Origin of the sequence: Sagittula marina, assembly GCF_014196795.1 — a bacterium.
Lineage (GTDB): Bacteria > Pseudomonadota > Alphaproteobacteria > Rhodobacterales > Rhodobacteraceae > Sagittula > Sagittula marina.
Map to the genome: position 1 here is coordinate 225,278 of NZ_JACIEJ010000003.1, position 55,824 is coordinate 281,101.

The window sequence follows — 55,824 nt, forward strand, 5'->3', positions numbered from 1 at the left end:
CCCCAGCGGGAACAACAGCAGCGACAGCCAGCCGACGCCGGACACCACGGGCAACGCCACGCTGATGGCGATCAGCCCCCAGGCCGCAAAAAAGCTCAGCGTGACAAAGCCGGTGATCTTCAGAACCGTCGCGTGACCGAGGCTTGGCATCATGCGCCACCGCAGCGCCGCGCCCACCGCCGGGCCGAAACCGGTGGTCTGCCCGACCGCGATAGCTGCGGCGCCCGCATTGCGCGCCACGCGGGAATCCACGCCCGTGCGCAGATGTCGATGCGCCACCACGTCGTATTGCGCCACCGCCCAGAAGCTCGCGGCAGAGGCCAGCGCCGCCACGCCCCACGCCAGCATCGAAATATCGCTGAACGCGGCCTTCACAGCCAGCCAGTCAAGCGTCTGCGCCTTTTGCCAAAGAAGCAGCAGCAAGAGGCCACCGGCAACCGTGGGAAGGGTGCGTCGCGCGAAATCTGACGCCTGGGCGATGTGTTGGTTCAAGGCACCTGCTCCAATGTCTCAGCTTCTATCCTGAGCGTCGGAGGTAGGTGGAAGAGATTAACGTCCCCTTTGGAACCTGGAACGGTTTAAGAGAATGGCAGGGCAGGGTTAACGCTACCACTGCAAAACCCGATACGCCGCCCACGCGAAAAAGGCGCGATCCGTGTGGACCGCGCCTTGTCTGGTATCGGTAAACCGTTAGGGGCTTACTTTGTCTCGGTCATGATCTGCTCTTTGGCGACGGCGATCAGCGCGTTCCGTTTGGCGCGGATTTCGTCTTCGGTCGCCTTGTCGCCCAGATCGGCCACAACTTTTCGGATCACGTCGTCATGGCCCGCTTCCTCGAAGTCGGCCTTGACCACTTCGATGGCATAGGCGTTTGCGTCATCGCCGGTCTTGCCCAGAATCTCTGCCGCCCACAGGCCCAGCAGCTTGTTGGTGCGTGCCTCTGCCTTGAACTGCATTTCCTGATCGTGGGCGTACTTGTTTTCGAACGCGTTCTCGCGGTCGTCGAAGCTGGTCATCTGTCTCGCTCCCTCGGGAATAATGTCGCATCAACGTATGCCGTTCCCCGCGCGCGGGCGCAAGCGCCGGTTGCCCGCTGCGGCATCTGCGACAGGAGCGGTCGCGCGCGCGCCGACCATACGTCAAAGGCTTGCAGCATCCGCGCTTTGGCCGTAAAAGGCCCGTAACACCGCGCGTTTTCCGCGCGGTTTTTACCGTTTGTGAAAGGGCCCTCATGGCACGGCGCAAGAAGATTTACGAAGGCAAGGCAAAAATCCTGTACGAAGGGCCAGAGCCCGGCACGATCGTGCAGTATTTCAAGGATGACGCCACCGCTTTCAACGCCGAAAAAAAGGACGTGATCGAGGGCAAGGGGGTGTTGAACAACCGCCTGTCCGAATTCTTCATGACCGGACTGAACAACGTCGGCGTACCGACGCACTTCCTCAAGCGTCTGAACATGCGCGAACAATTGGTGCGCGCCTGTGAAATCATCCCGCTGGAAATCATCGTTCGCAACTATGCGGCCGGCTCTTTGTCCAAACGTCTGGGCATCGAGGAAGGCACCGCTTTGCCGCGTCCGATCGTCGAATACTGCTACAAGGATGACAAGCTGGGCGACCCGCTTGTAACCGAAGAGCATATCGCCGCCTTCGGTTGGGCCTCGCAGCAGGACATGGATGACGTCGTGGCGCTGGCCTTGCGGGTGAACGATTACCTCTCCGGTCTGATGTACGGCGTGGGAATCAAGCTTGTTGATTTCAAGATCGAGATCGGTCGCGTCTACGAAGGGGACTTTCAGCGTCTGATCGTCGCGGACGAAATCTCGCCCGACAGCTGCCGTCTGTGGGATCTGGAAACCGGCGAGAAGCTGGACAAGGACGTGTTCCGCCACGATCTTGGCAACCTTGCGGACGCTTACACCGAGGTGGCCAAGCGGTTCGGCGTCATGCCGAAGAACGCGACCCACAACGCCAAGCCGACGCTGATCAACTGAAGCGCGAAGGCGTTTCATGCGCGAAAGCCGGCCTTTGTGGTCGGCTTTTGTGTGTCTGCAGGGGGGATCAGGTGGCTTTCCCCTTGCAAAAAGTCGGCCGATGCGGTTTTTGCGCGGCAACATTGATCCCGGAGGAATGGCGATGAAAGTCCGCGTGCACGTGATGCTGAAGAACGGTGTTCTGGACCCGCAGGGTGAGGCCGTGCGACATGCGTTGGGCGCGCTCGGCTTTGAGGGTGTAGGCAGCGTGCGTCAGGGTAAGGTCATTGAAATGGAACTCGCTGACGACACCTCCGAGGCAACCATCGGTGAAATGTGTGAAAAGCTGCTCGCCAATACGGTGATCGAAAGCTACCGCATCGAGACTCTCTGATCGTTTTTCTGCGGCAATTCGCCCATATCGGGCGTATTTTCGGTATTCCGCTCTGACCGAAGGGTGGGTGGAAACCAACTCTTAAAGGTCTGTGTGGCATCCCCCTTGCGACAAGCAATGAGAGGGACGTCATGCGCCGCCTAGGGAAAAACCTTAAAATAACCCTTGCAGCCGGGATGGCTGTTCTGCTCCTGCTGGTCTGCGCGGGCATGCTCCTGGCCTTCGACATGCAAGGCCGGGCCAGCGCGGTGGAAAACGCGCAGATGAAACAGAATACCTCTCTGCGCATTTTGGCAGATAAGTTCGCATCTCAGTTTCCCGGCGTGACCTACACATTGGACGCTGACGGAAACGTTGACGAGGTGCGCTGGACCGGGCTCGAAGCCCCTGAAGGCCATGACTTGATTGATTCGGTTGGCCAGGTGTCTGGTGAGACCGCGACGCTGTTCCAATGGGTCCCCGAAGAAGGGGACTTCATTCGGCGCACCACGAACATCGTGAAACCCGATGGGTCGCGCGCTGTCGGGACGTGGCTGGGCAAGGAAAATCCGGTACATGCCATAATGATGGACCGTCAGACCTTCAGGGGCCAAGCGGTCATTCTCGGCAAACCCTATTATACTGTCTATCAGCCGGTCCTCGATGCACAGGACAACGTTGTCGGCATCTTTTACGTCGGTGTCGACAAAGCCGTGGTCGACGGCCAGATCGCCAATCAGGTGGTGACCGAGCTCATCGTGGCTGGACTGGCATTGATGTTCGGTCTTGTGTTTTTGATCGGCCTGCTGAGCTGGTCTTTGCGCCCGATGACAGCAATCTCGAACCGCCTGCAGGGCATGGCCGAGGGTGATCTTGAACATCCGGTTCCGCATACCGACCGCTCGGACGAGCTCGGCACGACGGCGCGCGTGGTCGAAAACTTCCGAGACCAGCTTGCCGCGGCAGCCGAAAGCGAAGCGTCCAGTGCACAGCAGCGAGTGGCGCAGGAAAAGGTTGTCGCAGCTCTGCGAAAGGGGCTGTCAGCCCTGGCCGATCGAAACCTGACGGCGCGGATCGAGAAGGAGGGCTTTCCACCGGAATACGAAGCATTGCGGCGTGATTTCGATAAAGGGGTCGAAAGCCTCGCCGATGCGCTTGCCAAGGCCGAAGGGGTCGCCTCCAGCGTGCGTTCCTCCGCGGCGGAGATCGGGACCACGTCCGACGAACTGGCGCGCCGTGTCGAAATGCAGGCCGCAACGCTGATGCAATCCGCCGAGGCGTTGAATGGCCTGACCGCCACCAGTCAGGACATCAAGAAGAACGTCGACCAGGCGGATGAAATGGCGCGCAAATCCCGCCAGCTCTCGGATGAAAGCAGGCATGTGGTGCAGGACGCCATTTCCGCGATCAACCGCATCGAAGAAACCTCAGACAAGATCAACCAGATCATCTCGGCTATCGACGACATTGCTTTCCAGACCAATCTTCTGGCGTTGAACGCCGGTGTCGAGGCCGCCCGCGCAGGATCGGCAGGCAAGGGCTTTGCGGTGGTCGCCTCCGAGGTGCGCGGCCTCGCTCAAACGGCAGCCAATTCGGCGCAAGAGATCAAGGCGCTCATCACCGCCAGTGGCGAAGAGGTGAGCGAAGGCAGTCGTTTGGTGCAAAAGACCGGAACGTCGCTCTCCGAGGTCCAGACCCAGGTGGAAAGTCTCGGGCAACTGATCTCCAACATCGCGGGCGCTGTGCGTGAGCAAACCGAAGGTCTTGCTGACATCAACGACGGCGTGCAACGTCTTGAAGGTGCGACACAGGAGAACGCCGCCATCGTCGAGGAGCTCAACGCCTCCGGCCAAAGTCTGAACATCGAGGCGGAGCGGCTCACTGACACCATGAGTGTCTTCCAGCAGAAAGGCACGGCTGGCAACTGGGATGCGCCGGTTGCCAAGCCAGCGCCCAAACCCAAAGCGCCTGAGCCGCCTGTCGAGAAAAAGGCAGTCAATGCCCCGGCGCCCACTCCCGCAAAGCCACCTGCGGCGTCTTCCACAACCGCCTCCCCACGGCCATCAAGTCTCAGCAGCAACAGCGATTGGGGGGAGGAGTTCTAATCTTCGCCGAGCATAACCCCCACGTCCCCCTGTCATCTTTAAACTTCTGTGCTAAAGCAAGCGCGCGCGGCGACTCGCCGCCCGCCTTCTGGGACAAGGGCCGTTTGCCCGCCGTTGAAAAAGGACTGCGCAGATGAAAGCCGCCGTGATTGTCTTCCCCGGGTCGAATTGCGACCGCGATATGGCCACCGCCTTTGAAAACGCAGGCTTGCAGGTGGAGATGGTCTGGCACAAGGACAGCGCATTGCCAGAGGCCGTCGATATCGTCGGTGTGCCGGGCGGCTTTTCCTTTGGCGACTATCTGCGGTGCGGGGCAATCGCCGCGAACGCGCCCATCGTGCACGCGGTCAAGGCGCATGCAGACCGGGGCGGCTACGTCCTTGGCGTCTGCAATGGGTTCCAGGTACTGACCGAAACCGGTCTGCTGCCGGGCGCTCTTCTACGCAATGCTGGATTGAAGTACATTTGCCGTACCGTGGGCCTGAAGACTGAAGGCGCGTCGATCTACACTGACGGCTACGGCAGAGATGTCGAGATTGCTCTGCCCATCGCCCACCACGACGGGAATTACTTTGCCGACGATGCGACGCTGGACATGCTCGAAGCCGAAGATCGCGTCGCTTTCCGGTACACTGACAACCCGAACGGGTCTGCTCGTGACATCGCCGGTGTCTTGTCAGACAATCGCCGCGTGCTCGGCATGATGCCGCATCCGGAACGTGCGTCAGAAGCCGCTCACGGCAACGAGGATGGTGCGCGTCTTTTCGCCCATCTCACCAACGCTCTGACCACAGCCTGACTTGAGACCACAAGACGGGCGGCCTATCCTACGTTTCATGGCATCCGCCCGTAACACGACACGTTTGCGCCGCGCAGCCCCCATCGGGGGCCGTGCACGTGTGGCTCTTGTCTTGCTATTGATTGGCGCCGTTGCCACTGTCTGGGTCACCAACTGGTTGCTCACGGACCGCTTTACCGAGACGACGCGCAATCGTGCTGAACTGCGCCTCGCACTTTATTCCGGAAACCTGATCTCAGAGTTGCGCCGCAACGCCATCGTGCCAGAGTTGCTCGCCCGCGACAAAGCCCTGTTGGATGCTCTGAATGCCGAAGATTTCGCTCAAAGCTCTCAGCGGCTCATTTCTTTTGTGGATGAAATCGGCGCGGCCAGCCTGATGTTGCTCGACCGTGAGGGGCGCTCCGTCGCCGCGACCGACCGCAACCGACTGGGTGAAAGCCACAACAACGCGCCGTATTTCGTCGATGCCGTGCGCGCCAATACAACCGTTTTTACCGAGATCGCGCGCGAGGCGGGCGGCTATCGCTTCACGTATTCCCGGCGGATGGAAACGGCCGGCGACACCGTTGGCGTCATCATGGTCGAGGTGGATTTAGCAAAGTTCGAACGCGCCTGGGCCGGGATCTCCGACGCGGTCATGGTGACCAATTCCGACGGCATCATCGTGTTGGCGACCGAACCGAGGTGGCGTGGCCTTACGCCGACAGAGGCGCTCGGCCCACCGGAGGACGGCGCCATCGAACGGCTCATCGCCTCCGCCGCCGACTGGACCGCCACGACCGCCGACGCCTACCTGCGTGGCGAGGCCGTCATGCGGATCGACGGACGCATCCCGTTTCGCGGCTGGACCCTGTCTACATTTACCACCTACAGCAGTGTCCGCGAACGGGTGAACGCTGTGCTTGCGCTGGAAATCATGGGTTTTGCCATCCTCGCTGCGCTGATGTTCTATGCGCTATCGCGCAAGAACGCCGTGCGTATGGCTCTGTTCCAGCGTGAATCCAACGAGTTGCGCGCCCTCAACGCCCGTCTGCAACGCGAGATCGCCGAGCGGGAGAAAGTGCAAAAGAACCTTGCAACGGCCGAACAATCGCTCGCGCAATCCTCCAAACTCGCCGCCTTGGGGGAAATGTCCGCCGCTGTGGCGCATGAATTGAACCAGCCGCTTGCGGCGATGAAAACTTACCTCGCGGGGGCGCGTCTGCTGTTGAACCGCAACCGCCCCGAAGAGGCGCTGACCGCGTTTCACCGCATCGACGATCTGATCGAACGCATGGGCGCGATCACGCGCCAGTTGAAAGGATTCGCCCGTAAGGGTCAGGAATCATTCACACCTTTCGACATGGGGGACGCGCTTGCGTCGAGCCTGTCGATGATGGAACCACAGTTGAAATCGCGCCGCGTGAAGATCACGAAGATCATGCCGGACGATCCTGTGCGCGTCATCGGGGACCGGATGCGGATCGAGCAGGTTCTGGTCAACCTCTTGCGCAATGCGCTGGACGCCACCAAGTCTGTGGAAGATCCGCAAGTTGAGATTATATTGGCAGCAGGTGAGACCGCGACCCTCAGCGTGCGCGACAATGGAGACGGGATCGAAGACCTGGATGCGCTCTTTGAACCCTTTTACACCACGAAGGCGCCTGGCGACGGGACTGGACTTGGCCTTGCGATCTCATCCGGGATCGTGTCGGAGCTCGGCGGACGTCTGACCGCGCGCAACGGCGAAAAGGGTGGCGCGGTGTTTGAAATGCAATTGCCCGTGATGAATGCGGCAAGCGAAGCAGCGGAGTGAAGGCCCATATGGCGAACGCGATGAAGATTGCCATCGTTGATGATGAACAGGACATGCGACAGTCGATCAGCCAATGGCTGGCGCTGTCCGGGTATGACACGGAAACCTTTGCCAGCGCCGAAGAGGCGCTCGGCACTGTTGGGCCTGACTACCCCGGCATCGTGATTTCCGACATCAAGATGCCCGGCATGGATGGCATTCAGCTGCTCAAAAAGCTGATGGGGTCGGATTCCTCGCTGCCCGTGATCATGATCACTGGCCACGGCGATGTGCCGATTGCGGTGGAGGCGATGCGCATCGGTGCGTTTGATTTCCTTGAAAAGCCGTTCAACCCGGACCGCATGTCGGATCTGGCCAAGAAGGCGACCAATGCGCGCCGTCTGACGTTGGACACGCGGCAGCTGCGCCGTGAGCTGGCCGAAGGTGGTCAGATCATGAAAAAGCTAATCGGCGCGTCCCCGGCGATGGAACGTCTGCGCGAAGATATTCTTGATCTCGGCCAAGCCGACGGTCACGTGCTGATCGAGGGGGAAACTGGCACAGGCAAGACCCTCGTGGCGCACGCGCTGCACGCGGTGGGTAGCCGGGCGGGCAAGAAGTTCACCTTGATTTCCTGCGGTGCTCATGACGAAGACACGCTGATGACGCGGCTCTTCGGCCCGATGCAGCCAGAGGACACGCGGCTTCCTGCGATCGAAGAGGCCCGTGGCGGCACATTGGTTCTGGAGGACATCGAGGTCCTCTCAGACGCGGCTCAGGCACGTTTGCTGTCCACGATCAACGATCAGGGCAATCCGCCGGAAACGCGCATCGTCGCCATCTCCAACCTGCAAGAGGAAGGGCGCACCTGCGAACAGGCGCTGCGGCCCGATCTCTATTACCGACTTGCCGCGCTCAAGATTGTCGTCCCGCCGCTGCGGGCGCGGGGTGAGGATATACTGACGCTGTTTACGCGGCTGTCTGAAAGCTTTGCTGACGAATATGGCTGCGATGCGCCCAAGGTCAGCGCGCAGGAGGCGGCGCAGCTCTTGCAAGCGCCGTGGCCCGGCAACGTCCGGCAGCTGATCAATCTGGCCGAGCGCGCGGTGCTGCAATCGCGGCGTGGGCAGGGGACCATCGCGTCCTTGCTGATGTCGGACCATGATCAGATGCAGCCGGTGATGACCACCGAGGGCAAACCGCTCAAGGAGTATGTCGAGGCTTTCGAACGGATGCTGATCGACAACACCATGCGGCGTCACAAGGGATCCATAGCAGCGGTGATGGACGAGCTTTGCCTGCCGCGCAGAACCCTGAACGAAAAGATGGCCAAGTACGGCTTGCAACGCGCGGATTACCTTTAGTCCTAGACGTTTCGCGAGAGTGCCGACGTCTTCGCGCCCGATGCGGGACACGGCAATCTGACGGGATGTTGCGGCGGTCCGGACCTTGCGTCCGGGCCGTTTTGCGTAGAGGGTTCCGCTCCGAAAAGAGGTGCCATGGAATTCGTAACCGAGGGGTGGATCACCGCGCATTGGGGCGGCCTGGTCTGGTGCGCTTTGGCGCTGATGATGGGCGGCATATTGAAGGGCGCGACCGGGGCAGGTGGGCCAGTGGTCGCCGTGCCCGTGATCGCGTTGTTCTTTGATGTGCCGACGGCCGTTTCGGTGATGGTGCTGCCGAACTTTTGCACCAACCTGCTGCAAACGATCAGCTATCGAAAATCCCTGCCGGGAGGGGCTTTCGCGTGGCTGTTTGCCGGGGGTGGGCTGGTGGGCGCGTGGCTGGGAACGGTAATGCTGGCGCATGTGGCCCCCCATATCCTGCTGATGATGGTGGCCATCATGGTGTTGCTCTACGTGGCTTTCCGTCTGGCGCGACCGGATTGGACTTTGGGGCGTGGCACGGCAGATCGCACGGTGCTGCCAGCCGGGGTTCTGGCGGGTGTCTTGCAAGGGGCGACGGGTTTGAGTGCGCCTGTGTCCATCACGTTCCTCAACGCGATGAGATTGGAACGGGTGGTCTTTGCCGCGACCATCAGTTTGTTTTTCCTGGCCATGACCTTGATCCAGATTCCGACGATGATCTGGTACGAGCTGTTGACCCCGGTGCGTGCGCTGGCCAGTGCGGCGGCGCTGGTGCCCTTGATGGGGGCGATGCCGCTGGGGGCCTGGCTGGCGCGGCGGCTGGACAAGGCCACCTTTGACCGGGTGATCCTGCTGTTGCTGACCGTCATTGCCTTCAAGCTTCTGGCAGACATCTTCCTATAGCAAAACGGCGCCCGCTGGGGCGCCGTTCGGGGCTGATTTGTGAAAAATTGTCAGCCGCAACTATTTAACGGTTTCTTAACCATAAGCCGATGTCACCGGCGACGACGCCCACCGGTGCGGCCCGCGCGACCGCGGCCTTCCTGGCCGGCCTTGGGGGCTTGCTTGTTGAACTCGATCCAGGCGCCACCTCCGCCGTCCTGGTTCATCAGAAGGTTGGCGGCGCGGATGGCCTCCATCTCCTTGCCCGGCTTGGCAGTCGTCGATCCCATGCCAAAGAGGGTAACAAAAACTTCGTCGTCGATGTCCTCGGGCAGGATGATACCGGCAGCGGCGATCTCGGCCTTCTTTTCCTCGATCTTCTTGGCGTTGATCGGAATGGCCACCGGGTTCATGATCGCAGAGGTCATGCCTGCGCTCATGGCCATCGGCAGGAAGGCGTTGTTCACGCCGTGCCGGTTGGGCAAGCCGAAGGAGATGTTGGAGGCACCGCAGGTGGTGTTCACGCCCAGCTCGTCGCGCAGGCGACGCACGAGGGTAAAGACCTGGTGCCCGGCGGTGGCCATTGCGCCGATGGGCATGACCAGCGGGTCAACCACGATGTCATGCGCGGGGATGCCGAAATCGGCAGCGCGTTCAACGATCTTTTTTGCCACGGCAAAGCGGACGTCGGGATCTTCGGAAATGCCGGTGTCGTCGTTGGAGATGGCCACGACCGGCACGTTGTATTTCTTGACCAGCGGCAGCACCAGTTCAAGACGCTCTTCTTCGCCCGTCACGGAGTTCAGCAGCGGGCGTCCCTCGGCGGCGGCGAGACCGTTTTCCAGTGCGCCGGGCACCGAGCTGTCGATGCACAGCGGCGTGTCGACGACCCGTTGCACGCATTCGACCAATTGCTGCATCAGCGCCGGCTCAACGAAGTTGTTGTCGGCGTAGCGCGGATCCTCGGCCATCTTGTTGGAAAAGACGGCACCGGAGTTGATGTCGAGAATGTTGGCACCGGCGGCGGTCTGGGCGATGGCATCTGCTTCGACGCGGGAGAAATCGCCGCGCTCCAGCTCTTCGTTCAGGATCTTGCGGCCCGTGGGGTTGATACGTTCGCCGATCACGCAGAAGGGTTCGTCAAACCCGATGATGGCGGTCTTGGTCTTGGACTCCACAACGGTGCGGGTCATATCACTGTCTCTCCCTTGATACGCTGAAGAAGAGGCTCCAACGCCTTGTCATTGAAATCTTTGAGCGTTTCGATCGCTCCATTGGCGCGCAAGGCGCTGTCGTCGAGGCTGGACCGGATGCCCACGGCCAAGGCACCGGAGGCGGCGGCGGCGCGCATGCCGGAGGGGCTGTCCTCGAACGCGATGCAGCGGTCGGGGGCGACGCCCAGTTGCCGCATGGCCATCTGGTAGGGCAGCGGGTCCGGCTTGCCGCGTTCACATTCCTCGCCGATGATGACCACCTCGAAGGCCTCGCGCAGGCCGATGGCGTTCAGCATGGCCTCGGCGTTGACGCGCGGTGCGTTGGTGACGACGGCCAGCCCCCAGCCTTCGACCATGGCGCGTTCCACCAGCCGGGACACGCCGGGCATTCCGGGATAGGGCTTGGGCAGGCGCTTGCGGAACTCTGCTTCCTTGTCCTCGGAGAGCTGCTGAGGGTCGCCCGCGTCGGGCATCAGCTCGGCAAATATGTCGGCGTTCAGGCGGCCGTGGATGTTTTCGAGGTAGAAGTCCTCGGTCACGGTGAGGCCGGTGGGGGCCAACATGTCCGCAAAGACACCCTGATGGATCGTGTCGGTGTCCAGCATTGTGCCGTCGAGGTCAAAAAGCAGAGCGCAGTCAGTCATCTATTCGCAGGTTTCCCGGCGTCGCCGCCGTTGTCGATGGCCCATTGGGCGTTGGTTTTGATGCCGCCCAACGGGAAGAAGTGCACATTCTCAATGCCGAAGTCCGGGTTGGCGGCCTTGTAGGTGGCCAGTTCGGTCAGCACATCGGTGGGCTCGTAGGGCAGCAGAAGCTTGGACACGTCCATCGCACGCTTCTGGAGAACCTTCAACGAGGGGCCGACGCCACAGGCGATGGCGAACTTGATCAGGGTCTGGAGTTTGGCGGGACCGGCGATGCCGATGTGGACGGGCAGGTGGATTCCTTCGGCGTTCAGGCGGTTGACCCACTCGATGATCGGCTTGGCCTCGAAGGCGAATTGGGTGGCCATGGCCATCTTTGCGTCGGTGCGCTCGGAGAAGGACTGTTTCCAATGGGCGGCCTGCATGACGGCGGTGTCGGTGCCGTCGAGGTCGATGTCGCGGTTGCCCTCCGGGTGGCCGGCCACGTGCAGGCGCTCAAAGCCCGCCTTGTCGAAGAGGCCGGTTTCCAGCAGCTGCATGGAGCTGTGAAAATCGCCGTGCGGCTCGGACACGCCACCGGCGAGCATCAGGCCCTGTTTCACATTGGCCTCGCCCTGATACATGGCGATCCAGTTTTCCAGCGTGGCGGCGTCCTTGATGATGCGCGCGGGGAAATGCGGCATGACCGGGTAACCTTCGTCGTTGAGACGCTTGGCGGTGGCGACCATTTCCTCGATCGGGGTGCCCTCGATGTGGGCGATGTAGACGCGGGTGCCCTCGGGCAGGAGGTCGCGGAAGTTTTCGACCTTGGCGGCCGTGCGCGGCATCACCTCGATGGAATAGCCTTGCAGGAAGGCCTCGACAGCGCCGTTCGACGGGCTCAGCCCGCGCTGGGGATCGCGGGTGCGGAAGTTGAACAGAGCCATGAGAGCCTCCTTCAGTCTCATTGTGATTACGAAGCGGCGGGCGTGCTGGCCCATCCGTTGTTTGCGATCAGGGTCTTGATGCGGTCGGTGTCGTATTCGGCCTCGATCCGGGCGGCGGCTGCCTGGGCGGCCTCCATCGGGTCGCCGTCCACCTTGCCGTCGACGGCCTTGCGCCATTCCGCGAGATAGTCGTCGGTGCCGGCGGCCCCGGTCTTCATCGCGGCGCGGTCGATGGCCTGTTCAAAGCGCTCGGCCAGCTGGACCTTTGCGCCACGCCGGCCTTTGCCGACGATCACCTGTGCCGGGATGTCGCGCCAATAAACGATGGTGAGGTCAGAGCTGGCCATGGTCGGCTGATTCCCTTGTTCGCATGTGCAATTCGTAACCATGGCGCGCCGGTTTCGGCGTCGTTTTTCGACTTTCGGCGCACCATCCGCGACAGCCTATGTCAAAGGCCGGACAGTTGGAACGGGGCCAATGCCCCAAAGTTTTCAGGAAAATGATGAACGGATTGCTACTTCGCGGCCGAGTCTGCACTGCGTTTTTAAGCAATCGTCAGGGAAGGTGAACGAAGTCCGAAGAAACGCCCGCCATGGGACAATGAGGTGTTCGGCGCGCAAGCTGGCGTTGGCTGGCCATCTGGGCGGCGGGGTGAGTTGGGTGGGACAGACGGGTGGGTCGGCCTTGGTCCGGTCAGCGATTTGCGGGAAAGGGAGGCAGGCGCATCGGACCCTTGGCGTGGCTTTTCGGAACAGGAATGCCGCGACGTCCAGACGTATTTCGGTAAACACTGCGGGTTCTCTTGTTCATGCGCCTTGCCTGATGCCGCTCAGAGCCCTATCCTTATCCTCAAGTTGACATCGGATAAGGCGCAATGACATGGCGCCCAAGCGTCCCAAGGCTGCGGGCGCTTTCCCGAGACCGGTTGAGAGCCTCGCGCCTATCAACCCAGATCCCAATGCGCTGTATGCGGCGCTGGATCTGGGAACAAACAGTTGCCGCATGTTGATTGCCCAACCCAAGGGCAGTCAGTTTCATGTGGTCGACAGCTTCTCCAAGTCCGTCCAGTTGGGACAGGGCCTTGAGATGTCTGGCCGATTGAGTCGTGCGTCCATGGGGCGCACGGTTGCGGCGTTGCGCGTGTGTCGCCAGAAAATCGAACGGCACAAAGTGGAACGCATGCGGCTGGTGGCCACGGAGGCCTGCCGCCGAGCCAAGAATGCCCGCGATTTCATTCGTCACGTGCGCCGGGAAACCGGCCTGACGCTGGAGATCATCCAGCCTGAGGAAGAAGCGCGTCTGGCGGTGATTTCCTGCGCGCCCTTGGTCTCGACCAAGACGGAGCAGCTGTTGGTGGTGGACATCGGCGGGGGATCGACGGAGCTGGTCTGGATCGACCTGTCTGCCGTGGAGCCGCGCGAACGTCCGCGTGCGATCATGCGGTTGCACGCCGGGTTTCATCCGCCCGACAGCCCGTTTCCCAGCGCCAAGGTCGTGGACTGGATTTCGGTGCCCCTTGGCGTGGCCACCTTGCGGGATCAGTTTGCGGACGTGCAGGATGACGCGGCGCGCTACGCGCTGATGAGCTGGTTCTTTGAGGAGAACCTTGCAGACTTTGCGCCGTATCAGGACGAGCAGGCGCGCGAGGGGTTTCAGATCGTCGGCACCTCCGGGACGGTGACGACGGTGGCGGCGTCGCACCTTGGGCTGCGGCGCTACGACCGGACGAAGGTGGACGGGCTGCGCATGTCCTCGGACCAGATCGAGGCGGTCATCAACGGCTATCTTGAAATGGGACCGACGGGGCGTCGGAGCGATCCGCGCATCGGACCGGACCGTCACGCGCTTATCATGAGCGGGTCTGCGATCCTGCAGGCGTTGCTGCGGCTGTGGCCGACGGATCGGCTGTCGGTGGCGGATCGCGGTTTGCGCGAAGGGTTGCTGTATGCGCAGATGTCGGCGGATGGTGTTTTGGAAGACGGTCCCTTATAGGGAGTGAATCTGATCGCCGGGGCGTGTCCACGGACAGATCGAAAGAGTTCAACCACGAAGTAGCAGAGGGTCATTTGCATGGCGAACGGGCCGACAAAGAACAGTTCGGGGCGCGGGCAACGCGATCTGAAGGTCAAGGTCAAGACCGCACGCGGGCGCAAGTTGTCCTCGACGCTTTGGCTGCAACGGCAATTGAACGACCCCTATGTCAAGCGCGCGCAGGCGGACGGCTTTCGCGGGCGCGCGGCCTACAAGATCCTTGAGATCGACGACAAGTATCGCTTTCTCGTGCCGGGCGCGCGGGTCGTGGACCTTGGCTGTGCGCCGGGCGGCTGGTGTCAGGTGGCGGCCAAGCGGGTCAACGTCATGGGTGAACGCGCCGGCAAGAAGCAGGGCTATATCCTGGGCGTCGATTTGCAGGAGATGGAGCCGCTGGCCGGGGTCGAACTGCACCAGCTTGATTTCATGGAAGACGGTGCCGACGACAAGGTGAAAGCGTGGCTTGGCGGCAAGGCCGATGTGGTGATGTCCGACATGGCGGCGTCGGCCTCGGGCCACAAGCAGACCGACCACCTGCGGATCATCGCGCTGTGCGAAGCGGCGGCGGAGCTGGCGTTCGACGTGCTCGAAGAGGGCGGGACCTTTGTGGCGAAAGTGCTGGCGGGCGGGGCCGAAGGCACCTTGCAGCACATTCTCAAGCAGAGGTTCAAGAAGGTGTCGAACTTCAAGCCGCCCGCGAGCCGATCCGATTCCTCGGAGAAGTTCGTCGTGGCCACCGGGTTTCGCGGTTAAGAGCGCAGCCTGCGCCAGAAGCCTTTGTGTGGACGTGGCGGCGACAGGGAGCGTGTGGCGCTGTCCAGCAGCACACGGATTTCGTCGCCAGAGAGCGCTGCGGGCGTGTTGCTGAGCCGCGTGTCGATGCGCGGCGTGTCTTCGCCATCGTCCACCTCCGGCTCTTGCTGATAGAGCGCGAACAGGCGGTTATAGCTTTGGGAGCGGTCGTTCGGGGCTGCCACGGTGCGGGTCCGGTCTGGTGAAGGGTGCGCTTTGAGTGGCATGTGGGCGCGGGCTTGCCAAGTGTCTTGAAAGTCCAGTTGTATGGGCCTTTCCGGTTGACCCTGCGCGCGGGCTTCGTTTGGGTAAATTTCAGGCATTTGAGGAGAAGACCGGCATGGCGGTGATCTTGTGTTACGGCGACAGCAACACCCACGGCACCGCGCCGCTGGAACGGCCCGGAAGCCATGACCGCCATCCCAAGGGGCAGCGCTGGGTCGATGTGCTGGCCGAGGGGCTGGGCGCGGATCATGAGGTGATCGCCGAAGGGCTGCCCGCGCGGACCACGGTGCATGATGATCCTGTGGAAGGCGGGTGTCGCAACGGCGCGTTGGTGTTGCCGGCGATTTTGCATTCGCATCGTCCGGTGGACCTGCTGATTGTGATGCTCGGGACCAATGACCTGAAGTCGCGATTTTCCGTGACCGCGTGGGAGATCGCGCGGTCGGTGGAACGGCTGGTGCTGATGGCGCGGGCCGAGGACGTCGTGGATCGCATCCTGGTGGTGGCGCCGGTGCCGGTGCGGGAGTGCGGCACCTTGGAGGCGGTCTTTGTCGGGGCGGAGGCGCGTCAGCAAGGGCTGACGGAGTTGCTGCGCGAGATGGCCACACGACAGGGCTGCGGTTTTTTCGATGCGGGCGCACATGCGCAGGTGTCGCCGCTGGACGGGGTGCATATGGATGCGGCCGGTCAGATGGCGATCGGCCGCGCCATGATCCCTGCGGTGCGGGATGCGCTGGCGTGAGGGCGATTTGGGTGGTTGCTCTGGTCGCGTTGATCGGCTGTGCCAAGCCGCCGGACGCGGTGATCGACCGGGTGCCTGTGCGCAATCCCACGACGCCAGTGGCCAGCCAGGCGGATGTCACCGAGGCGCGGGTGATGGGCGATTGGGTGGTGGTGCAAAGCTCTTTGGCCCCCCAAGGCACGCCGATTCATGTGGGAAACTCGGCGCTGCGCATCGGGGCACGCATGATGCCGATGCAGGCGCGCGGGCAGGGGCGTTTCGCCAGCGGTGACGGCCAGATCTGGGTGCACTGGCTGGATGCGGACAATCGGACGATGGCGCTTGGCGACCCCGAAGGCGGATGGTTTGCCATTCTGGACAGATCTGGGCGGCCCGGGGAACGGTTGCGCGCGGCGCGTGAGATCCTTGAATGGTATGGGTATGATGTGACGCGGGGCCTGGCGGGCAGCTGACGCGCGCGACCATCACATGAGGAATGCAAGTCATGGATAAAAGAGCCTTTCTGGTCGAGCTGTTCGACGCGGCGGTCGCGGCGGCGGACCCGCGAGTTGCCCTGCGGGACGTGATGCCACCGAAACCGAAAGGGCGGACCGTGGTGATTGCCGTGGGCAAAGGGGCGGCGCAACTGGCCGCGGCCTTTGAGGAGCTGTGGGGCGACCCTGTGGAAGGGGTGGTGGTGACGCGCTACGGCTATGCCGCGCCGTGCAAGCATCTGCCCGTGATGGAGGCCGCGCACCCGGTGCCGGACGCCGCCGGATGCGCGGCGACAGAGGCTGTGATGCGCGCCGTGGAAGGGCTGACAGCGGAGGATCTGGTGGTGGCCCTGGTCTGTGGTGGCGGGTCGGCGTTGTTGCCCGCGCCGCCCGACGGGCTGACGCTGGAAGACGAGCAGGCGCTGAACCGGGCGCTGCTGGCCTCTGGTGCGCCCATTGGCGTGATGAACGCGATCCGAAAACACGTGAGCCGCGTCAAGGGCGGCCGGCTGGCGGCGGCCTGTGCCCCGGCGCAGGTTGTGTCGCTGGTGGTCTCGGATGTGCCGGGCGATGACCCGGCGCAGGTGGCCTCCGGACCGACGGTGCCGGATCTGGTGAGCCGCGACGATGCGCTGGCGATGATCCGCAACCGTGGCATCACGCTGCCGGAACGGGTGATGGCGCATATCGAAAGCGGCCCGGCAGAGGCACCGCAGCCCACCGACAGCTGTTTTGACGGCAATGTGGTGCGGGTGATTGCCTCTGCCAGGTTGTCCCTGGAGGCGGCGGCAGCGAAGGCGGAAAGCCTTGGCATCCCTGCTGTGATCCTGTCGGACGCGATCGAGGGCGAGGCGGCGGATGTGGGCGCGGTCCATGCCGCCATCGCGCGCGAAGTGGCACGGCGCGACCGTCCGTTCAAAGCGCCCGTCGTGATCCTGTCAGGGGGCGAAACCACGGTGACACTTGGTGAGGCGCCGGGGCGCGGCGGGCGGAACACGGCGTTCCTGTTGGGTCTGGCGGAAGGCATCGAGGGAGCGCCGATCACGGCTTTGGCAGCCGATTCAGATGGCATCGACGGGACCGAGGACAACGCCGGTGCCTTTGCCGATGGCCAGAGTATGTCCCGACTGCGCGCGGCGGGACATGATCCGCGCGAGTTCATGCGCGGGCAAGACCCGTACTCGGCGTTCGAAGTGCTTGGCGATCTGTTCGCGCCGGGGCCGACGGGCACTAACGTCAACGATTTCCGAGCCATATTGGTGGATGCGTCGGAATAGGGGGCGGATTTGGAAAGCTCGGCTTCCCCAGAGCCGTCCGGTGTATTCTGAAGCTAAGACGTGAGATTGGTCGTTGGCGTCGGGTTCACCGTGATGCGGAAGAGGGAGACGCGGCGCTTTATTTCCGGACCACGGGTGCAGGGTTCACGCAGGCGACTGCGATCTGACGTGCGTGCCCCGGTCAGTTCGGATTGGGCTGGAACGGCGGGTTCCCTTCGGCCCCAAGGCCGGTTTCAACACGCTGCCAGAGCAGACCGAAAACGGAACAGGTGCGGTGACAGACGCCGGGTCAGTCGCTGAGCGGCAGATTATTTATTGCCATCACGGGGCTATCCTTGAGCGAGGTGCCGGCGGCGAGTATGATCCGCTGGCTGTGCTGGTCCAGCATGCCCAGCCCGCCCTGCCATACGCCTGCGGGCGTATGAAACAGCGCAACGGCGAGCAGCGCGCCCAGGAGAATGCCGCCGGAGTTCTTCTTTTTCCCGTCGGATTTGGCAAAGTAGCGCACCACATGCAGCAAGAGCAGCACCATGGAGGCGGCCAGCATCACCGCGAGGCCGGAGAAGATCCACTGGTGGTAGTGCTCGGGCAGGTTCCCCTGGCTGAGCGAGGCGGTTATGTGATCGCGGCGGTTGGAAATCGAGGCGACCAGATAGATCCAGCCGAAACCCATCAGCGCCATGCTGAGCGGCCGGGCAGGGGTCCGATCCTTGGCATAGGCTGCGGGTCCCATCCGCGCAAAGCGTGAATCGACGCGGGCGACGCGTTTGCGGAAGTCAACTTGGGACAGTTTGCGGAATGCTGTGCTCATGTCTGCTTTGCTACCCCCGGATTCGGGCAAAATAACGCCGGATTGTGGCCATTGCCCCGGAACATGTCGGCTTGGTTGCGAAAAATTTAAGGACGCGGGCCGGAATTGCGTGGAAAGTGCAGCTCCGGCCCTGACGTGTTCTGTTTCCTTCATTTCGAAGGCCGCTCAGGCGTTAACCTGGCGGACATCATTGCCGCTTAGCTTATGGCGTCGAGGATTCGCGCCCAGCTGCGGATGCCTTTGTGGAAGCTTTCGACGTCGTATTTTTCGTTGGGAGAGTGGATCTGATCGTCGTCTTTGGCCCAGCCGACGAGCATCGTGTCCATGCCGAGGATCGACTTGAAGTAGCCCGCCACCGGGATCGAGCCGCCACAGCCGGTGAAGGCGGCCTCCTTACCCCATTCTGCGCCCAGAACGGCGCGCGATTGTTCAAACGCCGGGTGATCGGTGGCCATCTGGCTGGCGGGGGAAGCTCCGTGGGCGTGGAATTCGGCTGTCACATCCTCGGGCAGCTGCGCCTGCACCCACGCGCGGAAGTTGTCGCGGATGGCGTGGGGGTCTTGTTGACCGACGAGCCGGAAGGAGACCTTGGCCCGGGCTTGCGCGGGCAGCACCGTCTTGAACCCGTCGCCGGTGTAGCCGCCGATGATGCCGTTGATCTCGGCGGTGGGGCGGGACCAGAGCATTTCCAGCGCGGTGCGATCCTGTTCGCCTGCGGGTTTCGACAGACCCACGTCGCCAAGGAACGACGCATGGTCGAAGTTCAGGCCGTCCCATTGCGCCTTGATCTCCGGGTCAAGCTCCGGGACGCCGTCGTAAAAGTCGGGCACCTGGATGCGGCCATTGTCGTCATGCAGGTTGCCAAGGATTTTTGCCAAAACGCGGATCGGGTTCTGGCCCGCGCCGCCGAACATGCCGGAATGCAGGTCCTTGGTCGCGCCGGTCAGGGTGATTTCCTCGCCACACAGGCCGCGCAGCTGCGTCATGATGGACGGGGTTTTGGATTCGAACAGCCCGGTGTCGCAGATCAGCGCGATGTCGGCCTTCAGCTCCTTGGCGTTTTCATTGAGGAAGGGGATCAGCGAGGGGGAGCCGCTTTCTTCTTCGCCTTCGAAGAAGAAGGTGATCTTGCAGGGCAGGCTGCCGTTGACCTCTTTCCAGGCGCGGCAGGCCTCGACGAAGGTCATGAGCTGGCCCTTGTCGTCGGATGCGCCGCGTGCGCGGATGACGCGCCCCTTGGGGGTCTCCTCGATGGCGGGATCAAAGGGGTCGCGGTCCCACAGGTTGAGCGGGTCCACCGGTTGGACATCGTAATGTCCGTAGAACAGCACGTGCGGGCCGTCGCCGTCCACGTGACCCACAACCATGGGGTGACCGGGTGTGGGGCGCTTTTCCGCCGCGATGCCGATGGAGGCCAGGTCGGAGACCAGCCAGTCGGCGGCGGTGTCGCAATCGGCCTTGTAGGCCGGGTCGGTGGAAATCGAGGGGATGCGCAGCAGTGCCATCAGGCGGTCCAGCGCCTGCGGCAGGTCGGAATCGATGCGGGCGAGAGTGGCGTCGAGAGTCATGTATGCTCCTGTCATGCTTTGCGGCGAAGCTATCACGGCGCGCGGCCATGTCCAGCCAAGGCCGGTGTGCAGAGGGCTGTGCATCGACGTGCGACAATATGTGTGTAAATCCAATTAGATTGCAGTGGCACCGACGGGCCTGCGCAGATACATCAGCCCGCGACGGCAGTCTGTTTGCCGCGGTGTCCCGTTTTTGCCCGGGTAAACGCCCGCCTTGAGGGCTGGCTGGCGCAGGGAAATGGTATGGCCAAAGGTCGGTATCCCCAGGGGTAGGCCGATGGTTTCCGATCCGCTAAACAGGTGTTCGACAGGAAAGATGACGACCGGATATTTCTTTGTGCCGCTTGATCTGGGTCAAGGATGCGACGGAACGTCCGGACTTAGACGGTAGACAGATGCTTTTTCGGGCATTAGTTATTCACGAACTTGAATGCGGATATGCTCCGCCAAAGGGTCGCCGCCGAATGACGCGCCCATGATGAGAAGGAGGAGCCCGGTGGACTACACCGCGAAACTCGACGATGCCCTGAACCAGCTTCACCAAGAAGGTCGCTATCGCACCTTCATCGATATCGAACGTAAGAAGGGCCAGTTTCCGCACGCCACCTGGCGCAAGTCCGACGGATCAGAGACGCCTGTCACCGTGTGGTGCGGCAACGATTATCTGGGCATGGGACAGCATCCGGTTGTCTTGTCCGCGATGCACGACGCGATCGACGCAACGGGTGCGGGCTCTGGCGGGACGCGCAACATCTCTGGCACGACGGTCTATCACAAGCAGCTGGAGGCGGAGCTGGCCGACCTGCATGGCAAGGAAGCATCGCTGCTGTTCACCTCTGCCTACATCGCCAATGACGCCACGCTGTCGACGCTGCCCAAGCTGTTTCCCGGTCTGATCATCTATTCCGATGCGCTGAACCATGCCTCCATGATCGAAGGCGTGCGTCGCAACGGCGGGGCGAAGCGGATCTTCAAGCACAACGATCTGGACGATCTGCGCGCCAAGCTGGAGGCAGACGATCCTGCCGCGCCGAAGCTGATCGCATTCGAATCAATTTACTCGATGGACGGCGATTTCGGCCCGATCGAGCAAATCTGTGATTTGGCAGACGAATTTAATGCGCTGACTTATATCGACGAAGTGCACGCCGTGGGCATGTATGGGCCGCGCGGTGCCGGCGTCGCGGAGCGTGACCGCTTGATGCACCGCATCGACATCATCAACGGCACACTGGCGAAGGCCTATGGTGTGATGGGCGGGTATATCGCGGCCTCTGAAAAGATGTGCGATGCCGTGCGCTCCTACGCGCCGGGGTTCATTTTCACCACGTCGCTGCCGCCTGCGGTGGCAGCGGGTGCGGCGGCGTCTGTCGCCCATCTGAAGCGTGATCCGGCTCTGCGCGAGCAGCATCAGACTCAGGCCAAGATCATGAAAACACGCCTGAAATCCTTGGGCATGCCGTTGATCGACCACGGCTCGCACATTGTGCCGGTCATCGTCGGCGACCCGGTGCACACCAAGAAGTTGAGCGACATGCTGCTGGAGGGCTACGGCATCTACGTGCAGCCCATCAACTACCCGACTGTCCCGCGCGGCACAGAGCGGCTGCGCTTTACGCCGTCGCCGGTTCACGGCCCCAAAGAGATGGATCACCTGATCCGCGCGATGGATGAACTTTGGAGCCATTGCGCGCTGAATCGTGCCGAAATGGCGGGCTGACCCCCTGCGTGCCTGTCAAAGTGCTTTCTTTGTGGTAACGTTTTATCAATAACCGGGCTGCACGAATCGTGAGAGCCCGGATGGGCAGGCACATATTGATAGTAAGTTGGGGCAGTCGCGCATGATCGGGCGTAAAACCCAGAACCTAACCGACAGCGCCCCTGAACATCAGGGCTTTGACGGTTTCGCTCTGCAATTAGGCGACGTCATGCGTGGCGAACGCGCCACCATGGGGAAATCGCTACTCGATGTGCAGCGGGAGTTGCGCATCAAGGCGAGCTACATCGCCGCGATCGAGAACTGTGATCCCAACGCGTTTGACACACCCGGGTTTATAGCCGGTTACGTGCGCTCCTATGCGCGCTACTTGGGGATGGACCCGGACGAGGCATTTTCGGGCTTCTGCAAGGAAAGCGGTTTCGCGGTCGCGCACGGCATGTCCTCCGAGGCGTCCGTGGTGCGCAAACCCACGGCTGACGATGTGCTCAAGCCGCGTGTGCGCAACCACCTGGCGGAGCCGAACCTGCCATTTGCGCCCGCCTCCGACAGTATCTTTTCGCACATCGAGCCGCGTGCCATTGGGTCGTCCCTGGTCCTGCTGGCGCTGATTTCCGGCATCGGGTACGGCGCTTGGGCCGTGCTGCAGGAAGTGCAGCGTGTGCAGGTAACACCCGTGGATCAGACGCCTGTCGTGCTGAGCGAGCTTGACCCTCTCGACGCGGCGCGCGCGGACCGCACGCCTTCCGAAAAGGTCACGAAAGATGTTGCGGGCGTGTTCACGCCGCCGACGACCGAAGCCTTTGACCGTCTGTATCGCCCACAGGCGCTGGATGTGCCGGTGCTGGTGGCGCGGGATGAACCGATTTCGACGCTCGATCCTGACAGCGGCGGGCTGTTTTCCGGACGCGGTGCGGCGTTGCCGTCCGTTCAGGACAGCGCGCTGGCAGCGGCTGCTTTGGCGGAAGGGATGATCGACCGTGCGCAGGGCCAGACCGCGGTGCAAAGCGGACAGATGCTTGCCGGCAATGGCGTCTCCGTTATCGCTGTGCGTCCGGCTTGGGTTCAGGTGTCTGACGAGAGCGGGACCGTCTTGCTGTCGCGCGTGATGAACGCGGGCGAAAGCTATTCCGTGCCGCGTGATTCGAATGCGCCGCGCATTCAGGTGGGTGAATCCGGATCTGTGTATTTCAGCGTCGACGGCACGGTCTATGGCCCTGCCGGATCGCGTGGGGCGGTGACAGAGAATGTCTCGCTCGCCGCGGCCGATCTGACGGAGCAATATGGCCCGGCGGATACATCGCGTGACGAGGATCTGATGACCACACTGGTGGCGATGGATCTGCTTGGCGATTCGGCTGAACCCACGGTGCAGGTGGCCTCCGCTGTGCCAGAGCGTCAGCTGACAGCGCCGGTGGCGCGGCAGCCCCAGACGCCGGATGCTACGCCGGTTTCCCCGCGTGTCACGGCTGACGCGCGTCCGGGGATCACCGTGGTGGCAACATCGGAAACTTGGGTTGAGGTGACGACGACCTCCGGCAAGAAGATCTTTGCCCAGACGTTGCAGGCGGGCCAGACCTACCAAGTGCCTCAGACCGACCAGCCGCCGACGATCTTTTCCGGCAATGCGGGCGGTGTTTTCTTTGCGGTGAACGGTCAGACCTTTGGCCCCTATGGGCAATCCGGCCAATTCGGTCGCAACCTTGCCCTGTCCGCCGACGCCATCACGCAGAAGTTGCAGGTGGCGGATCTGACACAGAACCAGACCCTTGCGCGGGTTGTTGCGGAGCTGCGGCTTCAAGACACCGGCCCGGGTCGCTGATTGGCCGGGGTGGCGGGGCGTTGCACTTTCGCTCTGTCCTCGGCCATCCTATATCCTGACAGGACAACCATAACAGGAGACTCGGCATGAGCCTCAATCATGTTCGCCCGTGGCGTAACATTTACCGCCGCACGTCCCGTCAAATCATGGTCGGCAACGTGCCGGTCGGAGGGGATGCGCCGATTTCCGTCCAGACGATGACGAACACGGCGACCACGGATATCAAAGGCACCATCGCGCAGATTCAGGCCGCTGCCGATGCGGGGGCCGATATTGTCCGCGTGTCTGTCCCGGACGAGGCGTCGTCAAAGGCGCTGAAGGAGATCGTGCGCGAAAGCCCGGTGCCCATCGTGGCGGATATCCACTTTCACTACAAACGCGGCATCGAAGCGGCGGAGGCCGGCGCGGCCTGTCTGCGGATCAACCCCGGCAACATCGGCTCCCCGGACCGGGTGCGGGAGGTCATTCAGGCCGCACGCGACCACAGCTGTTCGATCCGCATCGGCGTGAACGCGGGTAGTCTGGAACGGCATCTGCTGGAAAAATACGGTGAGCCCTGTCCCGACGCGATGGTCGAGAGCGGTCTGGATCACATCCGGATCTTGCAGGACAACGATTTTCACGAGTTCAAGATCTCGGTGAAGGCCTCGGACGTGTTCATGGCCGCAGCCGCGTATCAGCAGTTGGCGGAAGCCACGGATGCCCCGATCCACCTTGGCATCACCGAGGCGGGGGGACTTGTGTCCGGCACCGTCAAGAGCGCGATCGGCCTTGGCAACCTGCTTTGGATGGGGATTGGTGATACGATACGCGTGTCGCTGTCCGCCGATCCGGTCGAAGAGGTGAAAATCGGGTTCGAAATCCTCAAGTCGCTTGGCCTGCGCCATCGCGGTGTGAACATCATCTCCTGTCCCAGCTGCGCGCGTCAGGGGTTCGACGTGATCAAGACGGTGGAGACACTGGAAAAGCGGCTGGAACACATAAAAACGCCCATGTCCCTGAGCATCATCGGCTGCGTTGTGAACGGACCCGGTGAGGCGTTGATGACCGATGTCGGCTTTACCGGCGGCGGTGCCGGGTCCGGCATGGTCTATCTGGCGGGCAAGGCGAGCCACAAGATGAACAACGAACAGATGGTCGATCACATTGTCGAAGAAGTCGAAAAGCGCGCCGAAGCCATAGAGGCCGGGGCCGTGTCGACCGAAGCGGCCGAGTAACACACAAGGATTGGGAGACCCCGAACGCGGGGGGCATGAGCAGCGCAGGAGCGGTATGAGAGGATTACCCGGGCTGGACACTATGTTTGTGTTGGACACGCACGTGATCCGTGCCCAACATATCTTGCGCCGCCGCGAATTGATCTTTCGCGGGTTCAGCCTTTTCATTGCGTGCCTGACGCTGTTCCTTGTCTTTGGGATGGGCGAAACGCTTATCTGGTTCGTGGGGCGCATGGTGATCTATCTGCCGTTCATGTGGGTCGCGGCGCGCTTGCCGGATCGGCTGACCGGGTGGCGCCTGATCGGTCTGGTGATCTGGATTCTGGTCGATACGCTGAGCTACACGTTGATGGCCGTCTGGCTTTGGTATCTCGACGATCGCGTGCTCGACCTGTTCGCGATGGCAATCATCGTGACCGCGATGCTGTCGGTCAGCTGGGTGCGCGCCGAATCCGCGCTGCTGTGGGTGTGTGACAGCATCTCCATCGCGGTGACGGTCATGCTGGTGCCGATCATCTACTACCTGCAAGGCGGTGGGTTGATCGAGACCATCATGGGCTTCGGGGTGTTTGCACTGGTGCTGGTCTATTTTGTCATGGCCAACTTTTCGGTCTGGCGGGCGCGGAAAGAGACGCGGCAGGCCCAGGGGCTGGAGGTGGCGCGGGCCAAGCGCGACGCGGTGGGCAAGCTGGCCGGTGGCATGGCGCATGATTTCAACAACCTTCTGACGGTGGTTCTGGGCAATCTGGAACTGGCGCGTTTGACGACGAAGCCGGGAGACCGTGCGGAATACATCGCGGAGGCGGAACGGTCCGCCAAACGCGGCGCGGAGATGATCAAGCAATTGCTGGCGTTTTCGCGCAAGGCGCGGCTGGAGACGCGGACCGTCGACGTGGCCGAGATCTTTGACGGGGTCACGCCGCTGATTTCCAACGTGCTGGGGCCACAACACCGGATGATCTGCGCGCCGGTGCCCAAAGGTCTGCCAAAGATACGGGTGGACACGGGGAAGGTGCAGTCGGTGCTTCTGGAACTGTTCCTGAACGCCCGGGACGCCATGCCTCGCGGTGGCGATATCCGGTTGGAGGCGATGGAAACCACGGCGCTGGACATACCGACCGTGAGCCTGTCGGTTCAGGACACCGGCGAGGGGATTGCGGCGGACCGCCTGAGCCTCGTGTGCGATCCGTTCTACAGCACGCGCAACAAGGCGACGGGCTTGGGCCTGTCCATGGTGCGCGGCATCGTGGAACAGTCCGGTGGCCGGCTGGACATCACGTCTGAACCGGGGCAGGGCACCTGCGTGACCCTGCATTTTGCGGCGGCCACGCAGGCGGTTGGCACGCTACCGAGCGAGGCGTCGAAACTCGGGCCGCACCGCGCGGCTCACCGGCTCAGGTAGGTCCGGAGAACGAGGTCGGGCATATGCCCCTGGATAAGCCTGTCCGGCAGCACATAGGCGGGCAGCGCATCGAATTGCAGACGCTCGAACATGGCGCGATGCTCCGCGTTTTCGAGTGAGAACGATCGCCACGGCACGTCGAGGTCATTGGCCAGATCGGTCAGCTCGCGGCGTGCACGGTCGCAATCGTCGCAATCAGGGCCAACAAACAGGACAATCTCGGCAGGACGCGCGCCCTCGGTCAGAGGGGCGAACAAGGTCGGCGCGTCAGCGGCAATGCGGCTGCGGTCCGCGCTTTTTTCCGCCCCGTAGAGGTCGGTCGCCGGCGGCGCCGTAAGCGCGCGCAGACGTTCCTCTGCCGTGGGTTCGAACTGGGCGAACCCCGGCGCCGCGATCAGCAGCAGCGCCGGAAGGAGATACCGTATCACTCGGAGGCGCGCGCCTGCGCCACGATCTGTTCCATCGCGGGCAGCGGTGCATAGCCACGCACCATTTCATCGCCAAAGACGAAGGACGGCGTGCCGCTGATCTGCATGGCCTGCGCCAGCGCGCGGGTTTCAGAGATGCGGCGCATGACTTCGTCGCTGTTCATTTCCGCAAGGATCGCCTCGCCGTCGAGGCCGAAGGTGTCTGCCAGACGGGTCAGCGCGCTTTCGCTGGGGTTGCCTTCGAGCGCGATCAGAGCGTCGTGGACCTGACCGTAGGCCTCATCCCCGGCGACGATCTGCGTGGCGATGGCGAATTTCGACGATTCCAGGGACGCTTCGCCCAGGATCGGGAATTCCTTGACGATCAGGCGGATGTTGCCGTCGTTTTCCACCAGCTCGGTGACCTCAGGCGCGGCCTTGCGGCAGTAGCCGCAGCGGTAGTCCATGAATTCCACGATGGTGAAATCGCCGTCGGGGTTGCCGCCGACCCAGGAATAGCCGTCGTCGAGAAGCGCTTCGCGGTGGGTTTCCACCAGCGACTGATCCGCGACGATCTGTTGCTGCGCTTCCATTTCCTCGAGCTTGGACACGGCGTCCATGATGGTCTGCGGGTTTTCCAGCAGGTAGTCGCGGACCGCCTCACCAAAGGCCGCACGCTGCGTGTCCGTCATGTTGTCAATGTCAAAGGCGTCCTGCGCAGAGGCCGTGGTGGCGCCCAGAAGGCAGGCGGCGGTGACGCCGGCTTTGAGAAGTGTCTTGGACATGGTGTCTCCGTGGTTGCGGTATTGGTGTAGTCTCTAGCGACGTTTTGCCTGTTTGGCAGCACTTAACACATCTTGGGCCCGCTGCCACGGGGCTGAACCGCGCGGCAGTTGATCGGCGGCGCGCCCGGCATGCAGTTCCGCGTCCGTCAGGCGGCCGATCAGGGCGTAGCGTTCGGCGGTGGCCAGCGAGGCCATGCCGGTGTTGCCGAGCTTGGCATAGGCGACGGCGAGGTCGCGCAGCAGGCGGGGGTCGGAAAAGTCACGGCCCCGCGCGCCTTCGAGCGCCTGCAATGCGCCCTTGGCGTTGCCGGTGGCCAGACGCGCCCGGCCCAGACCGCCGAGGATCAGCGGTTCACGCGGGGCACGGTTGGCCGCGGCGCTGTAGACTTGTTCAGCGGCCTTGAACTGACGTGATTCCAGCAGGATCTGGCCCTTGAGCTCCAGCAGGTAGGGGTCCTTGGGGCGCATGGCGATGGCGGCGTCGATGGATTTCAGCGCCCGCCGCAGATCGGATTGCCTGTGGTAGGCCACGGCCTGCCGCATCAGGGCCACGTCCTTGTATGGATCGGACCCGGCGCGGCGCAGGGTCCAGCCGGGCGCGCGTTTGAAGGCGGTCAGCTTGCCCTTGGCGCGGGCGAACCAGTATTCGGCGGCGGCATTGGGCGCGGCCTTTGGCGCGCTGGCAACAAGCGCCTCCAGCGCGCGGAGGCGGTCGCGGGACAGCGGGTGGGTGACGGCGTAGGGATCGAGGCGGCTTTCGTTCAGGTTCAACTGCCCGGTGAAATGCTTTATCGTGTCCACGGCTCCTTGGGGGTCGATCCCGGCGCGTACCATGTAGCGGACGGACGCGATGTCAGCGGAGCTTTCCTCGGCGCGGGTGTGGCTGAAAAAGCGCCGCTGGCTGGCGCTTTGCGATCCCAGCGCAATGCCGAGGGCGACATTCGGATCGGCACCGGAGGCCCCGGCCACAGCCGCCAGCGCAAGGCCCAGACCGGCGGCGTTGCGGGCGGAGCGCATGTTGGCCAGACGGCGCGCGATGTGGCCGTTGGCGATATGCGCGGCCTCATGGGCGATCACCGATTGCAGGGAGGCGGCGCTGTCGAGCTTCATGATCAGGCCGGAGTGCAAGAAGATGTGACGCGCATCGGTGACAAAGGCGTTCAGCGAACTGTCGTCCAGCACGACGATCTGCACCTGGCTTGGCGTCAGCCCGGCGGCGGTCAGAACCGGGGCTGCCAGTTGTTTCAACGCGTATTCCATATCCGCATCGCGCAGGAATGTGGCGGCGCGCAGAGGGGCTGCGGCCAACAGGCTGAGAGCGAGGATCGCGGCGAGCAGGCGGGAGAGGGTCATTGACGGCACTGGGGTCTCGCTCATAAGCGTCGGGGCAGACAGGTTGCGCCCAGAGTAGAGAGACAGACATGAGAAGTTCAAGACGCGGGAACGTCGATCCCTTTATCGTGATGGATGTCATGGAAGCTGCGCGGGCCCGCGAGGCCGCCGGACATCGGGTGATCCATATGGAAGTGGGCCAGCCGGGCAGCGCCGCACCGGAGCCCGCGCGCACGGCACTGGCCGAGGCGCTGAGCCATGACCCCATGGGCTATACCGTCGCCCTGGGCATCCCGGCATTGCGGGCGCGCATCGCGCAGCTTTATGGCGAATGGTACAACGTCGACCTTGACCCGGCCCGCGTGGTGGTGACGTCCGGGTCGTCGGGGGGCTTCGTCCTGGCGTTTTCGGCGCTGTTCGATGCCGGCGACCGGGTGGCCCTGGGGCGTCCGGGTTATCCGTCTTATCGCCAGATCCTGAAGGCCATGGACCTTCAGCCGGTCGAGGTCGAGACCACGCTGGAAAACCGCTACCAGCCGGTGCCGGGGGATCTGGACGGGGTCGATTACGAGGGGCTGCTGATCGCCTCGCCGGGCAATCCCACCGGCACGATGCTGGACAAGCCTGCCCTGAGCGCCCTGCACGATGCCGCCAGTGCGCGCGGTGCGGCGTTCCTGTCGGATGAGATCTACCACGGGATCGAATACGACAAGCCCGCCGTGACCGCGCTGGAAATCAGCGACGATGTCGTGGTGATCAATTCGTTTTCCAAGTATTTCTCCATGACGGGCTGGCGCGTGGGCTGGCTGGTGGTGCCGGATGAGCTGGTGCGGCAGGTGGAGCGGCTGGCGCAGAACATGTTCATCTGCGCGCCGCACGTGAGCCAGCTGGCCGCGCTTGCCGCGATCGACGCCAGAGAAGAGACGGAGGCCAACCTCGCGGTCTACAGCCGCAACCGTGACCTGATGTGGGAGGGGCTGCGCACCGCGGGGTTTGATCGCATCGCGCCGCCGGACGGGGCGTTCTATTTTTACGCCGATGTCAGCCACATCACGCAGGACAGCGTCAGCTTTGCGCGCGAGATCCTCGAAGAGGCGGGCGTCGCGGTGACGCCGGGACTGGATTTCGACCCGGTGCGCGGGGGCGGCACGCTGCGGTTTTCCTATGCGCGCGGAACCGATGACATCGAAGAAGGGCTTGCGCGGCTGCACGCCTTCATGAAGCGGCGGGGGCTTGCACAGGGGTGAGGCCCCTCTGGGCGGGACAGGCGCGACCTGATAGCATACCGCAAAACAACCTCTGACCGGGGATACATCGGGTGATGAGCAGAATATTCGCGTTTCTTTTCATGCTGGTCTGGGCTGTGCCGGGCGTGGCGCAGGAGGCATCGGGCCTTGCGCGCTACGAGGACGGCGGGTTCAAGGACCGCCGGTTTGGTGGCGGCAGTGAGCTGCGGCTGACGCTGTCGCAGGGCGTGCCGTGGCGGGTGTTCACCGTGGCGGACCCGTATCGGCTGGTGGTGGATTTCCGCGAAGTCGACTGGACCGGGGTGACAGATCGGGAGCTGAACGCCAGCAAGCGCGTGCGCCAGGTGCAGATGGGCAGCTTTCGCCCCGGCTGGTCGCGGCTGGTGGCGGAACTGACTGGGCCGCTGCAGGTCTCCGAGGCGAGCCTGTCGGTCGCCACGGAGGGCGGCAGCGCGGAGCTGCTGCTGCGCTTGGAAGAGACCGACGATGTGAGCTTTCGCGCGCGGGCCGGTGTGCCCAGCGATCCGGATTGGAAACGACCCGAGGCAAAGGCGCGGGCGCCCGCACCGCGTGCCGCCGGCGCGCCGATCGTGGTGGTGCTGGACCCCGGCCATGGCGGCGTCGATCCCGGCGCACAGCGGGCGGGGGTCAACGAGGCCGACCTGATGCTGACCTTCGCGCGTGAATTGCGCGATGTGCTGCTGCGCTCTGGCAACTACGATGTGGTGCTGACGCGCAATGAGGACAGCTTTGTCTCTCTGGAAAGGCGCGTGGCGCTGGCGCATGAGGCTGGCGCGGATATCTTCATCTCGCTGCATGCCGATGCGCTGGACAGTGGCGTAGCGCATGGCGCGTCGGTCTACACGCTGGCCGAAGACGCGTCTGATGCCGCCTCGGCGGCCCTGGCGGAGCGGCACGATCGCGACGACCTGCTGGCGGGCGTGGATCTGAGCGGGTCGGACGACAAGGTGGCGTCGATTCTGCTGGATATGGCGCGGCTGGACAACACGCCGCGCAGTCAGGCGCTGTCGACGCACCTGGTGGACGGCATCCGAAGCGAATTGGGCTACGTGCATAAGGACCCGGAGCGGCAGGCGGCGTTTTCCGTGCTGAAATCGGCGGACATTCCCTCGGTGCTGATCGAGCTGGGGTTTCTGTCATCACAGGAAGATCTGCGCAGCCTGCAGGACCCTGCATGGCGCGGGGGCATGGCCGCTGGCATCCGCGACGGACTGGCCGCGTGGATCATCGAGGACAAGGCGCTGGCGCGGCTGCGTCGGCAGTAGGCGAACGCGATGGACCGTGCCCGTCGCGCATCCGGATAGCAGATCGGCAAAGCCGCGCCGCTCTGGCGCGGTTGTGTTTTGACCCATGCCTCGAAAACCGCTAAGCGAGGCGGAACAAGGCTTGAACTTCCCTAAAATGAGGGCTGTGCGTGACGCGGTTCATCTTCTCCTTCTTTGGCGGCATCTTTGCCGTGGTGACCATGGGTGCGATGATGATCGCGCTGACCATTGGTGCTGTGTTCTGGATGTATGGCCGCGATTTGCCCAGCCACGAACACCTTGCGCAATACACGCCGCCGACCATCAGCCGAATCTACAACGGCGAAGGTCGCGTGATCGACGAATTCGCGCAGGAACGGCGTCTGTTCACCCCGGCGAACGAGATCCCGGACATGGTGAAAAACGCGTTCATCTCTGCCGAGGACAAGAATTTCTACACCCATCAGGGCTATGACGTGCGCGGCATCGCGGCAGCGGCGGTTCAGGCGGTGGAATCCGGTGGTCGTGATGTGCGCGGCGCCTCGACCATCACGCAGCAGGTGATGAAGAACTTCCTGCTTTCGGGCGACCGTCGGGCAGAACGCAAGATCAAGGAGATCATCCTGGCCTCCCGCGTCGAAGAGGCGCTGGACAAGGACAAGATCCTGGAGCTGTACCTGAACGAGATTTTCCTCGGGCAGAACAGCTTTGGCGTGACCGCAGCGGCGCAGACCTATTTCAACAAATCGCTTGGCGAGCTGGAACCGCATGAGGCGGCGATGCTGGCCTCCATGCCGAAGGCGCCGTCGGATTATCACCCGGTGCGCCGCAAGGAGCGTCTGACCCAGCGCCGCGATTATGTGCTCTCAGAGATGCTGGACAACGGCTATATCGATCAGGCGACCTATGAACACGAAGTCGCGCAGCCGCTGCGGTCGGTGCAGAACGGCGACTTCGAGCCCTATTCCCGCGGTCTGCCGCCGCGCGATTACTTCACCGACGAGATTCGCCGTCAGCTGAGCCGCGACTTTGGCGAGGAGCAGTTCTTTTCCGGCGGGTATTCCGTGCGGGCGACGCTTGACCCGGAGATGCAGAACGAAGCGGCCCATGCGCTGCAAGGCGCGCTGGAGCGCTACGACCGTAGCCTTGGCCGCTGGCGGGGCACGGGCAAAAGCATCGACGCCGCAACCCTGGATGACGAGGCCGCCTGGCGCGCTGCCTTGTCCGATGTGCGTGCGGCGCGCGATGTGACCCTGGACGACATCTGGCGTGTGGCCGTGGTGCGGGAAGTGCGCGATCAGTCGCTGCTGATCGGGATCGAAGGTGTTCCGTTGGACGACCCCCGTGGGATGGAGATCCCGCGGTCGGACACCAGCTGGTTCTCCGGCAGCCTGTTCGACAACTTTGAGCCCGGCGACGTGATCCATGTGCGCCAGATGACCGAAGACGGGTCCGGTGACTTCATGCGCTGGACGCTGCGGCAGGTGCCGCAGGTGCAGGGCGGCTTCATGGCGATGGACGTGAACACCGGGCGTGTGATCGCCATGCAGGGCGGGTTCAGTTATCAGAACTCGGTCTTCAACCGCGCGACACAGGCAAAACGTCAGCCGGGGTCGAGCTTCAAACCGTTTGTTTATGCCTCGGCGCTGGACAGCGGCTATACCCCAGCGACCATCGTCGTGGACGCCCCGATCGAGATCAACACCCCACAGGGCGTCTGGCGTCCCAAAAACGCGTCGAACCAGTTCTACGGGCCGACGCCATTGCGCACGGGCATCGAACGCTCGCGGAACCTGATGACCATTCGTCTCGCCCAAGAGGTCGGTATGGATGTGGTCGCGAACTACGCCGAGAAATTCGGGGTCTACGACAACATGGGACGCGTTCTGGCCAACGCGCTGGGGGCGGATGAGACCACGCTGTTCCGGATGGTCGCAGCCTATGCCATGTTCGCCAATGGCGGTGAGCGGGTGGAGCCGACGCTGGTCGACCGCGTGCAGGACCGCTATGGCAACACGGTCTACAGCCACGATGCGGCGCAGGGCAACAAGCGGGTCTGTGTCGATTGCTTCGATCCCAACCTGCCCGAAGGGCGCAGCCCGCGCATCGTCAACGAGCGTGAGCGTGTCATGGACCCGATCACGGCCTATCAGCTGACATCCATGATGCGCGGCGTGGTGGAGCGTGGCACGGCCTCCAGAACCGTGAAGCTGTCCGTCCCCACGGCGGGCAAGACCGGCACCACGAACGACGCAAAGGACGTGTGGTTTGTGGGCTTCACCTCCAACATCGTGGCGGGCTGTTACATCGGCTTTGACAACCCGCGCTCGCTGGGGCGTGGCGCGTCAGGCGGCGGGTTCTGTGGTCCGGTGTTCACGCAGTTCATGCGCGAAGCGGTCAAGAAATACGGTGGCGGCGAATTCAAGACGCCGGAAAACTGTAATTTCGTCAACATCGACCGCTTCAGCGGTGCGCGCCTTGGGGCAGGGGCATCGGGCGCGAACGTGGTGTCGGAATGCTTCCGCGAGGATGACCTGATGAACGGCATCTGGGGCGTTCAGCTGGACGGGGGCTTTGCGGTGTCCGGCAGCTTTGACCTGATCAACCCGGACAACGATTCCGTTGCGCGGGAGGTCACCACCTCCACCGGGCGCAAGGCGGTCGTGGGCCCGAAGGCGGGCTTTGGCACGCTGTCGTCGGGTGGTCTGTACTGAGCACGCACTTTTCGAAGCAATTTGAGCGCGCGTCGGAGAGATCCGGCGCGCGTTTTCCGTTGCGGGTCTATCCGCGGCGGTAACGGCCCCGTGCCTTCGTCGCGCCGCCGGACATGCCAGAGGCGTGCCATAGGCTGTGGATCACGCAGGTTGTGATCTTGCTGCGCCGTGGGCAACCGGTGTTGTCTCACTTGCCACCTTGCTCCTGTGGCTCCCCCTTGGTATCACGCGGGGCCACAGACCCCAGCCAGTTTCAGGACACTATCATGCGCGCCGAAGCCCAGAACAATGTTGAGAAGATCCAGAAATCGCTGGAGCTGCTCAAGCAGCGGCTGGGCTGGGAGACGGCGCAGCACCGGCTGGAAGAGTTTGACGCGCGCATGGAGGACCCCAACCTGTGGGACAATCCGGCCAACGCGCAGAAACTGACCAAGGACCGGCAGGCGCTGGTGTCTGCGCTGGACACCTACAATGCCCTCAAACAAGAGCTCGAAGATCAGGTTGAGCTGATCGAACTTGGCGAAATGGAAGAGGACGAAGAGGTCGTGGCAGAGGCCGAAACCGCGTTGAAGGCGCTGGTTGACGTGTCTGCCAAGAAGGAACTCGAGGCGCTGCTGGACGGCGAAACCGACGGCAATGACGCGTTCCTGGAAATCAAGTCAGGCGCGGGCGGCACGGAAGCCTGCGACTGGGCCAACATGCTGGCGCGGATGTATGTCCGCTGGGCCGAAAAGCGCGGTTTCGAGGTCGATCTGCAGGAAGAAACGCCGGGCACCGAGGCCGGCATCAAATCCGCGACCTATCAGATCAAGGGCCCGAACGCTTACGGCTGGCTGAAGTCGGAGAGCGGCACCCACCGGCTTGTGCGGATCTCTCCCTTTGGCAAGGGCACGCGGGAGACATCCTTTGCCGCGATCGGCGCCTATCCGGTGATCGACGACAACATCGAAATCGAAGTGAACCCGGCGGATATTCGTATCGACACCTATCGCTCGTCCGGTGCCGGTGGTCAGCACGTCAACACCACCGACTCGGCCGTGCGGATCACGCACCATCCCACGGGCATCGTGGTCACGTCCTCCGAGAAATCGCAGCACCAGAACCGCGACATCGCCATGAAGGCGCTGAAATCGCGGCTCTATCAGATGGAACTGGACCGCCGCAACGCCGAGGTCAACGCGCTGCACGAGGCGAAGGGCGACGCGGGCTGGGGCAACCAGATCCGGTCTTACGTCTTGCAGCCCTACCAGATGGTCAAAGACCTGCGCACCAACCACGAAACGGCGGACACCTCCGGCGTGCTGGATGGTGATCTCGACCCGTTCATGGAAGCGACGCTGGCCATGCAGGTGTCGGGCAAGAGCCGTGCCGACGCTCGGTCAGACGACTGATCCTCTGATCTGAATGACCGTTTAAGTTGTAGGGAAGGCAGCCTGACATCTATGTTGGACTGCCTTTTTTCCGGTCAGGCCAACGAGTCGTAAAACCCCGTCCATGCCGGTGGTTCCGGGTATCGGTTGCGGAACGTTTGCCTTTCGTCCGGTGCAAGATCTTTGAACCACGTGACGAAATTCGTCATCAGGGTTTCGCCGCGCCGGACCTTCCACGTCAGACTATCTTTCGTAGATTCAGGGGCCAAGAGCCAAGGCGGCTCCCCCTTGTGATTGCGGTCCGGCAACGTCTCGCCAAGCTCTTCAAGCGCGATGCGCAACTGCGCGAAACCGTCCGGCGCCTGCATCAATGTCGGCACGTCGATGTGGCGTATCCGCCCGTCGTCCCCGCGTCGTATCGGGTTGTGTTGATATGGCATAGGTCTCCCCTCCTACATCTTATGGTAGTACGGTTGGGGAGCGGGGGTAAAGAAATCTATAATATAGCCCAGATACTTGGGAGATATTCGGCCTCATAGAGCCGAGTGCATATCTATTGTGCAGGTTCTGCCACTTTTGGCGGCTGCGGACGGTACACGAGAGGCGCATCGCTGCGTGCGTGGGCGTCGGCGCGGGCTTGCAGGTCGATGTGATGCGGGGACTTCACACAAACCGGATCGGTCGCGTTCGGGTCCCCCAGCAGCGCCATGGCCTGACAGCGGCAGCCGCCAAAGTCCTTGAGCTTGCGGTCGCAAGAGGCGCAAGGCTCCGGCATCCAGTCCGTGCCACGATAGGCGTCGAAGGCCGCGCCTGCGTACCATATGTCCTTGAGCGCCTTGTCGCGCACATTGTCAAAGGTCAGATGCGGAATGGATTGCGCCGCGTGACAGGGCAGCACCTCGCCGTCGGGGGCGACGTTCAGGCCGACCTGACCCCATCCGCCCATGCAGCGCTTTGGATAGTCGGAGTGGTAATCGGCGGGCACGTAGTCGATGACCAGCGTGCCCTTCAGCGCGGTGCGCGCCTCGGTCACGATGCGGGTGGCTTCGATGGCCTGTTCGCGGGTCGGCATCAGCGCGTCACGGTTCTGCAACGCCCAGCCGTGGAATTGCACGGTGGCCACTTCGATCCGGCGGGCCCCCATCTCCTGCGCGATTTCCAAGGCGCGTGGCAGCTGGTGCAGGTTCTTGCGGTGCAGCACAGCATTCAGCGTGAGGGGAAAGCCGATCTCCTTGATCCAGCCCGCGACCATCATCTTGCGGTCGAAGCCGCCCTTGTAGCCGCCGATCTCGTCGGCCATTTCCGGCGTTGTGCCCTGCAGGCTGAGCTGGATGTGATCCAGCCCGGCGGCGTCCAGGGCATGCAGCCGCTTTTCCGTCAGGCCGATGCCCGAGGTGATGAGGTTGGTGTAAAGGCCCGCGTCGCGCGCCGCCCTGACCAGCTCCACCAGATCGCGGCGCGAGGCCGGTTCGCCCCCGGAGAGATGCAGTTGCAGAACGCCCAGCTCTGCCGCTTCGTTAAAAACGCGCGCCCATTCGTCCGTTTGCAACTCGGCGTCGACGCTGGCCATCTGCGCCGGGTTGGAGCAATACGGGCAAGACAGCGGGCAGCGGTGCGTCAGCTCGGCCAGCATGGCGATGGGGGGCGGGGTGGTCATGCGACCTCCGTCATCAGGTCAAGAAAGCGACGATCTGCCAGCGTGCGCAGAAAGGCCGCGCTGTCCTTGGCAATCTGGTCGCGGGGGGCCTGGTATTTTTCAGCCAGACCCGCGGTGATGTCGTCAAAGCTGCGGACACCGTCCACCTCGGACAGGATGGCATGGCCGATCATGTCCAGCGTCACGGTGCGTTCCGGCGCCAGCAGAACCCATGTGTCGCGCACCTTGTCGAAGTGCAGGCGCACGCCACGCGGCAAGGTCGGGATGGCGGTTGCGTCGATCATGATGCCTTTGCCAACAAAAGCCCGTCGCCCGGTTGCCAGCAACCCGGTGGGATGCGTCCCTCCACATAGCCGTTCCAGAGCGCGTCAAGCTGCGCCCAAAGCACGTCTGTTTTGAACTCCAGCGCAGCAGCGGCCATGTCCTGCTTTTCGGCAGTGTCAGCGTGGTCAAGCACCCATTGCAGGCCGAAGGCCACGTCTTTTGGCGCTTCTTTCAGGCGGTTCTGAAAATAGGAGAGAGAGGAATCATCCGCAAATTCATAGTGTTGCAAGAGACCTTTGATGCGGTTCTCGTGGATGGCGGGGGCGAAGAGTTCGGTCAGAGAGGCGGCGACAGCCTCCAGCAGCGTCTTGTCGCGGACAAAGCGCACGTAGGCGTCCACGGCGAATTTGGTCGCGGGCATGATGCCTTGGCGTGACTGCACGTAGTCCGGGTCGAGACCGACGGCCTGGGCGAGGCGCAGCCAGCGCTTGATGCCCCCTTCGTTGGTGTCTGTGCCGTCATGATCCTCGATCCGGGAGCGCCAGATGCGCCGCAGGTCGGGATCTTCGACGCGCGACATGAAAGCGGCGTCCTTGATCGGGATGGAATGCTGGTAGTAGTAGCGGTTGATGACCCAGGCGCGGACCTCGTCCGGGGTGCAGTGTCCTCCGTGCAACCGGTCGTGAAACGGGTGTTTGTCGTGGTAGCGGTCGGCCCCGATCTGGCGCAGGCGATGCTCGAACTCTTGCGCCGAAGCTGCTGGGTTCATGGTGTTATCTCCATTCCGTCCTGTCCGATGATCCAGCCGTGACCCTCTGCCGTGTCGCGCTGGTCAGAGCCGGGGCGCAGCACGGGATTGGTGTTGTTCATGTGGACATAGACACGTTGGCCGATGTTGAGATCGTCAAAGGCGCCGAGCGATCCATCGGGGCCGCTCATGGACATATGCCCCATCCGCGCGCCGGTCTTCTGGCCTAAGCCTTCGGTGATCATCTCGTCATCCGCCCACAGCGTGCCATCGAAGAACAGCAGGTCCGCGCCGCGGATGCGCGCCTTCAGGTCATCGGTCAGACAGGCGCAGCCGGGGATGTAGTAGACCCGCTTGCCGGCGGCGGTCAGCTCGACCCCGACGGTGTTTTCGCCCAAAAGCTGCGTCTCCACCGTCTCGCCCTCCATATACAGCGGCACCTTGCCGGGAACGGCGAACAGCGTCGCCCGTAGGCCGGGCGCGAGGTCGAAGGGCCGGTCCAGCGCGATCGGCGTGCGTTTCACGACCGAGGCATTGAGCGCGTCGAATATGGGGTTGTCCCGCAGCACGCCGTGGATGGTCTGCGTGGCAAACAGGGTAAAGGGCTGCATCTCGCGCAGCGTCAGGAGGCCCGCCACGTGGTCGATATCACCGTTGGTGATCAGCACGGACGACAGCGGCAGAACGCGCAGCCCCGTGGGGTGCAGCGGTTTGGCATCGGTCAATTGCTGGCGGATGTCGGGAGAGGCGTTCAAGATGGCCCAATGCACACCATCGCCGGTGACGGCGAGCGAGGATTGCGTCTGGGTCGGAATTTCGCCTTCGCGGGCAAGGGTGCAATTGGGGCACCCGCAGTTCCATTGGGGCAGACCACCACCGGCAGCGGCCCCAAGAATGTGCGTGCGAAACGCCATAGTGCTATCCCGCACGCTGTCAGATCAGAACAGAACTTCGCGCTCTTCGTCGTTCTCCGGGCCGTACATGTTGATTTCCATGCCGCATTCGATCTCACGGATCTTCGGTGTGTTCCATGCCATCAGTCTATCCTCCAATTGACGTTTCAGCGTATGTGTGAGGATTGCGCAGGTCTGCCGACGACGCCAGTCTTATATTCTGTGAGCGGCATAGACGATGGTCGGAGTTCACAAAGGTCTGCTGGGGAGTGCTCCTTAAGTTCGGTCCGTAATGCTTTGTTCACGTGTGTTAATCCTACGGATTCGTGGAACGTCCGAAGCGCGCTCATCTTTTGTCACCAAGGGACGCCGCTTAGACAAAGGTCTAAGTCAGAGTCAGATTTTCCTTCGCTTGACCTTGATCCCGCCGATCCGATTAACTGCGGGCGGGCCGGATTGCGGCGGACGGGAGAGGCGGTATGCCGGAGATGAGACAGGCAGAACCGATCGACAGCACGCCGCCGCTCGGCCCGAGCGACCTCGGGCCGGTGACTGTGGCGATGTTTCGAGAGGCCCTGAGGCGGGCGCTCCGCGACATGCGGCGTGCACCGGGGTTCGCGCTGGTCTTTGGTCTGCCGTGGGTCATGGGCGGATGGTTCATGATCTGGCTCACCTGGGTCACCGGGCAAAGCTATTGGCTGGTCTTTGCGGCCATCGGATTTCCGCTGATTGCCCCGTTTGCGGCTGTGGGCTTCTATGATGTCAGTCGGCGGCTCGAAGAAGGGCGGCCGCTGGACTGGAAGCAGATCTTTTCGGTCATCGGTCGTCAGTCGAAACGTCAGTTGCCGTCGATCTGCGCAGTGATCCTTGTGGTGTTCCTGTTCTGGTTTTTTATCGCGCATATGATCTTTGCGCTGTTCCTTGGTCTGTCGACGATGACCAATGTGTCTTCCAGCTTTGATGTGTTTCTGACGCCAAACGGGTTGGCGATGCTGGCGGTGGGCACGACGGTGGGCGCTGGATTCGCGGTGCTGCTCTATATGATCACGGTGCTGGCGCTGCCGATGTTGCTGGATCGGGAGATCGACTTTGTCACCGCAATGATCCATTCATTTCAATATGTTCAGCGCGAACCGCTGCGCATGTTCGCTTGGGCCGCCTTTATCGGTGCGACGACATTTCTGGCCATGGTGCCGGGGTTCCTGGGGCTGCTGATCGTGCTGCCGCTGCTGGGACATGCCACATGGCATCTTTACGATATGCTGGCCTATGGGACCGGGCGCGGGGTGGCCTCACCGGAGGCGCCCGCGTCGTCTCGGTAGGCGTCAGGATTGAAACGGTTCACCAATGCGCAGCAGCGATCGGATGCACGGCATGAGGTCGTCAGGGTTGCACAAGCCCGCGAGGCGCGCGGCGGGCAGGGCGTCTTTGATCCGGGGGCCCAGAAACTCGTAGGTCTGCCGCTCAACACGTCGTGCCGTTTCCTGATCGCGGGCCGCGCGTGCGGTGTAGCCAAGCCAGAAATGACCCTCCGGCGCCGGGATCGGCGCGAGGTAGTTGAAATGGGTGGTGGCGGAGCCGCGCCGACTGACCAGTATGGCAAAGCCGTCGTCCTGCGCAATCACCGTGCCCCCGAATTCGCGTCGCTGCTGGGTGACTTCAAGCCCCTGGGCCAGAACCGCTTCCTTGGGATCGAAGCCTTTGATAACCGTCAAATCGTTTTGACGTGAAATGGTGATGATGCCTTGGACGTAGACATCGTCCAGGACGAAACAGCGCCGCGTGAACCGGTAGAAACCAGAGGGCAAAAGGTCCTCGGACAGAGGGGATGCCGCGCGCCTGAGCAAATCTGAAAAGGCAGGGTTGAGCTCCGGGACGTGGGTTTTGAACAGAATGCTGTCCACAGGTTCCAGCAGGATGCGCGCATCCACGCCAAAGTGGGAACAGATGCGGTGCAACACGTCCGGCCGCGGGAAGCTTTCGCCGCCAAGGTAGCGGTTGTACTGCGTGCGGTTGATGCCCAATTCGCGGCACAGGGCAGAAATGGACTTCGCCTGGCGCGACAGCTGCCGCAGGTTGGCCCCCAACATGCTGCGCAACGCTGCGGGGCTGGGACTGCGTGCTTTCTGGGCCTTCGATTTCAAAGGCTTGGCGGCTTCACCCTTTTGTATTTTTCTATCACCGACCCGTGTCACTCTGGACGAATTGGAGGTGAACTCCGTCATGGACTGTTTCCGCCTAGCGTCACTTTTGATGAATTCAAGGGGCAATCATGTCGACTTTCGTCCCATAAATCAACCCGACGGGCTGGGCTTGCGGCAACGAGTACTCTGGAAAGGGGCTGACATAGGCGGCTTGATGCCGGTCGTGTCGCCAAGACACCTATGTGGCGCGATTGCGTTCGGCTCGGCCCGTGCGGCGCCCACGGCCCGTTTCCGGTTGAAGGGTCAACAGTTCCGGCAGGGTATTTGAAAGTGACCGCGCCTCTGGAAGGAGAGCCGGCCTTTCCTCCGGAAGGTGGCCGGGATAAAGCTGATGCTGAAAGATCACCTACTGGCGCGGCGGAGCAAAGAATTGGTCACTATGAAAATGGATCACGGGCACCTGCTTGGCATGGCGGGCGCACAAGTCGTCACCGAAATGCATTTCGACGGGGTTGCCTGATGCAGGGCGTGGATCGTTTTGACGCCGGTGGGGTCGAGGTCATTTGCCTCACCGATGGTGCAACCGTGTTTGACCCGTCGGTTTTCGAGACCTGTCCGGAGGAGATCCAGCAGGCTCGGCTGGCGCTGGTCGGGCTGAAGGAAATCCAGTCCGAATTCAATGTCTACGTGCTGCGTCACGCGGGCGGCGTCGATCTGGTCGATACCGGCTGTGGCGCGCATTTCGGCGATAAGGCGGGACGTCTTGGCGCCTTGCTTGCCGAAATCGGCGTCTCCGCAGAGGACGTGGAGCGTGTGATTTTCACTCACCTGCATCGCGACCACGTGGGGGGCGCGATGGTGGAGGGCCGGCTGGCGTTCCCACGGGCGCGGGTTGTCGTGCACAAGGACGAGGCCGCCTTTTGGACCGGCAAAGAAGGGCCGGCGGATGATCTGCTCAAGGCGGTCACGCCTGAACTGGTCGCGCATGGCGCTGACCTCGGGCAGGGCATGACGCTGGAACACCTTCCCGGCCATACGCCCGGTCACAGCGGACTGCGCATCGGTGATCTGATGCTGGTGGCGGACATCGTGCATTCCGAGGCGTTGCAATTGCCCGATCCATTCCTGTCTCCGATTTATGACGTGGATGGGGCGCAGGCGGCGGACACGCGCCAGCTGACGCTGGCCCGGATTGCCGACAAGGACCTGATCTGGTCGGGCTCGCACATGCGTGGACCGTCTAAATTCGCGCGGTTGCGCGCCGTGGGCGATGGCTTTGAACGGGTGCCGCTGTGACCCCGGCGGCCCGTGTTCAGGCGGCCATCGAGATACTGGATCGCGTTCAGGCGGGTGAAGCGGCGGAGAAGGCCCTGACCTCATGGGGCCGCCGCGCGCGGTTTGCCGGGTCAAAGGACCGGGCCGCCATCCGTGACCATGTGTTCGACGTTCTGCGCATGTGGCGCTCGACAGCCGCGCTTGGCGGAGGGGAGACCGGCCGCGCCCGGATGATCGGGCTGTTTCGCGCGCACGGCCAGGATCCGGCAGAGCTGTTCACCGGCCAGGGTCATGCACCTATGGCTATGACCGACGTCGAAGTGGCCGCTGGTGATGCGCCGGACGGGGCCGCGGCGCTCGACTTGCCCGATTGGCTTGCCGCCCGGTTCGCCGAGGATCTCGGCGAGCGGACCCACGAGACGGCAGAGGCGCTGCGCACGCGCGCGCCGGTGTTTGTCCGTGCCAACTTGCTGAAAACGGACAGGGAAAAGGCTCGGGCGCGGCTTGCCGAAGAAGGGGTCGAGACGGTGCCGCACGCCTTGGCCGAGACCGCCTTGGAGGTCACCTCCGGCGCGCGTGGTCTGATCCGCACGGACAGTTTCACCGACGGCTGGATCGAGCTTCAGGATGCGGCCAGTCAGGCTGTGGTCGAGATGATCCCGCTCGGCGATGCGACACGCATTCTGGATTATTGTGCAGGCGGGGGCGGGAAAAGTCTGGCGCTGGCGGCGCGTGTGCCAAAGGCAGAGCTGTTTGCACATGACGCTGATCCCGGCCGCATGTCCGACCTGCCGAAACGGGCGCTGCGCGCCGGGGCGACTGTCACCTGTGTCGCCAAGCCCAAAGGTGTTTATGACATCGTCATGGCTGACGTGCCGTGTTCCGGAAGCGGGGCGTGGCGCCGTGCGCCGGAAGGCAAATGGCGGCTGACGGAGGCACGGTTGGCGGAGCTCACGGACATTCAGGCGCATATTCTGACCACCTGCGCGAAGCTCGTCCGTCCCGGCGGCGCGCTGGTCTATGCCACATGTTCGCTGTTGCGGGCAGAGAATGAGGCACAGATTGATGCCTTCCTCGCCAGCCACAGCGATTGGCGCATTGGTCCCAACCGAAGGTTCCTGCCGTCCGACGGCGGCGACGGGTTTTACGCCGCGTGCCTGATTGCGCCTGATTGACGGGGACAACGTCCGACCCCAGTCATCGCGCTCAATCACCTGTTGAGGTGCGACGTTAACGCAACCTTAACCCTGACTGGCTTGGATGGTGCCAGGATTCGAATGTGAGGTTGGAGTGTCAAATATCGCAGGTGAGATGGACAGACCGCAATCCTTGACCCCGGTGTTCGGGGCCGCATTGCTCATCGTTCTTGCGGCTGGGGCGCTCTGGCTGTCGCAAAGCGCAACGACGCAACAGGTGCAGATTGCGGCCTTGGCGGCCACCGGCGCGCTCAGTGCGGTGGCGCTGTTGTGGCTCTTGGCGGATGTTGTCTTGGCGAAGCGACGGTCGCATCAGGTGAAACAACTCGCCGATCTCGTCGAAACGGAACCGGGGTTTTGTTTCATCTGCGATGGGGGCGGCATCACGTTGCAGGCCAATGCCGCAGCCCGCGCCAGATTTCAGCCCTCGCACCAGGAGCCGCTGGCCGATGTGCTGCGTGATATCTTTGCCTCGACCGAGGGGATCTTGTACCGGCTTCAGGACAGGGCGCTGAAAGAGGGCACCGCCTTGGAAGAGGTGACAAGCCATTCGGAAGGCTTCAGAATTTACGTTCGAGCCTTTTCGCCGGACGTGATCCTGTGGCGCTTTGAAACAGAGGCCCATCGCGGTGCCACGCCGGCGCGCGCCGATCAACCTGTGATGTCGGTCGGTCGCAATGGGGCGATCCTTTACATGAATCCCTGCGCGCGCGCCTTGGTTGGTGGCCGGGTAAAACGGCTTCAGGATGTGTTCAGCGATCTGCCTTTACGCTCCGGTGGTGTGCATCACATACAAGCCGCGGACGGTGACCAGCGCGCCCTGGTACAGACCAATGACATCGGCGCGGGGCGGATTGAACTGGTGATCTCTCCCATCGCTGAAGAGGTCGAACAGGCCGACACAGCCGGGACGTTCGACGGACTTCCTGTGCCTTTGCTGAAGGTCACGCCGGAGGGGCGCATTCTGCGCGCCAATCCGGAGGCGCGGCGCATGTTGAACCTCGAGAGTGGTGAGCCGGGTCATATTGCCGAGCATATGGAAGGGCTTGGCCGCGCTTTGAAAGACTGGCTGCAAGAGGCCGTTGATGGTCGCGGCCTCCATCGGTCTGAGTTCCTGCGCCTGACACGCGCCGACCGCGAAGTCTTTGTGCAGGTTACGTTGAACCGCGTTGTGGAAGACGGCGAAAAATGTCTGATCGCCGTGTTGAACGACGCGACCGAATTGAAAACGCTCGAAGCGCAATTCGTGCAAAGCCAGAAGATGCAAGCCATCGGTCAGCTTGCCGGCGGTGTCGCGCATGATTTCAACAATCTTTTGACTGCAATTTCAGGGCATTGCGACCTTTTGTTGATGCGTCACGATCAGGGCGATCCGGAATACGGTGACCTTGTTCAGATCAACCAGAACGCCAATCGTGCGGCGGCTTTGGTGGGGCAGTTGCTGGCCTTCTCGCGCAAACAGACCATGCAGCCGGAGGTGCTGGACCTGCGGGACACGCTGTCCGATCTGGCACATTTGCTGAACCGTCTGGTGGGGGAGCGGGTGCGACTGACACTGCGCCATGACCCGGTTCTGCCGCCTGTTCGTGGTGATCGTCGTCAGCTTGAACAGGTGATGATGAACCTCGTGGTCAACGCCCGCGACGCCATGCCGGACGGCGGGGAAATCGTAGTGGAGACAGAGCGTCGCGAGCTGCGCGAGCCACTCAAACGCGATCGCGCGGTGGTGGCGCCCGGCACCTACGTGTCCGTCCGCGTGATCGACGAAGGCATGGGCATTCCGCCGGACAAGTTGCAGAAGGTGTTCGAGCCGTTCTTTACAACCAAACGTCCCGGCGAAGGGACGGGGCTTGGGCTCTCGACCGTCTATGGGATCGTCAAGCAGACGGGAGGGTTTATCTTTGTCGACAGCGTGGTCGGCCAAGGCACCTGCTTCACGCTGCTTTTGCCCTCGAACGAGATAGACGCGAAAGCTGCAACTGCGGTTGTCGAGGAAAAGACCGTCGCCAAGCTTCCCGAAAAAGGGTCCGGCGTCGTGCTTCTGGTCGAGGACGAAGCCCCGGTCCGTGCCTTTGCTGCGCGCGCACTGCGGCTGCGCGGCTACACGGTGATCGAAGCGGAGACGGCGGAGGATGCGCTCGCCACGCTGGAGGACGAGGCCCTGGGCGTGGACATCTTTGTCACCGACGTGGTGATGCCCGGAATGGATGGGCCGACCTGGGTGCGCAAGGCGCGCGTGAATCGACCCGACACGCGGGTGGTCTTTGTCTCCGGGTATGCCGAGGATGCCTTTGGCGAAGGATCGGAAGCCATTCCGAACTCCGTCTTTCTGCCCAAGCCGTTCTCATTGTCGGAATTGACCGAGACGGTTCACCAACAGCTCCACTAGCTCACAAGGCGCTGTCCCAGATGGCAAAATCATCGGCACATTTGCGGCGCAATTTGGCTTCGGTCTCTGTCGTTAATTCAGTGTCCCGCATGGGCGACACATTTTCCCGGGGCAGGTCGATGGTCGTGTTCAGCCGCGTTTCCAGGAAATCAATCAGACCGGATTGATTCTCGTATTTGAACAGATGCGTGACGGAGATCCCGTTGGGGCGCGGCTCGACGAATTTCGCCTGACTGCCCACGTTGGCAAACGGCGGTCGGTCGCCGGTGGCATAGGCCTGGCAGAAATCGTCGAAGCTCATCCCGCGTGTCGACGTCGGACGGCCCTCAAGAAACCCGCGTTGACGATAGCGATACCATGAGCCGAGCCAGGAAATCGGTTCACGGATCACCGCGAGCAGCTCCATGTCATCGCCGCCAACCTTTTCCAGCATGGGTCGGAAGAACCGGTTATAGCGATAGACCGGCGCATGTTTCAGCTCCGGCGGGTCATTCACGACCATTGACGCGAGGGGACCCAAAGCGCGGGCATAGGCCGATGTTCCAGTCTTGGGCACAGCGAGCATCACCAGCCGAGGCTTCCAGAATATCAGCATTTCTCTCAAGCCCCTCACATTCCTCAATGTTCTTTTAACCAACAAGTGTCAGCCTGAAAAAGGCAAGATTTAACTTGATATGTTCTCACTTTGTGCTCATATCTGATGAGAACAAGCCGCGAACAAAAGCGACATTGCCGCGTTACGGCGCGTGTGAAATAAGGAGCCAACCCCAATGGCAACGGCAGATCTTCTGAGCATGGACAACAAGAAAAGCGCAGACAAGCAAAAGGCGCTCGACAGCGCCCTGGCCCAGATCGAACGGCAGTTCGGCAAAGGGTCCATCATGAAACTGGGCGGCGACAACGTCCTGCACGATATCGAGGCGACGTCGACCGGGTCTCTCGGTCTTGATATCGCGCTCGGGATCGGCGGTCTGCCCAAGGGGCGGATCATCGAGATCTATGGCCCGGAATCGTCGGGCAAGACCACGCTGACCCTGCATGTGGTGGCCGAGGAACAAAAGAAGGGCGGGGTCTGCGCCTTTGTTGACGCCGAACACGCGCTGGACCCACAGTATGCGAAAAAACTGGGCGTCGATCTGGACGAGCTGCTGATTTCGCAGCCTGACACCGGCGAACAGGCGTTGGAGATCGTCGATACACTGGTGCGGTCGGGCGCGGTCAGCCTTGTGGTTGTCGACTCGGTGGCGGCATTGACGCCGAAGTCCGAGCTCGAAGGGGACATGGGCGACAGCAGCGTCGGCGTTCACGCTCGCCTGATGAGCCAGGCAATGCGCAAGCTGACCGGGTCGATCAGCCGATCGAAGTGCATGGTGGTTTTCATCAACCAGATTCGGATGAAAATCGGCGTCATGTTCGGCTCGCCCGAAACAACCACCGGCGGCAACGCGCTGAAGTTCTACAGCTCCGTGCGTCTCGACATTCGTCGCATCGGCGCGATCAAGGACCGCGACGAAGTTGTGGGCAACCAGACCCGCGTGAAGGTGGTGAAGAACAAGGTCGCGCCGCCGTTCAAGCAGGTGGAATTCGACATCATGTATGGCGAAGGCATTTCCAAGATGGGCGAAATGCTTGATCTCGGGGTGAAGGCCGGCGTCGTGGACAAATCCGGCGCGTGGTATTCCTACGGCGATGAACGCATCGGGCAGGGCCGCGAAAACGCCAAGACATACCTCAAGGAAAACAAGCGTGTGGCGCTGGAGATCGAAGACAAGATCCGCGCCGCGCACGGCCTGGAATTCGACATGCCGCCGGACGATCCGGACCTTGTGGACGACGACGCATAAGGCGAACTGACATACGAACGGGCGCTCATCTGGGCGCCCGTTTCCGTTAAATCATCACGGTTCAGTAATGCGGGGGCCGTTCGTCGCCAAAGATGGCGGCGCCGGGGGCTTCGGATTGCCGGTCGGCTTCGCGGCGGATCAGCAGGTCGACCCTTTGGGTGAGGGCGCGCAGCTCCATATCCTGCTTGGCGATCACGTCAGACAGCTCCTCGACGGTTTTGTGCAGGTAAGCGACCTGTTCTTCCATCTCTTGCGTGCGGTCTGACATGGCGGGCGGTCCTCTTTGGTGTTTCGTCTTCCCTAAGGGCGGCTGCGTCACATCGCAAGAGCGGCGCTTGCTTGCCCCCTCGGGCCGGAGCCGATAGAGGAAGCGCGACGGACAAACAGCCGGACGGTTCCTATGGCCAAAGTGAAGAAATCTCCCCGCCCCAAGGCGCAGACGCCCAAGGGCTTTCGCGACTATTTCGGCACCGAGGTGACGGAGCGCAGCGAGATGCTGCGCGCCATCGCCGGGGTCTATCATCGCTACGGCTTTGAAGCGCTGGAAAGTTCCGGCGTCGAAACGGTCGAGGCGCTGGGAAAGTTCCTGCCCGACGTCGACCGCCCGAACGAGGGTGTCTTTGCCTGGCAGGACGAAGACGAAAACTGGATGGCGCTGCGCTATGACCTGACCGCGCCGCTGGCCCGCGTCTATGCCGAGCACCGCAACGACCTGCCGCTGCCGTATCGGCGTTTTGCCATGGGGCCTGTCTGGCGCAACGAAAAGCCGGGACCGGGGCGCTATCGTCAGTTCTACCAGTGCGACGCGGACACGGTCGGCGCGGCAAGCGTCGCGGCGGATGCAGAGATCTGCGCCATGCTGTCCGACTGCCTTGAGGTGCTCGGCATCCCGCGCGGCGACTACGTGGTTCGGGTGAACAATCGCAAGGTTTTGAATGGCGTGCTGGAGGCGATGGGCGTGTCCGACGATGCGCAATCCGCCGACGTGCTGCGCACCATCGACAAGTTCGACAAGGTCGGCGAAGCAGGCGTGCGCGAGCTGCTGGGCAAGGGGCGTCTGGATGCGTCGGGCGCCTATATCGACGGTGTCGGTCTGGCCCCGGAACAGGCGGAACCGGTGGTGGCCTTCCTGACCTCCAAGCGCGACAGCAACGAGGCAACGCTTGACGCGCTTCGCGACGCTGTCGGCGAAAGCCAGATCGGCGCCGAGGGTGTGGATGAGTTGGCGGAGATGGCATCGCTGCTTGCTGCTCAAGGTTATGGCCCGGACCGTATCATCATCGACCCATCCGTGGTGCGTGGCCTTGGCTATTACACCGGTCCGGTGTTCGAAGCAGAGCTGACCTTTGAAATCCTTGACGAAAAGGGCCGCAAGCGGCAGTTCGGATCGGTCGCGGGCGGCGGGCGCTACGATGACCTCGTGAAGCGTTTTACCGGCCAGGTTGTGCCTGCGACGGGTGTCTCCATCGGTGTGGACCGTCTGCTGGCGGCGCTGCGCGAGAAAGGCCGCATTGGCGGAACGGAGCAGGGTCCGGTGGTCGTCACCGTCATGGATAAGGCGCGCATGGCCGATTATCAGGCGATGGTTGCCGAGCTGCGCCAAGCTGGCATCCGGGCCGAGGTCTACCTCGGCAACCCCAAGAACTTTGGCAACCAGTTGAAATATGCCGACAAACGCCTGTCGCCCGTGGCCGTCATCGAAGGCGGTGACGAGAAGGAGCGCGGCGTCGTGCAGATCAAGGACCTGATCCTTGGCGCCAAGCTGGCGGAGAACGCGACACTGGACGAATGGAAAGACCGCCCCAGCCAATACGAAGTGCCGCGCGGCGACCTGGTTAAGAAAGTGCAAGAGATTCTGGACCTTTACGCATGACAACCGCAGAGAACAGAGCGAAAGCCGCCTCGCTGAAGGCGCGCTTCGAGGCCGCGGGCGCGGCTCCGGTCGATTGTGCCGTGCTGCAACCGGCAGAGGTGCTGCTGGATCTGTATGGCGAGGACGTGCGCACGCGCGCCTTTGTCACCAGTGATCCGGTGCGGGGTGAGGTGATGCTGCGCCCCGATTTTACCGTGCCGGTGGTGCAGATGCATATGGCGGAGGGTGCGGAGCCCGCGCGCTACACCTACGCAGGCGAAGTGTTTCGGCGCCAGGAAGACCATCCGGAACGCGCGGCTGAGTATTTCCAGGTCGGGTACGAGGTGTTTGACCGCGAAAGCCCGGCCGCGGCGGACGCAGAGGTCTTTGCGTTGTTTTTTGAGACCTTGAAGGACTATCACCTGAGTCCCGTCACCGGCGATATTGGTATTCTGACGGCGGCGGTCCAAGGGTTGCAAACGTCGGAGCCACGGCGCGCGGCCTTGATGCGCCACATCTGGCGGCCTCGGCGGTTTCGGGCTCTGCTCGACCGATATGCGGGCAGGGTGCCGATGCCGGCCTCACGCGCGGCGCTATTGTCAGCTGACAATCCGCTGGACGGCGCTGGCCCGATGATTGGTTTGCGCGGCGAGGACGAAATCCGTCAGCGTGTCGACGCGCTGCGCAAGGACGCGGACACGCCGGCTTTGCCGTCCGAACAGGTGAGCCTGATCGAGGCGCTGTTGAAGGTCTCCGAGGCCTGTCCCTTTGCGTTGGAGCATCTGCGCGATCTGGCGGTGGATATGCCGGCGATTTCCGTTGCTGTGGAACAGTTTGGTGCGCGGTGCGACGCCATGGCAGAGCGCGGCGTCGACGTCGATACGCTGGCCTTCGATGCGGGCTACGGTCGGTCCTCAATGGAATATTACGATGGCTTCGTTTTTGGCTTTCTCAACCGTCAACAGCCCAACTGGCCGGCGGTGGCCACAGGCGGACGCTATGACGCGCTGACCCGTCAATTGGGGCAGGGCAAGGAAATCCCGGCAGTGGGTGCGGTGATCCGCGCCGGCCTGCTGGTCGATATGGACGCGGGAGCGGGCGCATGACGATCAAGCTGGGGGTGCCGTCCAAGGGACGGTTGATGGAAAAGACCTTTGACTGGTTTGGCGCGCGGGGAGTCTCGTTGCGGCGCACCGGGTCAGAGCGCGAGTATTCCGGCGAGGTCGACGGCGTCGAGGGTGTCGAGCTGGTGCTGCTGTCGGCGGGCGAGATCCCGCGCGAACTTGCGGCCGGGCGCATCCACCTCGGCGTGACGGGCACCGATCTGGTGCAGGACAAGCTGGTACAATGGGAACAGAAGGTCGATCCTCTGGCAGAGCTTGGCTTTGGCCACGCGGATCTGATCGTGGCTGTGCCAAGCTGCTGGGTCGACGTGGATACGCTGGACGATCTGGACGCGGCGGCCTCGGCCTTTCGGGCGAAGCACGGTTTCCGGATGCGGATCGCCACCAAGTATCACCGGCTGGTGCGCGCCTACCTGCACGCGGGCGGTGTGGCCGATTATCAGTTGGTGGACAGTCAGGGTGCGACCGAGGGCACGGTCAAGAACATGACCGCCGAAGCCATCGCCGATATCACCTCATCTGGTGAAACTTTGCGTGCCAACCATCTGAAAATACTCGCGGAAGAGCCGGTGTTGCGTTCCCAGGCAACGCTGTTCCGGTCGCGTGTGGCAAAGCTGGATAACCCAGAGCGCAGCGCATTGCGGGCCCTGTGCGCGCAGCTCAGTCTGGAATGAGATAGGGACGGACCAGCGCGCCGAGGGGAGCTTTGGCGCGCAGGGTTGTCGCCATCAACACCAGCCCGGCCAGCTTGCGTTGCAAAAACAGCGCCTCCACCGGCGGGACCTTGGTGTAGTTTTCCTGCAAGGCCAGACGCTGGCCGAGCAGCCGGGCTTGGTCCAGTGTGCTTGTGTTGGCAAAGTCAAAGGGGCCGTCGCTGGTCAGCGGTGAGCGGACCAACGCGGCGATTTCGGTCAGTGTGTGCCATTGCGCGTCGCTCGTCGCGTCATCGGTGTAGCCGTTGAGGTCCATGGCCGCGCGGAACCCGTCACCCGTGGCCGTGGCGCGCAGAAGCTGGCGCAGATCCTGCACCGTGTCGGGGCTGTAATGCCGCAGCGCGCCGTAATCGAGCAGCACGATGCGATCGCCGTCGAGACGGTAGTTGGCAAGGTTTGGGTCGGTTTGCACGGCGCGCCAGTCAAAGACCTCTCGGAGGAACAGCGCGAAAAGCCGCGTGACAAACCGGTCGCGGGTGGCCTGATCCGTGTCGGCCAAAGTGTCCAGCGGCTGTGAGGGCATGAAGTCCATGGCGAGGATGCGTGGTGTGCTGAGGTCGTCATGCGGTGTGGGCAGGGCAAAGCCGGTATCGTCGCCCAAGAGCTGCGCGGCCTCGCGGAGGTTTGCGGCCTCTCGGGCGTAGTCGGCCTCTTCGTGCAGTTGATGGCGGGCCTCCTCGAGCAGGGCGGGCAGATCTACGTCACGCGGCAGCAGGCCGGAAAGCCGGATCAGCGTGCCGAGGTTGGCAATATCGGCGTCGATGGCGCGGGCGATGCCGGGATACTGGATCTTCAACGCGAGGGGCCGACCGTCGAGCGCCTCTGCCCGGTGAACCTGCCCGATGGAGGCGGCGGCGATGGGGCGCGGGTCGAAGCGTTTGAAACGGCGTTGGAAATTGGCTCCGTAGTCCTCTGTCATCAGGCGTTTGAGCTGTGCGGGCGGCATCGGCTTTGCGTCTGCGCGCAGGCGGGCCATGATCTGCGCCAGGTCCGGCGGCAGCAGATCGTGGGTCTCCATCGAGATCAATTGACCGAGCTTCATGGCCGCGCCACGCATACGCGACAGCTCTTCGGTCAGGCGGGTGATGTTGGCGGGGGTAAGCATCAGGCCGCGCGCAGAGGGGCGCAGACCTCGGGCCAGTTGACCGGCTGCGCCAAAGGCCGCGCCCGCCAAGGTGCGGCTGGTCAGGCGGCCCAAGCCGGCGGCGCGGGCAAACCGGGATTGGGGAACGGGGTGGCTGCTGTCATCGCTCATATGCGGTGAGGTAGGCGGGTCACGCCGCAGGGGAAGGCGGGGCGCACCCCGCCCTCCATTATGTCGCGCCTCAGGCGTTCAGCACGGCGTCAATGTCCGCGGCAGAGTGGCGGTTTTCGACGAATCCTTCGCCGGTGCGGTTGATGATCTTGCCGCGTTTCACCGGCGTGCGTGCGCTGATCTCATCCGCCCAGCGGATCACGTTCTTGTAGCTGGCCACGTCGAGGAATTCGCCGGCGTCGTAGCTTTCGCCATGCACGGTGCGCCCGTACCATGGCCAGATCGCCATGTCCGCGATGGTGTAGTGATCGCCGACCATGAATTGGTTCTCCGCCAGATGCCGGTCGAGCACGTCGAGCTGGCGCTTGACCTCCATCGTGAAACGGTTGATCGGATATTCAAACTTTTCAGGTGCATAGGCATAGAAGTGACCAAAGCCCCCACCGAGGTAAGGCGCGCTGCCCATCTGCCAGAACAGCCAGGAGAGCATCTCGGCCCGGTTGTCGCGCGGGCCGAGGAAGGCATCGAATTTTTCCGCCAGATGCATCAGGATCGCGGCGGATTCGAACAGGCGCACGGGGGTGGCGCCGGAGTGGTCCATCAGCGCCGGGATCTTGGAATTCGGGTTGGCCTCGACAAAGCCGGAGCCGAATTGATCGCCATCGCCGATCTTGATCAGCCAGGCGTCGTACTCGGCGGCGTGGCCTGCGGCGAGCAGTTCCTCGAAGAGGATCGTGACCTTCTGGCCGTTGGGGGTGCCCATGGAGTAAAGCTGGAACGGATGGTCGCCGACGGGCAGGGGCTTGTCATGGGTGGCGCCCGCGATGGGGCGGTTGAGATTGGCCCAGGTGCCGCCGGATGGCGCGTCCCAGGTCCAGACTTTGGGCGGTGTGTAGGTATCGGTCATGTGATCTCCTGTCGCTTTGGGCGCAGGGTAACGGATGGAGCGCGGAGTGGAAGGGCAGATACGAGAGCGTGATCGTGCGGTGGCTTTGGTGCTTGGCGCGATGGTGCTGGAAGGCGGACTGGCCTCGCCCGCGCTGCGGCGGCGGGCGGTGCACGCCGTCAGGCTGTGGCAGGCGGGCGAGATCGACGCGATGGTGCTGTCGGGCGCAGAGCGGTGGCATGCGCCGTCGGAGGCGGCGGTCATGGCTGTGATCTGCCGGGCGGGCGGCGTGCCGGAGCAGGCGTTGATGTTGGAGGAGGCGGCGCGCGACACGGCGGAAAACCTGGCGCTGTCGCGTGTCCTTCTGGAGCAACGCGGGGAAGCCGGACGCGTGATTGTGGTCACGGATGCGTTCCACGGGCCACGGGTGCGGATGATCGCGCGCCGTCTGGGGATGCAGGTGGAGGTGTCGAGCCCTCCGGAGCCGCATATATCATTGCGCGGAGCCACACGGCAGTACGGTCGGGAAGGCGGTGCGATCCTTCGGGAATGGTGGCGCAGCCTGCGCGCGGCGCGCCATATCTGAGGCGGCCCGCGGTGGGGTGGGGCAAACTGCCCCCGCTTGACGCGCGCGTGATTTCCGGGGGCTGCCATGTCACTTGATACTGAACGACCGTGTGAGTGATAGAAATTTTGCCAGCTGGAAGAGTTGCCGTGCCTTTGCGCAACATTCCGGTTTAGATTTGACCTTTATGGTCGGAAATGGCTATCGAGATGCCAAATTGGGAGGTTTCCTATGGTCAAAGCATTGGTGCTTGAGAAAAAGGGCGAACTGTCGCTGCGGGATTTTCCGCTGGAGCAGACACTCGGTCCGGCTGATGTTCGTATTGATATCCGTACCGTCGGCGTGTGCGGGTCCGACGTGCATTACTACACCCACGGCAAGATCGGCCCCTTCGTGGTCAATGAGCCCATGATCCTTGGACATGAGGCGGCGGGCGTAGTGGTCGAGGTCGGTGCAGATGTGCGCCACCTTTCCGTCGGCGACCGTGTCTGCATGGAGCCGGGGATTCCCGACCAGACGTCGCGCGCGTCGAAGCTGGGCATCTACAACGTCGATCCTTCGGTGCAGTTCTGGGCAACGCCCCCGGTGCATGGCTGCCTGACCCCGCAAGTGGTGCATCCGGCGGCCTTTACCTACAAGCTGCCCGATAACGTGAGCTTTGCCGAAGGGGCAATGGTCGAACCCTTTGCCATCGGCATGCAAAGTGCCCTGCGCGCGCGCATCCAGCCCGGCGATATCGCCGTGGTCACGGGCGCCGGGCCGATCGGGATGATGACGGCGCTGGCGGCCTTGGCCGGTGGTTGTGCGAAGGTGTTTGTTGCCGATCTGGCGCAGCCGAAGCTGGACATCATCGGGGCCTATGACGGCATCGAGACCATCAACATCCGCAATAAGCCCGTGGCTGAGGCGATTGCCGAGGCCACCGACGGTTGGGGTGCGGATGTGGTGTTTGAATGTTCCGGGGCGGCGCCTGCCATCCTGGGGGTGCCGGCGCTTGCCCGTCCCGGTGGGACGGTTGTCCTGGTCGGTATGCCGGTCGATCCGGTGCCGATGGACGTGGTCGGGCTACAGGCCAAGGAACTGCGTATCGAGACCGTGTTCCGCTACGCCAATATCTATGATCGGGCGATTGCCTTGATCGGGGCGGGCAAGGTGGATTTGACGCCTCTGATTTCCGCGACGCTGCCATTCGAGGACAGCATCGCGGCCTTTGACCGTGCAGTTGAGGCGCGGGAAACGGATGTGAAGATCCAGATCGAGCTGCCCGCTTCCTGAGGCGGGGCTTTTAGACGAAGATATGAGGTGCGCTGGCCGCGAGGCTGGCGCATTTTCTGTTTCTGATCACGGCGTAAGGGTTACGGAAAGCATGATCTGCGCCTGACCTGATACGAAATCAGCACTCTCATCTGCAGAATAGTACGTGGCCTGCGGGTGCGGTCTGAAACGTTTTCGTTGAAAATTAATGTGCGTTATCAAGTGCTGGATCGCTAAAATACCGCGCAAGGTCGGCTCTCAGCACCGCTGTTGCTGCGTTGCAGCGCGATCTGGCGCGTTCGTTGCGGCCTGAATCATGGCATCGGATTTAAGCCTATTCGCCTTCAAGGTTAACTGCCGGTCAAAAAAGTATCAGAAATCGGGTGCTGATGTCGTGGCTCGGTGCCCTCTGGAATGATACAAACAGAATCAACGCTGACCGGAGGGTCGATGCCACGACATCAAGGCGCGACTTCGGCGGGGCTGGGAGGATGTAATGCAACTCGACCTTG

55 protein-coding genes (2 of these 55 only partly in view) are annotated in these 55,824 nt (G+C 62.7%); 32 read left to right on the plus strand and 23 right to left on the minus strand.

Going from position 1 to position 55,824, the window contains the following annotated elements; all coding sequences use genetic code 11:
* A protein-coding gene (locus GGQ68_RS07260) for a phosphatidylglycerol lysyltransferase domain-containing protein (RefSeq protein ID WP_183964484.1) crosses the window boundary here: on the minus strand, positions 1-492 show its beginning. 1,377 nt of this gene lie to the left of the window's left edge; 492 of the gene's 1,869 nt are visible here — the first part of the coding sequence; the start codon lies at positions 490-492; the stop codon falls past the left edge of the window.
* Positions 493-698: 206 nt separating this feature from the next.
* Complete coding sequence (locus tag GGQ68_RS07265; protein ID WP_183964486.1) at positions 699-1,016, minus strand: DUF1476 domain-containing protein; 318 nt, start codon at positions 1,014-1,016, stop codon at positions 699-701.
* Between the two features lie 215 nt (positions 1,017-1,231).
* Between GGQ68_RS07265 and purC the strand changes: the two genes are divergently transcribed.
* From purC to GGQ68_RS07300, 7 genes are all read left to right on the plus strand, one after another.
* Positions 1,232-1,993, plus strand: a complete 762-nt coding sequence (purC, locus tag GGQ68_RS07270; protein WP_183964488.1) for a phosphoribosylaminoimidazolesuccinocarboxamide synthase — start codon at positions 1,232-1,234, stop codon at positions 1,991-1,993.
* A gap of 142 nt (positions 1,994-2,135) precedes the next feature.
* Positions 2,136-2,366 carry a phosphoribosylformylglycinamidine synthase subunit PurS gene (purS, locus tag GGQ68_RS07275; RefSeq protein ID WP_183964956.1) on the plus strand — a complete coding sequence of 77 codons (231 nt, stop codon included), beginning with the start codon at positions 2,136-2,138 and terminating at the stop codon, positions 2,364-2,366.
* Positions 2,367-2,542: 176 nt separating this feature from the next.
* Positions 2,543-4,450 carry a methyl-accepting chemotaxis protein gene (locus GGQ68_RS07280; RefSeq protein WP_246429293.1) on the plus strand — a complete coding sequence of 636 codons (1,908 nt, stop codon included), beginning with the start codon at positions 2,543-2,545 and terminating at the stop codon, positions 4,448-4,450.
* A gap of 133 nt (positions 4,451-4,583) precedes the next feature.
* Entirely contained in the window at positions 4,584-5,249 is a 666-nt protein-coding gene (purQ, locus tag GGQ68_RS07285) for a phosphoribosylformylglycinamidine synthase subunit PurQ (protein ID WP_183964490.1), read from the plus strand.
* 37 nt (positions 5,250-5,286) lie between these two features.
* Complete coding sequence (locus GGQ68_RS07290; RefSeq protein ID WP_183964492.1) at positions 5,287-7,044, plus strand: sensor histidine kinase; 1,758 nt, start codon at positions 5,287-5,289, stop codon at positions 7,042-7,044.
* Between the two features lie 8 nt (positions 7,045-7,052).
* Entirely contained in the window at positions 7,053-8,387 is a 1,335-nt protein-coding gene (locus GGQ68_RS07295) for a sigma-54-dependent transcriptional regulator (protein ID WP_183964494.1), read from the plus strand.
* A 135-nt stretch (positions 8,388-8,522) separates the two neighbouring features.
* Positions 8,523-9,293 carry a sulfite exporter TauE/SafE family protein gene (locus GGQ68_RS07300; protein ID WP_183964496.1) on the plus strand — a complete coding sequence of 257 codons (771 nt, stop codon included), beginning with the start codon at positions 8,523-8,525 and terminating at the stop codon, positions 9,291-9,293.
* Positions 9,294-9,385: 92 nt separating this feature from the next.
* Here GGQ68_RS07300 and GGQ68_RS07305 read toward each other — a convergent pair whose 3' ends face one another.
* The 4 genes from GGQ68_RS07305 to GGQ68_RS07320 are packed head-to-tail and all read right to left on the minus strand — an operon-like array spanning position 9,386 to position 12,403.
* Positions 9,386-10,465: a methyltetrahydrofolate cobalamin methyltransferase gene (locus GGQ68_RS07305; RefSeq protein ID WP_183964498.1), complete on the minus strand. Its 1,080-nt coding sequence runs from the start codon at positions 10,463-10,465 to the stop codon at positions 9,386-9,388.
* A complete protein-coding gene (locus GGQ68_RS07310) occupies positions 10,462-11,130 on the minus strand; it encodes an HAD family hydrolase (protein ID WP_183964500.1) in 669 nt (222 codons plus the stop codon). The genes GGQ68_RS07305 and GGQ68_RS07310 overlap by 4 nt, the downstream gene beginning before the upstream one ends.
* Positions 11,127-12,056: a methylenetetrahydrofolate reductase gene (locus GGQ68_RS07315; RefSeq protein ID WP_183964502.1), complete on the minus strand. Its 930-nt coding sequence runs from the start codon at positions 12,054-12,056 to the stop codon at positions 11,127-11,129. Before GGQ68_RS07315 ends, GGQ68_RS07310 begins: the two co-directional genes overlap by 4 nt.
* A 26-nt stretch (positions 12,057-12,082) precedes the next feature.
* Positions 12,083-12,403 carry a virulence factor gene (locus GGQ68_RS07320; protein ID WP_183964504.1) on the minus strand — a complete coding sequence of 107 codons (321 nt, stop codon included), beginning with the start codon at positions 12,401-12,403 and terminating at the stop codon, positions 12,083-12,085.
* Between the two features lie 532 nt (positions 12,404-12,935).
* On the opposite strand from GGQ68_RS07320, the gene GGQ68_RS07325 reads away from it, so the two are divergent.
* Both GGQ68_RS07325 and GGQ68_RS07330 read left to right on the plus strand, forming a co-directional pair.
* Positions 12,936-14,048 (plus strand): Ppx/GppA phosphatase family protein, encoded by a 1,113-nt coding sequence (locus GGQ68_RS07325; protein WP_183964506.1) that lies wholly within the window; start codon positions 12,936-12,938, stop codon positions 14,046-14,048.
* 78 nt (positions 14,049-14,126) lie between these two features.
* On the plus strand, positions 14,127-14,840 hold the full coding sequence (locus GGQ68_RS07330; protein WP_183964508.1) for an RlmE family RNA methyltransferase: 714 nt from the start codon (positions 14,127-14,129) through the stop codon (positions 14,838-14,840).
* Here GGQ68_RS07330 and GGQ68_RS07335 read toward each other — a convergent pair.
* On the minus strand, positions 14,837-15,064 hold the full coding sequence (locus GGQ68_RS07335) for a hypothetical protein (RefSeq protein ID WP_183964510.1): 228 nt from the start codon (positions 15,062-15,064) through the stop codon (positions 14,837-14,839). The two genes, GGQ68_RS07330 and GGQ68_RS07335, sit on opposite strands and share 4 nt — an antisense overlap.
* Positions 15,065-15,219: 155 nt before the next feature.
* Here GGQ68_RS07335 and GGQ68_RS07340 point away from each other — a divergent pair, with 155 nt between their 5' ends.
* Genes GGQ68_RS07340 through GGQ68_RS07350 form a run of 3 tightly spaced genes read left to right on the plus strand, consistent with a single transcriptional unit; the run spans position 15,220 to position 17,596 of the window.
* On the plus strand, positions 15,220-15,846 hold the full coding sequence (locus GGQ68_RS07340) for an SGNH/GDSL hydrolase family protein (RefSeq protein WP_183964512.1): 627 nt from the start codon (positions 15,220-15,222) through the stop codon (positions 15,844-15,846).
* Entirely contained in the window at positions 15,843-16,298 is a 456-nt protein-coding gene (locus tag GGQ68_RS07345; protein ID WP_183964514.1) for a lipocalin, read from the plus strand. The genes GGQ68_RS07340 and GGQ68_RS07345 overlap by 4 nt, the downstream gene beginning before the upstream one ends.
* Before the next feature lie 32 nt (positions 16,299-16,330).
* On the plus strand, positions 16,331-17,596 hold the full coding sequence (locus GGQ68_RS07350) for a glycerate kinase type-2 family protein (protein WP_183964516.1): 1,266 nt from the start codon (positions 16,331-16,333) through the stop codon (positions 17,594-17,596).
* A 289-nt stretch (positions 17,597-17,885) separates the two neighbouring features.
* On the opposite strand, the gene GGQ68_RS07355 is transcribed toward GGQ68_RS07350, so the two are convergent.
* A complete protein-coding gene (locus GGQ68_RS07355; RefSeq protein ID WP_183964518.1) occupies positions 17,886-18,407 on the minus strand; it encodes a hypothetical protein in 522 nt (173 codons plus the stop codon).
* 197 nt (positions 18,408-18,604) lie between these two features.
* On the minus strand, positions 18,605-19,975 hold the full coding sequence (locus tag GGQ68_RS07360) for a M20/M25/M40 family metallo-hydrolase (RefSeq protein ID WP_183964520.1): 1,371 nt from the start codon (positions 19,973-19,975) through the stop codon (positions 18,605-18,607).
* A gap of 496 nt (positions 19,976-20,471) precedes the next feature.
* On the opposite strand from GGQ68_RS07360, the gene hemA reads away from it, so the two are divergent.
* From hemA to GGQ68_RS24685, 4 genes are all read left to right on the plus strand, one after another.
* On the plus strand, positions 20,472-21,695 hold the full coding sequence (gene hemA / locus GGQ68_RS07365; RefSeq protein ID WP_183964522.1) for a 5-aminolevulinate synthase: 1,224 nt from the start codon (positions 20,472-20,474) through the stop codon (positions 21,693-21,695).
* 121 nt (positions 21,696-21,816) lie between these two features.
* The gene (locus GGQ68_RS07370; protein ID WP_183964524.1) at positions 21,817-23,514 is read left to right on the plus strand and encodes a helix-turn-helix domain-containing protein; all 1,698 of its coding nucleotides are present in this window, start codon (positions 21,817-21,819) and stop codon (positions 23,512-23,514) included.
* An 86-nt stretch (positions 23,515-23,600) separates the two neighbouring features.
* The gene (ispG, locus tag GGQ68_RS07375) at positions 23,601-24,731 is read left to right on the plus strand and encodes a flavodoxin-dependent (E)-4-hydroxy-3-methylbut-2-enyl-diphosphate synthase (protein WP_183964526.1); all 1,131 of its coding nucleotides are present in this window, start codon (positions 23,601-23,603) and stop codon (positions 24,729-24,731) included.
* A gap of 103 nt (positions 24,732-24,834) precedes the next feature.
* Positions 24,835-26,133 carry an ATP-binding protein gene (locus GGQ68_RS24685; protein WP_183964528.1) on the plus strand — a complete coding sequence of 433 codons (1,299 nt, stop codon included), beginning with the start codon at positions 24,835-24,837 and terminating at the stop codon, positions 26,131-26,133.
* Here GGQ68_RS24685 and GGQ68_RS07385 read toward each other — a convergent pair.
* From GGQ68_RS07385 to GGQ68_RS07395, 3 genes are read right to left on the minus strand one after another with little or no spacing between them, the layout of a single operon-like run.
* Positions 26,118-26,561 carry a hypothetical protein gene (locus tag GGQ68_RS07385; RefSeq protein ID WP_183964530.1) on the minus strand — a complete coding sequence of 148 codons (444 nt, stop codon included), beginning with the start codon at positions 26,559-26,561 and terminating at the stop codon, positions 26,118-26,120. The genes GGQ68_RS24685 and GGQ68_RS07385 overlap by 16 nt on opposite strands.
* Positions 26,558-27,325, minus strand: a complete 768-nt coding sequence (locus GGQ68_RS07390; protein ID WP_183964532.1) for a DsbA family protein — start codon at positions 27,323-27,325, stop codon at positions 26,558-26,560. The genes GGQ68_RS07385 and GGQ68_RS07390 overlap by 4 nt, the downstream gene beginning before the upstream one ends.
* A 33-nt stretch (positions 27,326-27,358) precedes the next feature.
* Positions 27,359-28,678, minus strand: a complete 1,320-nt coding sequence (locus GGQ68_RS07395) for a M48 family metalloprotease (protein ID WP_183964534.1) — start codon at positions 28,676-28,678, stop codon at positions 27,359-27,361.
* Between the two features lie 68 nt (positions 28,679-28,746).
* Here GGQ68_RS07395 and GGQ68_RS07400 point away from each other — a divergent pair, with 68 nt between their 5' ends.
* The 4 genes from GGQ68_RS07400 to prfB all read left to right on the plus strand — a co-directional run bounded on the left by GGQ68_RS07400 (position 28,747) and on the right by prfB (position 35,274).
* Positions 28,747-29,904 (plus strand): pyridoxal phosphate-dependent aminotransferase, encoded by a 1,158-nt coding sequence (locus GGQ68_RS07400; protein WP_183964536.1) that lies wholly within the window; start codon positions 28,747-28,749, stop codon positions 29,902-29,904.
* A 74-nt stretch (positions 29,905-29,978) separates the two neighbouring features.
* Positions 29,979-31,190, plus strand: coding sequence for an N-acetylmuramoyl-L-alanine amidase (locus GGQ68_RS07405; RefSeq protein ID WP_183964538.1), 1,212 nt, complete (start codon positions 29,979-29,981; stop codon positions 31,188-31,190).
* A gap of 149 nt (positions 31,191-31,339) precedes the next feature.
* Positions 31,340-33,883 (plus strand): PBP1A family penicillin-binding protein, encoded by a 2,544-nt coding sequence (locus GGQ68_RS07410; protein ID WP_183964540.1) that lies wholly within the window; start codon positions 31,340-31,342, stop codon positions 33,881-33,883.
* Positions 33,884-34,149: 266 nt separating this feature from the next.
* Positions 34,150-35,274, plus strand: coding sequence for a peptide chain release factor 2 (gene prfB, locus GGQ68_RS07415; protein WP_183964542.1), 1,125 nt, complete (start codon positions 34,150-34,152; stop codon positions 35,272-35,274).
* Positions 35,275-35,348: 74 nt separating this feature from the next.
* Here the strand turns inward: prfB and GGQ68_RS07420 are convergent, their stop codons facing one another.
* The 6 genes from GGQ68_RS07420 to pqqA form a co-directional block, all read right to left on the minus strand.
* Positions 35,349-35,693 carry a hypothetical protein gene (locus GGQ68_RS07420; protein ID WP_183964544.1) on the minus strand — a complete coding sequence of 115 codons (345 nt, stop codon included), beginning with the start codon at positions 35,691-35,693 and terminating at the stop codon, positions 35,349-35,351.
* 113 nt (positions 35,694-35,806) lie between these two features.
* On the minus strand, positions 35,807-36,910 hold the full coding sequence (pqqE, locus tag GGQ68_RS07425; protein ID WP_183964546.1) for a pyrroloquinoline quinone biosynthesis protein PqqE: 1,104 nt from the start codon (positions 36,908-36,910) through the stop codon (positions 35,807-35,809).
* Positions 36,907-37,194, minus strand: a complete 288-nt coding sequence (gene pqqD, locus GGQ68_RS07430) for a pyrroloquinoline quinone biosynthesis peptide chaperone PqqD (RefSeq protein WP_183964548.1) — start codon at positions 37,192-37,194, stop codon at positions 36,907-36,909. The genes pqqE and pqqD overlap by 4 nt, the downstream gene beginning before the upstream one ends.
* The gene (pqqC, locus tag GGQ68_RS07435; RefSeq protein WP_183964550.1) at positions 37,191-37,943 is read right to left on the minus strand and encodes a pyrroloquinoline-quinone synthase PqqC; all 753 of its coding nucleotides are present in this window, start codon (positions 37,941-37,943) and stop codon (positions 37,191-37,193) included. The genes pqqD and pqqC overlap by 4 nt, the downstream gene beginning before the upstream one ends.
* The gene (pqqB, locus tag GGQ68_RS07440) at positions 37,940-38,836 is read right to left on the minus strand and encodes a pyrroloquinoline quinone biosynthesis protein PqqB (RefSeq protein WP_183964552.1); all 897 of its coding nucleotides are present in this window, start codon (positions 38,834-38,836) and stop codon (positions 37,940-37,942) included. The genes pqqC and pqqB overlap by 4 nt, the downstream gene beginning before the upstream one ends.
* Positions 38,837-38,860: 24 nt before the next feature.
* Positions 38,861-38,959, minus strand: coding sequence for a pyrroloquinoline quinone precursor peptide PqqA (gene pqqA, locus GGQ68_RS07445; RefSeq protein WP_183964554.1), 99 nt, complete (start codon positions 38,957-38,959; stop codon positions 38,861-38,863).
* A 335-nt stretch (positions 38,960-39,294) separates the two neighbouring features.
* Between pqqA and GGQ68_RS07450 the strand changes: the two genes are divergently transcribed.
* On the plus strand, positions 39,295-40,137 hold the full coding sequence (locus GGQ68_RS07450; RefSeq protein WP_425502964.1) for a DUF2189 domain-containing protein: 843 nt from the start codon (positions 39,295-39,297) through the stop codon (positions 40,135-40,137).
* Between the two features lie 3 nt (positions 40,138-40,140).
* Here GGQ68_RS07450 and GGQ68_RS07455 read toward each other — a convergent pair whose 3' ends face one another.
* Positions 40,141-41,040 (minus strand): helix-turn-helix domain-containing protein, encoded by a 900-nt coding sequence (locus GGQ68_RS07455; protein WP_246429294.1) that lies wholly within the window; start codon positions 41,038-41,040, stop codon positions 40,141-40,143.
* 310 nt (positions 41,041-41,350) lie between these two features.
* On the opposite strand from GGQ68_RS07455, the gene GGQ68_RS24570 reads away from it, so the two are divergent.
* The 4 genes from GGQ68_RS24570 to GGQ68_RS07470 all read left to right on the plus strand — a co-directional run bounded on the left by GGQ68_RS24570 (position 41,351) and on the right by GGQ68_RS07470 (position 45,819).
* Positions 41,351-41,479 (plus strand): hypothetical protein, encoded by a 129-nt coding sequence (locus tag GGQ68_RS24570; protein ID WP_281374672.1) that lies wholly within the window; start codon positions 41,351-41,353, stop codon positions 41,477-41,479.
* The gene (locus GGQ68_RS07460; RefSeq protein ID WP_183964556.1) at positions 41,479-42,255 is read left to right on the plus strand and encodes an MBL fold metallo-hydrolase; all 777 of its coding nucleotides are present in this window, start codon (positions 41,479-41,481) and stop codon (positions 42,253-42,255) included. Before GGQ68_RS24570 ends, GGQ68_RS07460 begins: the two co-directional genes overlap by 1 nt.
* Positions 42,252-43,409, plus strand: coding sequence for an RsmB/NOP family class I SAM-dependent RNA methyltransferase (locus GGQ68_RS07465; protein ID WP_183964558.1), 1,158 nt, complete (start codon positions 42,252-42,254; stop codon positions 43,407-43,409). Before GGQ68_RS07460 ends, GGQ68_RS07465 begins: the two co-directional genes overlap by 4 nt.
* A 136-nt stretch (positions 43,410-43,545) precedes the next feature.
* Complete coding sequence (locus GGQ68_RS07470; RefSeq protein ID WP_183964963.1) at positions 43,546-45,819, plus strand: ATP-binding response regulator; 2,274 nt, start codon at positions 43,546-43,548, stop codon at positions 45,817-45,819.
* A gap of 1 nt (position 45,820) precedes the next feature.
* Here GGQ68_RS07470 and GGQ68_RS07475 read toward each other — a convergent pair whose 3' ends face one another.
* The gene (locus tag GGQ68_RS07475) at positions 45,821-46,414 is read right to left on the minus strand and encodes a gamma-glutamyl kinase (protein ID WP_183964560.1); all 594 of its coding nucleotides are present in this window, start codon (positions 46,412-46,414) and stop codon (positions 45,821-45,823) included.
* A 175-nt stretch (positions 46,415-46,589) separates the two neighbouring features.
* Here GGQ68_RS07475 and recA point away from each other — a divergent pair, with 175 nt between their 5' ends.
* Positions 46,590-47,663: a recombinase RecA gene (gene recA, locus GGQ68_RS07480; protein WP_183964562.1), complete on the plus strand. Its 1,074-nt coding sequence runs from the start codon at positions 46,590-46,592 to the stop codon at positions 47,661-47,663.
* A 61-nt stretch (positions 47,664-47,724) separates the two neighbouring features.
* Here the strand turns inward: recA and GGQ68_RS07485 are convergent, their stop codons facing one another.
* On the minus strand, positions 47,725-47,931 hold the full coding sequence (locus GGQ68_RS07485; RefSeq protein WP_183964564.1) for a SlyX family protein: 207 nt from the start codon (positions 47,929-47,931) through the stop codon (positions 47,725-47,727).
* Between the two features lie 132 nt (positions 47,932-48,063).
* Between GGQ68_RS07485 and hisS the strand changes: the two genes are divergently transcribed.
* The 3 genes from hisS to hisG are packed head-to-tail and all read left to right on the plus strand — an operon-like array spanning position 48,064 to position 51,313.
* Positions 48,064-49,536 carry a histidine--tRNA ligase gene (gene hisS / locus GGQ68_RS07490; protein WP_183964566.1) on the plus strand — a complete coding sequence of 491 codons (1,473 nt, stop codon included), beginning with the start codon at positions 48,064-48,066 and terminating at the stop codon, positions 49,534-49,536.
* A complete protein-coding gene (locus GGQ68_RS07495; RefSeq protein ID WP_183964568.1) occupies positions 49,533-50,621 on the plus strand; it encodes an ATP phosphoribosyltransferase regulatory subunit in 1,089 nt (362 codons plus the stop codon). Before hisS ends, GGQ68_RS07495 begins: the two co-directional genes overlap by 4 nt.
* Positions 50,618-51,313 carry an ATP phosphoribosyltransferase gene (hisG, locus tag GGQ68_RS07500; protein WP_183964569.1) on the plus strand — a complete coding sequence of 232 codons (696 nt, stop codon included), beginning with the start codon at positions 50,618-50,620 and terminating at the stop codon, positions 51,311-51,313. The genes GGQ68_RS07495 and hisG overlap by 4 nt, the downstream gene beginning before the upstream one ends.
* Here the strand turns inward: hisG and GGQ68_RS07505 are convergent.
* Both GGQ68_RS07505 and yghU read right to left on the minus strand, forming a co-directional pair.
* The gene (locus tag GGQ68_RS07505; RefSeq protein WP_183964571.1) at positions 51,300-52,607 is read right to left on the minus strand and encodes an ABC1 kinase family protein; all 1,308 of its coding nucleotides are present in this window, start codon (positions 52,605-52,607) and stop codon (positions 51,300-51,302) included. The genes hisG and GGQ68_RS07505 overlap by 14 nt on opposite strands.
* A 70-nt stretch (positions 52,608-52,677) precedes the next feature.
* A complete protein-coding gene (yghU, locus tag GGQ68_RS07510) occupies positions 52,678-53,514 on the minus strand; it encodes a glutathione-dependent disulfide-bond oxidoreductase (protein WP_183964573.1) in 837 nt (278 codons plus the stop codon).
* 34 nt (positions 53,515-53,548) lie between these two features.
* On the opposite strand from yghU, the gene GGQ68_RS07515 reads away from it, so the two are divergent.
* The 3 genes from GGQ68_RS07515 to GGQ68_RS07525 form a co-directional block, all read left to right on the plus strand.
* On the plus strand, positions 53,549-54,079 hold the full coding sequence (locus tag GGQ68_RS07515) for a YdcF family protein (protein ID WP_183964575.1): 531 nt from the start codon (positions 53,549-53,551) through the stop codon (positions 54,077-54,079).
* Positions 54,080-54,289: 210 nt separating this feature from the next.
* On the plus strand, positions 54,290-55,333 hold the full coding sequence (locus GGQ68_RS07520; protein ID WP_183964577.1) for an NAD(P)-dependent alcohol dehydrogenase: 1,044 nt from the start codon (positions 54,290-54,292) through the stop codon (positions 55,331-55,333).
* Positions 55,334-55,808: 475 nt separating this feature from the next.
* Positions 55,809-55,824 carry the beginning of an AraC family transcriptional regulator gene (locus GGQ68_RS07525; RefSeq protein WP_183964579.1) on the plus strand. It continues 869 nt past the right edge of the window, so only the first 16 of its 885 coding nucleotides appear in the window; it begins with the start codon at positions 55,809-55,811; its stop codon lies beyond the right edge, outside the window.

Coding starts and splice junctions, on each gene's coding strand:
- GGQ68_RS07265 (WP_183964486.1), bottom strand. CDS start 1,016: ATGACCAGCTTCGACGACCGCGAGAACGCGTTCGAAAACAAGTACGCC.
- purC (WP_183964488.1), top strand. CDS start 1,232: ATGGCACGGCGCAAGAAGATTTACGAAGGCAAGGCAAAAATCCTGTAC.
- purS (WP_183964956.1), top strand. CDS start 2,136: ATGAAAGTCCGCGTGCACGTGATGCTGAAGAACGGTGTTCTGGACCCG.
- GGQ68_RS07280 (WP_246429293.1), top strand. CDS start 2,543: ATGGCTGTTCTGCTCCTGCTGGTCTGCGCGGGCATGCTCCTGGCCTTC.
- purQ (WP_183964490.1), top strand. CDS start 4,584: ATGAAAGCCGCCGTGATTGTCTTCCCCGGGTCGAATTGCGACCGCGAT.
- GGQ68_RS07290 (WP_183964492.1), top strand. CDS start 5,287: ATGGCATCCGCCCGTAACACGACACGTTTGCGCCGCGCAGCCCCCATC.
- GGQ68_RS07295 (WP_183964494.1), top strand. CDS start 7,053: ATGGCGAACGCGATGAAGATTGCCATCGTTGATGATGAACAGGACATG.
- GGQ68_RS07300 (WP_183964496.1), top strand. CDS start 8,523: ATGGAATTCGTAACCGAGGGGTGGATCACCGCGCATTGGGGCGGCCTG.
- GGQ68_RS07305 (WP_183964498.1), bottom strand. CDS start 10,465: ATGACCCGCACCGTTGTGGAGTCCAAGACCAAGACCGCCATCATCGGG.
- GGQ68_RS07310 (WP_183964500.1), bottom strand. CDS start 11,130: ATGACTGACTGCGCTCTGCTTTTTGACCTCGACGGCACAATGCTGGAC.
- GGQ68_RS07315 (WP_183964502.1), bottom strand. CDS start 12,056: ATGGCTCTGTTCAACTTCCGCACCCGCGATCCCCAGCGCGGGCTGAGC.
- GGQ68_RS07320 (WP_183964504.1), bottom strand. CDS start 12,403: ATGGCCAGCTCTGACCTCACCATCGTTTATTGGCGCGACATCCCGGCA.
- GGQ68_RS07325 (WP_183964506.1), top strand. CDS start 12,936: ATGGCGCCCAAGCGTCCCAAGGCTGCGGGCGCTTTCCCGAGACCGGTT.
- GGQ68_RS07330 (WP_183964508.1), top strand. CDS start 14,127: ATGGCGAACGGGCCGACAAAGAACAGTTCGGGGCGCGGGCAACGCGAT.
- GGQ68_RS07340 (WP_183964512.1), top strand. CDS start 15,220: ATGGCGGTGATCTTGTGTTACGGCGACAGCAACACCCACGGCACCGCG.
- GGQ68_RS07350 (WP_183964516.1), top strand. CDS start 16,331: ATGGATAAAAGAGCCTTTCTGGTCGAGCTGTTCGACGCGGCGGTCGCG.
- GGQ68_RS07355 (WP_183964518.1), bottom strand. CDS start 18,407: ATGAGCACAGCATTCCGCAAACTGTCCCAAGTTGACTTCCGCAAACGC.
- GGQ68_RS07360 (WP_183964520.1), bottom strand. CDS start 19,975: ATGACTCTCGACGCCACTCTCGCCCGCATCGATTCCGACCTGCCGCAG.
- GGQ68_RS07370 (WP_183964524.1), top strand. CDS start 21,817: ATGATCGGGCGTAAAACCCAGAACCTAACCGACAGCGCCCCTGAACAT.
- ispG (WP_183964526.1), top strand. CDS start 23,601: ATGAGCCTCAATCATGTTCGCCCGTGGCGTAACATTTACCGCCGCACG.
- GGQ68_RS07390 (WP_183964532.1), bottom strand. CDS start 27,325: ATGTCCAAGACACTTCTCAAAGCCGGCGTCACCGCCGCCTGCCTTCTG.
- GGQ68_RS07395 (WP_183964534.1), bottom strand. CDS start 28,678: ATGACCCTCTCCCGCCTGCTCGCCGCGATCCTCGCTCTCAGCCTGTTG.
- GGQ68_RS07400 (WP_183964536.1), top strand. CDS start 28,747: ATGAGAAGTTCAAGACGCGGGAACGTCGATCCCTTTATCGTGATGGAT.
- GGQ68_RS07405 (WP_183964538.1), top strand. CDS start 29,979: ATGAGCAGAATATTCGCGTTTCTTTTCATGCTGGTCTGGGCTGTGCCG.
- prfB (WP_183964542.1), top strand. CDS start 34,150: ATGCGCGCCGAAGCCCAGAACAATGTTGAGAAGATCCAGAAATCGCTG.
- GGQ68_RS07420 (WP_183964544.1), bottom strand. CDS start 35,693: ATGCCATATCAACACAACCCGATACGACGCGGGGACGACGGGCGGATA.
- pqqE (WP_183964546.1), bottom strand. CDS start 36,910: ATGACCACCCCGCCCCCCATCGCCATGCTGGCCGAGCTGACGCACCGC.
- pqqD (WP_183964548.1), bottom strand. CDS start 37,194: ATGATCGACGCAACCGCCATCCCGACCTTGCCGCGTGGCGTGCGCCTG.
- pqqC (WP_183964550.1), bottom strand. CDS start 37,943: ATGAACCCAGCAGCTTCGGCGCAAGAGTTCGAGCATCGCCTGCGCCAG.
- pqqB (WP_183964552.1), bottom strand. CDS start 38,836: ATGGCGTTTCGCACGCACATTCTTGGGGCCGCTGCCGGTGGTGGTCTG.
- pqqA (WP_183964554.1), bottom strand. CDS start 38,959: ATGGCATGGAACACACCGAAGATCCGTGAGATCGAATGCGGCATGGAA.
- GGQ68_RS07450 (WP_425502964.1), top strand. CDS start 39,295: ATGCCGGAGATGAGACAGGCAGAACCGATCGACAGCACGCCGCCGCTC.
- GGQ68_RS07455 (WP_246429294.1), bottom strand. CDS start 41,040: ATGACGGAGTTCACCTCCAATTCGTCCAGAGTGACACGGGTCGGTGAT.
- GGQ68_RS24570 (WP_281374672.1), top strand. CDS start 41,351: ATGCTGAAAGATCACCTACTGGCGCGGCGGAGCAAAGAATTGGTCACT.
- GGQ68_RS07460 (WP_183964556.1), top strand. CDS start 41,479: ATGCAGGGCGTGGATCGTTTTGACGCCGGTGGGGTCGAGGTCATTTGC.
- GGQ68_RS07470 (WP_183964963.1), top strand. CDS start 43,546: ATGGACAGACCGCAATCCTTGACCCCGGTGTTCGGGGCCGCATTGCTC.
- GGQ68_RS07475 (WP_183964560.1), bottom strand. CDS start 46,414: ATGCTGATATTCTGGAAGCCTCGGCTGGTGATGCTCGCTGTGCCCAAG.
- recA (WP_183964562.1), top strand. CDS start 46,590: ATGGCAACGGCAGATCTTCTGAGCATGGACAACAAGAAAAGCGCAGAC.
- GGQ68_RS07485 (WP_183964564.1), bottom strand. CDS start 47,931: ATGTCAGACCGCACGCAAGAGATGGAAGAACAGGTCGCTTACCTGCAC.
- hisS (WP_183964566.1), top strand. CDS start 48,064: ATGGCCAAAGTGAAGAAATCTCCCCGCCCCAAGGCGCAGACGCCCAAG.
- GGQ68_RS07495 (WP_183964568.1), top strand. CDS start 49,533: ATGACAACCGCAGAGAACAGAGCGAAAGCCGCCTCGCTGAAGGCGCGC.
- hisG (WP_183964569.1), top strand. CDS start 50,618: ATGACGATCAAGCTGGGGGTGCCGTCCAAGGGACGGTTGATGGAAAAG.
- GGQ68_RS07505 (WP_183964571.1), bottom strand. CDS start 52,607: ATGAGCGATGACAGCAGCCACCCCGTTCCCCAATCCCGGTTTGCCCGC.
- yghU (WP_183964573.1), bottom strand. CDS start 53,514: ATGACCGATACCTACACACCGCCCAAAGTCTGGACCTGGGACGCGCCA.
- GGQ68_RS07515 (WP_183964575.1), top strand. CDS start 53,549: ATGGAGCGCGGAGTGGAAGGGCAGATACGAGAGCGTGATCGTGCGGTG.
- GGQ68_RS07520 (WP_183964577.1), top strand. CDS start 54,290: ATGGTCAAAGCATTGGTGCTTGAGAAAAAGGGCGAACTGTCGCTGCGG.